The sequence below is a fragment of the Clostridium rhizosphaerae genome (assembly GCF_016765585.1).
Lineage (GTDB): Bacteria > Bacillota > Clostridia > Clostridiales > Clostridiaceae > Clostridium_AT > Clostridium_AT rhizosphaerae.
Genome location: NZ_JAESWC010000018.1, coordinates 57,672 through 115,342 on the forward strand (window position 1 = coordinate 57,672; position 57,671 = coordinate 115,342).

The window sequence follows — 57,671 nt, forward strand, 5'->3', positions numbered from 1 at the left end:
CTAGATAAAATACTCATTTATACATCACCTGTTTAAACTTTCCTTTTTATTGTATTAATATGATTTAATTATTATTACTTTCATTAAACCTTCCAAAGCTAATTAATTTTTAGGTATTAAAATTGAAAACAAATATAACTTAGGGTTCCATAAGCATAACTTCTATTAAGGAGCTTAGGTAAATTTCCTTGCCCGCTGCCCATAGCTATAAATAAAGGAACAATATGCTCTTCACGTGGTATTGCCAGCTTTGAATAAGGTGCCAAGCTTCCATATGAAAACAATGCTTCTTTATCATTATTTTCTACTTTTTCAACAAGCCAATTATCAAATTCCACTGCCCACTGTTTCGGTTCGCTTACATTCCAATCAACAGTAGCAAGATTGTGGACAGTTGATCCACTTCCAATTACCAGTATATCTTCCTGACCCAATTCTCTAATTGCCTCTCCAAGCTTATACTGCTTATCCATTGGCAGCTCAGGATTAACAGAAACCTGCACAACAGGGATATCAGCTTTCGGATACATCAAATAAAGTATATCCCATGCCCCATGATCCAGTCCTCTTTTAGTATCCAATCGGCTTTCTATTTCATGAGTTTTTAACATGGTCTGAAGCTTTAAAGCTACTTCTGTTGAGCCCTTTGCACCATACTTTATGGAGTAAAGCTCTTTTGGGAAACCATAAAAATCATAAATCATTTCATAACCCTCATCAATTGATGATATTGTTGTAATTTCGCTTTCCCAATGTGCTGTAAATATCACTATAGCTTTAGGTTTTATCTTCTTTCCAAGTTCCTTAAGAAAATCAGTATATTCATTTTTTTCAACTACAAGTGTAGGACCACCATGACATATAAATAAAGAATTAATCATTTTTCTCTCTCCTTTTACATTAACTTACTATCATCTATATAATTATTATTTATTACTAAGTTACTTTATATAACTATAATATAATAACTTACTTACTTTTGTCAAGTGGTTATGAAAAAATAATTCCCGCAAACTAAATCAGTCTGCGGGAACATAAATTACACTTTATTATTATATTTCTTTAGTCTTTATGTGGTCTCCATCTATTCCAACCACTCAAACTTACCAACATCTAATCTAGCTGCTTAACTATTCAAATACTATAGTTTACTGATACGTTTCATCTAAGCATAAAAATAAGGATTTATAAGTCAGGAACATACTGCGACAAACTGTTAGCAATACTTCTAATCTCAGAATCCTTAGTTCTCTCTTGTATCTTTAGCAATGATTGTAGAACACTTCATTACTACCTAAAATTGATATTTATTATTAGCCATTTATTTTACAGTTACAATTTCTTCTTGATATATACCCTTATATAGCCTACCCAAGCAAGAAAAAATACTGCAGCTTTGAGTGCATACCTGATTCTGCAATGGATAAGCCATACTCATATGAGTATTTTAATTTTATGGACAGTATAAGAGATATCGAATCTAGTATTGAAAATATTGCAACCCTTGAAGATAGATTAGATTTGGAAAATGATGTTGGTATATTCAATTACAGTTTTCGGATTTGAAGTTCAGCAGCCTCCATACATTTACATACATCATTCTCAAATGTACGGAGGCTGTCTGTTAGATTCTAGAATATTAAGATATAAATTTAGTCCTTATCCTCAATGACAGCAATTCCGTCTATTTCAAGCAAGCAACCTGGATGCCCAACTCCTGAAACAAATAAAACGGTGACTAATGGTGGATTGTCTAATAAACCAGCCACTTCTTGAAATGCTTTTAAGCCAACTCGCGGGTCGCATCCATTGAGTAAATAGATATTGAGTTTAACCAGATTAACAAAGCTTGCATTTTCAGAAGCTAAAATAGTTGCGATATTATTAAGCACTTGCTTTGTCTGTAACTCCAAATCACCGGCTCCAATCAGCTCACCTTTTGAATTTGTAGCATTTTGTCCGCCTATATAAATTGTTTTTGCCTTTCCACTTACGGTAATCGCTTGACTAAATGCTTTTGATACGAATAATCCCTCGGGATTCTTATGCTCCATTTTAAATCCACTCATAATTTTTGCTCCTTTCAATCATACCTATTCTTTTTGTTTTTCTGTGCTTGTAAAGCTATCGGCCCATTCTCTTACTCTACGGGCGCTCTCTTCTTCCGATAAGTCCTCAATTCTAGTCATAATGGTCCACCTTACGCCAAAAGGGTCTAAAATGCTTCCGAATCGGTCACCTGAAACAAAATTGGCTATCGGCTCCCTGATCTTTGCTCCTCTTGCCACTGCATTTTCAAATACCTGATCAACATCAGCAACGTAAATTGCTAAAGAATAGCATGCATTATCCTCATCAGGCGGCAAGACCAATTTATATGCCGGATTCGCTGCTCCCAACTGTAAAAAGCCATTCCCAAAATCCAATTCCGCATGAACAACTATTTTATTACCATTTCCATCAGAAAATTCAGTAATATCCTTAATCCTTGCATTGAAAACAGTTTTATAAAACTCTATTGCTTCAGAAGGATTCTTTATTACTATAAATGGAGTAATAGATGTAAAACCGTCAGGTGTTCCATTCTTTGTATAATTACCTGACACTCCTATATATTTTTTACTATCAGTCATTTTTATTCCTCCTTAATTGGAAATAACAGATCCACGCTTATACCCTCATTATTGGATTGAATTCATCAACTCATAAAAACATTCGGATTCATGAGTCCTATAAAGATTATACCAGGCATCTAATGTCTTTGTAGAAAACACATCCAAAGCTTTCAAGACATGTACGGAAAATTCCAACGGAGCTATTCCGGAAGCAGTTATCAGTTTTCCGTCAGTTACCGCAGACTCCTGCTTATAGTGATTTTCTCCTGCATAGTTAGGACACATCATTTTAAGATATCCCAAATCATTGCTTGTATGACTTCTTGAATCTAGAAGTCCATTTTGAGCAAGTGGCATTGTCGCACCGCATATCGCCGCTACAATTATATTCTTATCGATACATTGTTTAGCTAAACTTAATATTGGTTGATGAATTGTTTCCATCCACGTTTCACCACCAGGTAAAATCAAAGCGTCAGTTTCTTTTATGTTGCATTCTTCCAGATCAATATCAGGTAGTATTCTCAACCCGCCCATTGTAGTAATATAATTCTTTTCAAGTCCTAAAGTTACTACTTTAACTGGTGATGCATCCTTCCTAAAATACCTTCCTGAGTTTAACTCTGCAGTCAAAAATCCAACTTCCCAATCAGCCATTGTATCAAATACATATAGATACACAGCATTATTATTCATATGCATAACCTCCTATCTCAAGCCTTGATCAACCATCCATGATCAAGAGCAATGTTTATATTCATAATAAAACAGCTTCACTGACAACTACTGTCAGTGAAGCTAATCATAATTGATAATATTCCATTAATTCCCCTGCAACAGAAACAAGCTTTTTCTTTAAACTCTGAGGTTCAATCACTTGAATAGCCTTTCCGTAAGATAAGAGAAAATGGGGTACATATGCATGAAGTGCTATTTCGTCTAATAAAAAAACTGCTTGATTTGACGTCCTCTCTTTCAGATGATGACCTAAAAACCAATGAATGCACAAATCATCCAAAGCTTCTGACCTGCCACTAATAATCAATGAAACCAGCTTATCTTTATTTTCTGGATTAGGTAAAAGATTCTGTAAAAAATATTTTCTGGCAGAAAAGGCTTCAGGCCGTTTAAACATCATTTGCGTCTGCTTTATTTGTAAAATCCGTTCAGCCCGAAAGCTTCTGATTTCGTTTCGAAGATGGCAAAATCCAACTGTATACCATTTATTGTTCCAATAGAGCATTCCATAAGGGTCAATCACTCTTGGCCGGGGTTGTTCTTCATGGCTTGTACGGTATTCAATTTCTATAGAATATTCGTTTGCTACAGCCCGTTCCAGTTCTTCCAATGTCAGCTTAACAGACGGGTCAATATCACGGTTTATCACTTCGAAACCGGCTAAGTGGCGATTGAGGATACTTTCCTGTTCCCGGTTTGAATACATTTTTAATTTTTGTGTTGCATTGTTTAATGACTCACTGAAAGGGTATCCCGCTTCGTTGGCAAATACGGCAGCATGAAGCAACGCTTTTTGTTCTTCAATATCGAAAAACAAAGGTGCATGGATAAAATTGTTCAGTAAACTATATCCACCGTTCTGTCCTGCATCTGATACAATCGGTACTCCGCTTGCGCAGAGCGAATCAATATAACGATAAACGGTTCGTATATTTATCTCTAATTTTTCCGCTATTTGCTTCGCAGTTATTTTTGATCCAGAATTAAGCATCCATAAAATCGCCAGCATATTATCGTTTTTTGCCATTTGATATCCTCCTCTCCTAACTTTATTCCATCCTCCCCAATACCTCGTGTCATCTATGAAAACGACCAAAAAAACGGGTCAAAATTTGCACTTTTTTGCCTCGATTTTTACTCATTTTTTGGTTCAAAACCACTATATATGGTGGTTGACCTGCCTCATTTGCTCTTAGACCACTATTCGTCATCATTAGTTAAGTTGTTTTTTAGATAATAATTCGCAATATATAAACTTACTTCAGCTTCATTCATTTTTTCTTTAGTCATAAATTACTCCTTAACATATAATTTTATATACTTATTGTAACATACTCCCATTTTTCTAACATCATAATATTATTGCCAAACAATGCACGACCTAAATAAAAAATGCACACCCTCTCAATCAACATCGCTATAGGTGTGCATGTCCAATATAATTTTCTTAATATAATCATTCTAATAAATAAATCTTAAATAAGATTATCCCTTTTCTAAATAAAACTAAAACTCTCCGTCACCATCGTAGTCTTCTCCCTATAATCCTTCACTACCTCATCAACCCTTCCACACAAATACTTTAGATTACATCCATCACACCCTTCTACTATCTGTGCTTCTAAAATACTGCAGCTTGCACCTTTGAAACTAACATCAAGCAAAGTTGCTGCAATAGCGAACTTGTCATAGACCTCCCCTCCTTCAATTTTTTTAACTACTGCATTATCAACAAACATTTTTGTTTCCTCCTTTTTAATCTTTGACTCAGCCATTTATAAGATCACAGATAATATTTTCTGCAGAGCCTACATTATAATAAATATCCACCAAAAGCTGTGTATTTATATATTAGAGAAAAAAATTTTTATTAGGAGATGACAAATTACATGAAAAAGAAAAACTATGCTGATGTTGAAAGCTTAGATGCTGAGGATTTTGATGATGACGGCTTCAGTGAAGGAGAAATTAACTTAGGCAAAGCAATTGCATCTTTTAGCTTTGCAGCTTTAAAGGAAGAGCAAAGCACTAATGCTCCTGCAGCTCCTTCCATAGATATTAATAAACCTGCTGCTTCACGGATGCCAATAGCTCTACGCTTTATAACCTCGCAAAGAGGAGCAACCCCGGCAGTAGACGGAGAGCTTTATACAATGAAACGCTGCTATCAATTCAGGCCTTCAACCATAAGAAAGCTTAACGAATTAAAGGCCAACCACTCTGACGTAAATGCTTATCTTAATACAATTATTGATGAGGCAATTTCTCATTACTACTATTATGTTTTTAGTAATAAGTCCAACTAGATAACAAGTTATCAATATTTCTAGTTAAATAGTTGTTGCTATAAATCGAGTAAGGTAAAAACACAGAACATTTTATAATAAATTACGAATAGCTTGGGAGCGCAAATAGTTTTGATTTACACAAAACTATTTGCGCTCCCCTGTAATCATTAAGGCTTACAAACTAGGAAAATCACTTGTTTAGATTTTTATATTTTTTATTTTATACCCATTGTTTATTCCACCTTTAACCTAGCTTTTTACAGAATTCTACCTGAAGCATAAACCGCTGCTCCTATCATACCTGCACTGTCACCAAGTTTTGCTTGTACCAGGGAGCATGCATTGCTTGACACCTTTAAAGCATGCTTTTTCATTATATGTCGTGCGGGCTCTAAAAGTTTATCCCCAGCAAGAGATACTCCTCCTCCTAAAATTATCATTTCTGGATTAAAAATATTAACTACATTAGCAAGTCCAAAGCCAAGTATTTCTGCTGTTTCATTTATAACTTCATAAGCTAAACTGTCTCCTAAATCATAAGCATCTGAAACCATCTTTGGACTGAGGCCATTCAAATCATTACCAACCCATTGTTCAATGATACTATTTTTTCCTTGATGCAGTTTTTCTTTAAAGGTATTTATAATTCCTACAGCTGAAACATACCTGCTGTAGCAGCCGGAACTTCCGCATTTACACGGACGTCCCTCCCTATACATGTTCATGTGGCCTATTTCTCCTGCGCTTGCTGTAGCCCCATATAATACTCTTCCATCCATTACAATACCTGAACCTACCCCCGTACCAAGTGTAATAAGGACAAGATTATTAACTCCTACGCCTGCTCCAAATTTCCATTCACCATATAAATTTACTCTCACATCATTATCAATAAATATAGGAAAACTAAACCTTTTACTCATTTCCTTCACTACTTCAATGTTATTCCAACCTGGAAAGTTGGGTGAAAAGTATGACTTACCTTCTTTTGGGTCTAAAAGTCCCGGAATGCCCATCCCCATACAGTATACAGAGTCTTCTTTAATATTTAAGTTCTCCAGCATATAATTAACCATATCACCTATTTTTGTTAAAACATAGCCCGGTCCCCTACTGGCTTCCGTTGCCTTTCTTAATTCCATTAACTTATTGTAATTAACATCAAATACTGAAATCTTGATGTTTGTTCCGCCTAAATCTACACCTACAATAAACTTGCCCATTTCTCTTCTCCTTAATATTTCTTTTAAACGCTAAAGCTTTCTCATAACTACTTCATCATTACTACTAATTCCTAATTTTGTTTTATCATAGTTAATGTATTTAACACTGTTAAATTAAATTTTACTTTTGTTCAAATTTAGTGTCAATATTTGTTTAATACCTAGCAGCTTAACCATCATTAATATTTAATAATGATAAAATTTCGAAAGCCTCCTATCTTCTGCATATTTATTATTATGAGGTTAAAGCCCTAAATGGGCTTTAACGGGTAGTCTGCGAGGCTAAAGTCCTGAATGGACTTTAGCGGGTAACTTGTGAGCGGAAGCGAACATCTTAAGTTACCCGGTGTCCAAAGGAGAACGAGCTGGTTAGGCTGCCCAGTGTTTCGAGTGAAAGGAGGTGATATCATGGATGACTTATTAAAAGCTATAGCCAATATTGGATTTCCAATCGCAGTGGCTGCGTACCTATTAATAAGAATTGAAAGTAAGCTGGATAGCTTGTCAGCTTCTATAAACCAGCTGTCAACTATACTTTCAGTAAAGCTTAGCGGCAATGATGGAAGCAAATCCGCATAAAAAACTCACCTGTAACAAGTAAAATTGTTATATATAATGCAATAAAGTTCTTACATTAACAATGTCACAAAATATCCAATCTTTAAGGATTTTTGGGACATTGTTAATGTATTAGAACTTTTGCATTGTATACAGGTGAGTTTTTTCTATGCAAAATTCCCTTCGCAGCTGTAAGGCTTGGCAGGATTCTGTGCTGGTCATAACCCCTTAAAGCTCCTTATCTTATTGAATAAATGGATTCTCTTTTATCTATATATAATGCAACAAAGTTCTTACATTAATGATGTCATAAAATATCCAATCTTCAAGGATTTTTAGGACATCATTAATGTATTAGAACTTTTGCATTATATAAATTTAAAAAATATATTAACATATAAATACAGATACAAAATTTCTCAAATTTTTGATAAATAAACAAAAACAGTCTTATGAAATGTATATATATATAATAGTTTTTTTAGGAGGAGAGATGCTATATGAATCACTATGAAATTGAAAGCTGCGTTATGAAGGCTAAAAACGGAAACCAGGAGGATTTACTAAAAATCCTGCAGCAATATAAACCATTTATATTTAAAACCGCAAGGAATTTCAATATTAGAAACTATGATATCAATGATCTTGAGCAGATAGGCTACATGGCTATAATCAATGCTCTTTCAAAATACAGGGCAGGCTCCTGCACCTTCTCAAGCTATGTTTATGAATCCATTAAAAATGCTTTTAGGTATACTGCCAGGCAGAACTCAAAGCATGAAAATTCATTGAGTTTAAATTCAGTTCAAGACCCTTATGGAAGAGCTGAAGAATATATAAACTGCATAGATTCTCAGGTGAGTATAGAGGAAACCGTTCTTTCCTGCGAGGAGTCAAAAGCTATGAAAAAAGCAGTGGCAAAACTTCCTCCCCAGGATATGGAGTTTGTTTCCATGGTATATTATGAAGGTTTGTCTCTTAAGAATTATGCTAAAAAGAAAGGATTAACTTATTATGAGGCTCGTAAGAAAAAGAACTTTGTCTTAGGAAAACTAGAAAATCATTTTAAACAGTAAAATTTTTTTAAAACAGCTCTTTAAACTGCATATATATGTTTGTAATCAAAATTCAAAGAAGGAGGTAATATAAATGGCAGTAGTAAGCACACCTTTAAGCTCAGCTTTAGGCATTAAATTTAAGTCTGGAGTTGACTCAGCCGGGAAAGACATTATAAAGACTAAGAAATTCTCAAACGTAAAGGTAACTGCAGCTCCTGACAAGCTTCTTGAAATAGGAACAGCTTTAGGCTCCCTGTTAAAGAATGAGTTTGTCAGCGTTTCAAGAAGCGACGACAGCATCTTAGTTAACGAGTAGTTTACGAGCGGAAGCGAGTGGGTTAAACTACTCAGTGTCCGAAGGAAAGCGATCTAAACTACCCAGTGATTCCGAGTGAAAGGAGGAATTTTTAAATGGCTGATAAAAGCTTGGTAATGATCTTTATAAATCAAGAAGGTACTAGAGCAAATATTACCCTTCCTGGTGTCAAAGATAATATAACTCAGCAGGAAGTATCCGTTGTTATGGACACCATAATAGCCGGAAACGTATTTGCTTCATCAGGCGGAGACTTAATGTCCAAGCATTCGGCTCAGGTAACTGAGAGAAATGTTACGGAGCTTAATGTAAGATAGCTTTAAGGAGGTATTGATGAGATACCTCCTTTTAATTATTTGCACCTCTATTTTAACATAGTAATCTAACAGCAGATCTATCTCAAAACCCTCTTCATTTCGTCCCTAAGTGCCGGTCTTCTTTTATTGCTGATAGTGGAAATTTGCCCACAAAGTATTCATCAGAAGTTCCATACTTCCATTTATTTATCTTGCATTCAACGCAAATATGAATACTATGTAGCAGGCAAAATCACCAATTCTCTTTCTATCTTCTCCTATTCTTGCGCGCCAGCTTACGTCTTTTCCTATTTTCTCAAGATAACGGCTTAACACGTTAAATGAGCTTATTAGTGAATTATGTATTGAAGTTCTTACTGGATCTTTCTCCATGCGCTCTTCCCTTGCAAAAGTTAACCATTTACTCCTTATTGAAGCATATTCTATTACATTTTTTATAAAGTCATCCCAAAGTTCTTTTACATCACTGTCATTAAAATCAATCTCTGCTAACATCTTTTCATATATTTCTTCTGCTTCCTCTACTGATATAGAATTAATTTTTTTAATATACGATTTGTAAGTGTACATTACATCTCCTCATTTCTTCACTTTGATTTTATTATTTTTTCACAACATATTAATTCCTTAATTTGACTTGTTAAGCCCTTTTAGTTGTCAAAGAACAACTTTTATACTCATATTATAATATTGACTATGCCGAAAACTTTCCGCATCTTTGAATTTTGCTTTCAACATCTTAAATAATATATGCTCCCATATTAGTATATTGATCTTCCATAAACATCCTTATTTATGTATATAAGCTTCCAATGATTTTATCATTGCATCCTCAATTTCCCTTTTCACATAATCAGGTCCAATAACTTTAACCTTATTGATATACTGCATTACCCAGATTTTCATTGCATCAACCGTACATCTAACTGACACTATAACTTTATTCTTATCCTCACTTATAACATTCCAGTTCGTTCCAAAGGCATCAAATAGGAATGTCATACCGGCATCACCTTTATATTTTTGAATTTCCAGCTCAATTAGCTTTGAATCACCATAAAACATATATAGATGCTCACTCATATACTCTGAAACGGTTTTTGCCGATAAATTATTGATTAACCCTTCCTTTTTTTCATTTCTCTCCAGCCTACAAAATTCCTGTTCCTTTAAATTCGTCATAAGATCAATCCTATAGTGGGACAGATTATCTTTGCCTTCACTATAGCATATTAGGTAATACCTATGATTTGCTTCACAAACTCTAAGGGGAAGAACTATATAAGCCTCTTTTCGGGTCTTATGAAGTTTTTTATCTGCTCTATACCCATTAAAGTTAAATATAATCCGTTTTTCTTTATCATATCTGCGATTTCTATTTTCATAAATAACTTGATGTATTAACGCAATGTTATCTAATGTAAGCTTGTTCAGAGTATATTGCTTGTCCGGAATCATATGCAAATAATTTAACTTCTTTTGAAAGTCCTCTGATGCGTATCCTTTCAACTTTTTTGTTAATTCTTCTACCTTTTCTTTAGTCATCATTTTTGAAAACATAACATTGTCGATAAGTATTTGTAAGTCCTCATCTGAAATACTGCGGTTATAGTAATACCGATAAGTGTATGTATTTGTATTTTTATAGTCTTGTGTACTTCTCTCAGTTGTTTCGCATCTAATGATATCTTCTCCATAAAACTGCTGAATTTTAGAAAGTGTATCTTTTACTGTATCCCGATTTGCAGTTATTCCATATTTTGCCGAGCTCATTATTTCCAATATTTTTGTAATGCTAAGTGGATGTTTCATCGGAGTATTTCTTAAGAATATCAAGAACTGCCAGTACTGCTGTTTTTGAATCAACCCGAATACTACTTGCCATATTTATCACTTCCTGTTAATGATAAAAGCTTTTCATTTCTATGTTTTATTAATTTCTCAACATTCTCTAAAAATTCGTTAATCTCATCCTCATTCATATTTGAATAACAAACATATGGATTATTTAAATTAAATGGGATTATTTTATCTTTTTCAATTACTCCTTTTTCAAATACTGAATCCAATTCCTGCTCTTTTACCCATTTCTTAAGCTTTTCATTATCATCTCCAAAATACTTTGACAAAACTCCTCCATTAAAGCATTCTAATAATGACTTATCAATCCTATCTTCTGAACATTTATAACGATTGTTATTCATTCTGCCATCTGGACAGGGAGGAGGAAGTAAAATGAAGTTTCCGGGCGTGTGATATATTTCAGCGAATTTCGAAAATCTATCATTTACTTCTTTATAGCCAGGCTCATTTCTTTTTGCAATCAGATCATCAAATGGGTTGCTAGATTTGATATAGTTCTCTCCTGTAGCCATTTTCAATGCTTGTTTATATATCGTCCAAAATGAAATCATGGTATCTCCTCTAAGAGCAACCTTCGAGTCATTATAAAGTTTATAAAAATAGCATGCATCACCATCACACATTATTCTGCTTAGGCTTCCTCCTTCAACCTCATGCATCTTGAAATATGTCAGAATATTAATAATTGGCTCATTGTCTATATATTCAGGAGTAAACTTTCGCTTATCGTATTTTTTATAGTTTTCAAACACCACTTTAAGAGTTGTGTTTCCATTCTCTGCTTTTTTGGACATAACAATACCTCCTATTTATAAGTTTTATCTTAAACTCATCTAATTCATCTGTATACTTGTATTTCAAACCTTACACCAAAAATAACATTAACTATATTAATTATACATAAAAATAAAACATCCTACATTGCTTTTTAAAAAATCATTGCAATACCATTATATAAAATTCACATATTCTCACTAAAACAAAAATAGCCAGTAAAAGCAATTTACTTCGCTTTTACTGGCTAGGTTATCTCTTCATTTTTCCACACTCTTTTGTTTCTCATCATTTAACCATTTAATAATATCATTCTTATTTTTTAATAAAACCTCATGCCCAGCTGGATATAATCTAAAGCTTACATTTTTGCTTCTCTCTTTAAAAAACTTATAATTTTCCTCACCAATATGAAGTGGAAATATTGGATCAAATTCTCCGTGTGAAATAAATATGGCTACGTCTTCAACAGGCTTTATCTTATATTCCTCTTTTACAAACCTTGGTATATATCCGCTTAAAGCTGCAATACCCCTTATATTATTGCCCAAAACAAGAGCTAAGGACATTGAAAGAATAGCACCTTGACTAAACCCTAAAAGATACTGCTTATTTACATCAATTGGGTAAGTTTCAGCTGCCTTATAAATAAACTCTTCTAAATTTTTTATTGCATTATCAAAGGACTCCCTGTCCGGATTTCCATAACCTTTTATTGAAAAATATGCATAACCACTTCCTTGAATTATAGAACCTCTTATTCCTATCAGTATAAAATCATTTTTAAGTTCCTCTACTAAACTGAGTATATCTGCTTCATTACTTCCCATTCCATGCATTACATAAATTGCAGGATACTTTTCTCCATCTTTTATGTTAGCCGGAAGAGAAATTTTATATGAAAATAAATTCTCCATATATGCTCCTCCGTCATTTCAATTTATTTATCTCTGACTGTAAATCTCTCTTGATGATGCTTTGGATTTTCAATTTCATCTAAAACTGCCAATGCCATTGTACCAGTGGTTGTATGAGATGATCCGTCTGGTGCAATAAGTAATTCATCTTGTCCAAGAACAACATCCTTCTTCTCCCCAGGCTCAAATATTGCAGAAGGAGATATCCCAACCCAATTTACATTGTCTACTTCTTTTAAGAAAAGTAATTCTTTTAATTGATTTTCTGGAATTGAAACCCACGCCTCACTGCCAGGCATTACTTTAATATCTTCTACAAACAAGTGCTTATCTTCACCTGTTTTTAAGCTGCCTGCACCAAGAATAAAGATAATACGAGGTGATTTTGCTTCCCTAAATAATGCAACTAACTTTGCTGCTAAATCCACATGTCTATAAGCCTTTGATGGTTCTGTAGCAAAGGCATTTACAATTACATCAAAGCTATTCAAGTCTTCACGTGTTAAGTCAAAGGCATCTTTTTCAAGAACTGTAACTTTGTCACCTAAAAGGCTTTTTGCTTTTATCTCTTCTCTAACTATAGCTGTTACCTCATGTCCACGGGTAATTGCTTCCTTATAAATATCACTTCCAGCCTTTCCTGTTGCTCCTATAATTCCAATTTTCATATATAAATTACCTCCAATTTTATTTAATTCTACTTATATATAAAGCATTAAATTCTTACATTATGCTAAGCAAATATCCAATCTCCAAGGATTTTTGCTTTATATATAGAAACTTAAGTAACTTTTTAACCATTAATTACTTTATGTAACCTAATTATAATACCTTACTTTACTGGTTGTCAAGAATAATTATTATTTAAATTTTATTCTTTTATGATTTACACCTGTTAATCATATAAAAAAAATTATTCCATGCATAAATAATATAATACATAGAATAATTTTAATAAAATTTAGTGAAGATTTAAATTAAAGATTTTTGTGTGATCCATCACAATATGGTGGGTTTTTAGTCTGCTTGCAGGCACATAGATAAGCTGTTTCATCCTTTTCAGCAGTAAATGCCATAGGTTTAAAGGTTGTCCCTTCGTGTGCTCCATTACAAAATGGCTGATTAGAACTTCTTCCACATGTACAGTAGTAGTAAGTTTCTCCTTTTTTCAGTTCAACGGCTATAGGCGCTTTTTGAGCTACTATAGCTTTCTTATGTGAGCCATCGCAGTATGGTGGATTTTTAGTTTGTTTGCATGCACATAAATATGCTGCTTCATCTTTTTCAGCCGTGAAAGCCATAGGTTTAAATTGAGTGCCTTCATGTGAACCATCGCAGAAAGGCTGCTTAGAACTTTTTCCACAAGTACAGTAGTAATAAGTTTCTCCCTTTTTAAGATTAACTTGGATAGGAGAATATTGTTTTACAATAGGTCTTTTTATTTCAGCAGGTTTTTCGGTTGGTTTATCACCTTTTTTATCGCCCTTAAAAAAAGAAAGTAATGATTTGAACATTTGAATTATCCTCCTGTAGTTTTTATTTTTTCTAAGTTTTCTAATTGTGATGTCTATTATTAATGTTTCTTATTTAAAACCAATGTATGCATCAGCTTTAATTAAATAAAGAAAACACCATTAAGTTTATAGTTACAACCCTCTATTACATAAATTAATGCAATAAGCAAAAACTAATTCAGTGCATTAATGAAAGAATTTTTTGTGCCTCAAATAATAGATTTCATCTGCTCAACTTAGCAATAGGAGGAATTAATTTATGTCAACTTATAAGTGCAAAGTATGCGGTTATATTCACAAAGGAGATGCACCACCTGAAAAATGTCCAGTGTGTAAACAACCTGCCAGTGCTTTTGAAAAAATACAAGACATTAAAGAAATAGACAAAGTTAAAGAAATTAATAAAAAAGAAAATGATTTGTCCTATCCAAAGGAATATGCAAGAGATGATAGAAGCGAGCGATATATGGATGAAATACATAAAATGGCGGTTACAGGAAAGCAAATTATTGGTTCAATGGGTACCAGAATGTATATTCCAAACTGGGATGATATTCTTATATTGGGAAATCAGCTAAATCCACCTCCCTTAGATGAATTTGCTGAGGTTAACCCCACAACAATAATAGGCAAATATGCCAAAAACCCAATGGTACTTGAAAACCCTGTTTATATTTCACATATGTCCTTTGGAGCTTTATCTAAAGAAGCAAAAATTGCTTTAGCAAAAGGAAGTGCGTTGGCTAAAACTGCAATGTGCAGCGGTGAAGGTGGAATTCTTCCAGAAGAAATGAATGCTTCTTATAAATACATATTTGAATATGTGCCAAATCTTTATAGCGTTACTAGAGAAAATCTTCAAAATTCAGATGCTATTGAAATTAAAATAGGACAGGGAAGCAAACCTGGAATGGGTGGACTTCTTCCTGGATGCAAAGTAACTGAGGAAATAGCCAAAATAAGAAATAAAGAAGTGGGACAGGATGTTATCAGTCCATCTAAATTTGAAAATATTAATTCAAAAGAAGATCTGAGAGAGTTAGTAAGTAAACTAAGAGCGGAATCAGGGGGAAGACCAATCGGTATTAAAATTGCTGCCTGCAGGATTGAGAGTGATTTAGAATATTGCGTGTTTGCAGAACCTGACTTCATTACAATTGATGGAAGAGGCGGAGCAACTGCGGCAAGTCCTGAGATTATAAGAGATGCCACAAGCGTTCCAACCATTTATGCATTATATAGAGCACGAAAATATTTAGATTCAGTTGAGTCAAAAATACAGCTTGTTATTACCGGGGGACTTCGGGTATCTTCTGATTTTGCAAAGGCTCTGGCTATGGGTGCAGATGCAGTTGCAATTGGTTCCGCGGCACTCATAGCAGCAGCCTGTCAGCAGTATCGAATATGTGGAACTGGATTGTGCCCAGCGGGTGTTGCAACACATAACCCTGAACTTAGAAAACGGCTAAATGTAGAAGCTTCCTCTAAGAGAGTAGCAAATTTTTTAAATCTTTCATTGGAAGAGCTAAAAACCTTTGGAAGAATTACCGGACATTCAAATATCCATGACATTTGCGTTGAAGATTTATGTACCATTAATAAGGAAATATCTGAATTTACAAATATCAGGCATGCATAGAACCTTTTTTGCTAAAAGGATCCTTGATAATGAAAACTGGCCAAGGTGACTATATCCCCCTTAGCCGGTTTATCTTTTATTCTAATATTTCTATTTATTAAAACCTATACTGTTTTCTACATAAGCTTTAAAATCCATTAAAGCCGGAGAAACATATCCATCTTTTCGGCAGACCATCTGAATTTTTAATAGACAACGCGGATTCCGAACATGAATAAGTGAAATTTTCTCCATATCAAGCCCTGGTATGAAGGGAATTAGTGCGACGCCTAATTTTGCTCCCACAAGTCCGGCAACGGTTCTTTCTTCAAAAGCTTCAAAAGATATTTTAGGATGAAATCCAGCCTCATGGCAAAGCTCTTCAACAAAATCATGCAGTGAAGTTTCAGACTTATAAAGAATAAACGGATCATTTGCTACCTCACACAAATCAACTTCCTTCCTATACGAAAGCCAGTGGCTTTTATGAACTATCAAAAATAATTCTTTATTCATAATTGGAATGATATATTCGATAAAAATGCCGCACCTTTTGCGCTTGCTACCTTTATTTTAGCTTGTGCTTACTCAGGCGTTTCAGCCTTTTTATCCCTATATGCAAAAAATATAGGCATGGTAGAAACTGCAAGTACTTTCTTTATTATTTATGCTGTATTTGTTTTAATCTCTCGTCCATTTACAGGACGTTGGTCTGATAAATTCGGTTCAAAAGCAATTATTTATCCTTGCTTAATTATTTTTGCGGTAGGAATGCTTTTGTTAAGCCAAACTAGATTTAGCGGCATGATGCTCCTTGCCGGTGCTTTTATTGGTATAGGCTATGGCTCAGTAACCCCTGTATTTCAAACACAAACTATCAGTTCTGTGGAATCACATAGAGTTGGAATCGCTAACTCTTTATTCTTTAACTCCATGGATGCAGGAATGGCTATTGGCGCATTTATCTTAGGAATTGCAGCAAATACTCTTGGCTATCGCAGCGTTTATGTATTTGGAGTAGTTTTAATTGCGGTTACTGCTCTTTTATATTTTGTACTGACAGGAAAGAAAGAGAAACCTCAGTACGATGTTTCTTCTGAAAATGATGCTGAGGAAATTGCAAGTTAGAGTTCTTTTCCAACAGGTTATAAAAAGAAAGCAGCTCTATAATAAACAAGCCAGTCAAAGTGAAAACAATTCACCTTAACTGGCTTGTTTAATTTCCTTCATTTTATTAAGCACTTTATTTCTGTACCATCTAATAAAGTAACAATAATCTTCTTACCTTATCAATTATCCCATTCCTTTAAGACTTGAGGTTCTGCTCGTAAACCCCAAGTACCGCCTCAGCCTTTTGAATGAGCTTTTCACATTTTCATGTCCAATGTCAATATCACCCAAATAACTTAAAAGCTGACCTTTAAGCGTATCGTCAAATCTGATTTTCACTATAACTTGCGGTATATCGTAATCAAGTTCTTTGCTTAATGTAGATAAATCAACATCCGTATGAAAATAACCCTCACACATGCTGTCCTTTTGCCACGGGATAAGGTCAATGTCGATTCGGCTTGTGAGTTCGTCGATTTCATTCTGTTTTTCTTTGGGGATAAGCGCTTTTAGCTTACTCATAGCCTGCTTTGTTTCTTCGCTTGAAAGTGCGGAATGCACACCTACTTAAACATTACAGGAAATGATGTCATGTTCTCCGATTGCTTGCCTGGGATGCCTGTTACTCAAGGCGGTAATTTCAACCTGGCTTATATCTCAAAGGATAAGGATGAAATCACTGGCATTTTTAACCGCCTAAAGAACGATGGTGGTCAAGTAATCATGGAGCTTCAAGAGACAATTTGGATCGGCTTGTACGGCTTTTTAACCGATAAGTTCGGTATCAACTGGCAATTTGCCCACGACAGCGGGAATGCTTTTTAAAAAGAAAAATAGTAATAGCCGCTTAAAAGAGCGGTTATTACTATTTCATAAAGAAGTAACTATCCTTGAACAATATTGTGACGACGAGGGGCTTTATTGAGCTGTGCAAAATTTAGACCCTAAGCGAGCCCCGGAACGCTCTAACACCATAATAAGATTCTGCACCATTATGATACACAAAAACAGTGTCGTACCGACGATCACAAAAGATTGCCCCGCCGAGTTTTCTGATATTGTCAGGTGTTTTCACCCAGCTGGATGTTTTCATATCGAAATTTCCAAGTGTCTGCAGCTCTCGGTATTGTTCCTCAGTTAAAAGCTCGATACCCATGCCAGCAGCCATATCCATAGCGCAATTTTGGGGTTTAGGTTCTTTTCTTGACTCCAGTGCCTCCCTATCGTAACAAATACTTCTACGACCTTTAGGACTTTCTGCAGAACAATCATAAAAAATGTATTCACCCGTCTCATTATCATGACCAATAACATCTGGTTCGCCGCCGGTTTTCTCCATCTCACTGAGTGACCATAGTTTTTCAGCATTAGCTTCAAGCTTTGCCTGCACTTTAGCCCATTCAATATTATTATGTCGGTTCATATTTTTCTCAAAACGTTCTTTCAAAATATTGAGTACTTCTTCACGTTGCTCTGATAGTAACTCCTTTTTTTCATTTTCCATAATTAAAACTCCTTTTTAAAATATGATTTATTATGTATACCATTTTACAGATTTAAAGATGCCTCAATTATATTTTTAATCTTTATGATTTCATCAAATGAGGTTGCAAATATATAATCACTTACATTGATATTGCAAGAATAACTTCCATTTTTAAGCCTGACTAATATAGAAAATCTAACTTTGTCCCCAATTGCGTCATCATCAACTATGCTGCTGTAAAAAATCCAGTGAGTTTCGGTGGGCTTCTCTTCAAAAGTATTCTGCAAATCATCAGCTATCAACCTTTTTATGCTGTCAGCCAGTATTGAATAATCGCCTGAACTAATAATTCTTCCTCCATATTCGTTTGGCTGGCTAAAAATATAGTGCATAGAATTATCATCTTCTTCAAATAGATACCAAACCGTTCTGTTATATTCATAGGTCTCATCAAACAGCTTTTTCAAAATAATCTCCCCTTTATAACTTGATTCTATCACATATTGATAAAATTATACCATAGGTTGTAAAAACAGCAATTGTGCCTATAAATAAATTATCTATTTTATAAGAAAGCTTAATGAATTAAAGGTCAACCATTCTGACTTAAATACTTATCTTAATACAATTATTGACGAGTCCATTTATTATTACTACGATTATGTTTTTAGTAATAAGTCCAACAACATAGTTTCAATTAGTAAATCGCTATTTGAGTGAGCAAAAATCATGTATGTTAGAAACCTATATTAAAAATGCTCTCCGATTTTACCTCAGAGAGCATTTTTAACTTACGTTATTATCAGAAAAAGATTTCAGTATTGATAGACTTCATAATTGCCAATCCACCTTGTTCACTTGGGTGCAGCCCATCTCCACTATCAAATTCCTTCATCATACCTGGTTCACCATTTTTTTTATGAACAACTTTATCGAAATCCAAAACACTATAAAATTCACCACTACTTACTATCCAATGATTAATGGCTCTCCTTAGTTTCTCTTTTTCTATCGTCCAATAATCATCATATAATCTAGGCAATATTGTAGTTCCTATCAATTTTATGTTATGGATTTTTATTTGCTTTATCACAATTTTCACTGCATCAACAAATTCTTCTAAAGTTGGGAGTTCTTCAATACTGCACCATACTTCTCCAGGATGACCCAAATCATTTGTTCCAAGAGCAAAAATCACATGGGTTACACCTGGTATATCCAGAACATCATGCTTTAACCGTTTAACTGCGGCATCCCCAAAGGCATCAAACCATAATGGTGCACAGTCTCTCATTAATCTATTCCCACTAATTCCTTTGTTAGAGAATGTTACTTTTCCTCTGTGCTCAGCATACAATTTGTTAGCCAGCGGCCTTGTCCATGTATCTAACCTCGTAATTGAATCTCCAAAAGCAACTATAACTTTAGGCGTCTCTTCTGTATATATATCCACTTCCTCTAGGCAAGGAATAGTTATATTATCAACCTCACAACCAGATTCTGGTTTTTTTCTTTCTTCAAAAACCATTGTAATATATAATTCATCTCCCGCCTCAAGTAAAAAATCAATATCATCACTAATCAATGTCATTTTTTCAAGTAAAGTAAAAGATGTTTTTCCATCTACTGATACATAAAGCTTTTTCTCTTTATCATTGTTTATGCAAATAATAACAGACTTAATTTTAGTTGACTTCTTACCATAATTATTTGAAAATTTTAATCTAATCTTTTCACCTGCAATATTGTTCTTTATAGTAATGGAGCTTTCCTTTTGTTCATCATTCCATGGCATATATACTGTATTTGAATGTGCTAAGCTCCAAGTACAAATCCACTTTTTCATAATATTATTTATGCCTTTCTTACAAATTTAATTTACTTCATATTTATATCATTTTAAATCTGAATAAACCAATCAGTTTACTCTCCATTTTTCACACTAGTTCTGTATTTACTTGGACTCAAGCCTATATGGGCCTTAAATGTTTTTTCAAAATACGGCAAATTATTATAGCCAGTGCTAGCGCATATTTCCATAATAGAAATATCAGTATTTTTAAGTAATTGTTTTGCTTCTGTTATGCGCTTGTTATTAACATATTCTGAAAAATTAACTCCAGTATATTTACGAAAGCTTCTAGAAAGTGCGGAAGGGTTAATAAAAAACAAGTCAGATAGAGTATTCAAATCAAGTTTTTCTTGGTAATTAACATTTATAAATTCTATGATACGCTCCATATAATTTACACTTGCTTTTTTAGTCTTATTTACATCTTTGATATATTCTTTTTTTCTTACTAGAATAAGTAACAAACTAAGTAGATTTAACCTAATTGCAATTGAATAACCTGGAAGAGCACATGTTAACTCTTTTTGAATATTTACAAAAATACGCTCAACCTCTTGCCTTTGGGAAAGAGGCAGCGTAAATACCTTTTCATTGGGATAAAAAATCGAAATTAAATCTAATTCCTTCATATCATGAAGAAGATTATTTATATATTGTTTATGAAAATTAACAACTATTCTACTATGCGGTTCGGTACCATAGGACTTCGTTGCATGCTTTTTATTTGAAGGTATCAGAATAATATCTCCTGCGTTTATAATGTAATTATTACCATCAACCCACATATACCTTTTGCCTTTTGTTAAGTAGTAAATCTCAAATACCTCATGCTCATGCAAGATAAGAGAAGTTGTGTGAGTTTGATTAGTTTCATATGAAATACTTATTGATTCTTGTTCTATATAAGAAATATCTTGGACCATAAACTACTCCTAATTGACACTAGACTTAGCTGTTTCGCTCCTCTATCCAATTTCTTGTTCCATCTACTGGCTCTGTTTCTAGTATATGAAAATTAAAAATTGAACCATGTTTATTCTCAAGCTCTTTAGTTAATAGATCTATATAGCGAGCAGAATCTGCTTTTGAATGGATAGAACCAGACAATATTATATTAACGTTACCTTCGAATCGAAGATTTTCAAGCATTGCTGATATATATACGGCACCTTTTGATGCCATTTTATGTGCAATCTTATTGCATTCAGCATCTCCTTCATTTAGGGCAATAAAGAAAATTTCCACTAATTTTTTACGAAAATCAGGAATATATGATTCTGAAAAAAAACGGGCTGATTCAAGGAATTCTTCTCTATTGGTTATTTTAAATTCATCAAAATAGTATTTTGTTAATATTGTTTTTGCCTTTTTTAGAAACAACTCCCTATAAATCAGCATATACACACTTTGAGTAATAGTCAATCCCCCGCCAAAATCACCAGACAGCTCTCCAATTCCTCCTAGCTGCAGCATATTTCCACTGTCGTCGATACCTGCGCAGCAAGTTGCCGTACCACTATTGTAATTTATTCCGCTCTGCTTTCCTGATAGTCCCATAGCTTTTACCCCTAAAAAGCCGTCATTGCATAATAAAAATTTTGATAACCCAATTTTAACAATGCTCTTTGATATAACATCATGTTGAAAGCAAAAATCTATGCCTGCTAAACCAAAAACCGCATCTTTAACATCACCTATCTGAAGATTATTTCGACTTAACAGCTTATGAATGTGTTCATACAACTCATAGTACGTTCCATCATATCCATTTTGTAAAGCTTCATGATTTGTGGTACCTCCTTGAAGACGATCAATAACTAAAAATTTTTCATTAATAAGAATGTAGTCTGTTTTTGTGCCTCCTCCATCGACTCCTAAATAGTATTTCATTTTGTTATACCACCATGCCCAAAAATTAGCTTCACATTTTTTTTCTTGAGCTTAATTTTATAGAATAGAAAACTCATTATTAGACATTCCTTTACAAAGTATTTTTTCAATCTTATTTATTCTAAACCTTGAATTTAGGTAGATATTCTATGTTTACTTGTAGCATTTCCTCAACAGCTGGTTTGATTTTTTCAAAATCACCTATAAGTGGATGTGCCATTAGTGCTTCATATACAGTGTCTTTATCACCAGTAACTGCTGCTTGTACCGTTAACCTCTCATACAATTTTACTGATTGCATAAGACTTTTTGATGCTGGCGAAATGTTCTTTGTAAGAGGTACTGATTCCGCTCCATCACGGCTTATAAAGCAAGAAACTTCTACAACATCGTCATCTAAGAGAAATGGAATAACTCCTCTATTGCATACATTCACTACATGTGGTTTATGATTATTTGTATGAAGAGATTCAATAAGTGAAACAGCAGCTTCTGAATAAAGATGTCCTCCACGTTCATTTAACATTTCCGGAACTTCTATGTTTTCTTCATTAGAATAATACTCCATAAGTTTTTCTTCAATTAATTTGCATTCCTCGCCTCTAGTAAGCTTCTCATTTTTTAACTCTTCAAGCTTTTTTGAACGATAGTTGTAATATCCTAAATAAGATGAAGGTATAGCTGATATCAAACGCAACAAATCAGTGTCTATTTCTATCCTCTTCATATTAGCCATTGTCGGTCCTTGATTACCTGACTTTAATACCTGCTCTAATACATCCTTCCCATCTAAATATGCGGCTGTAATGTAACTTAAGTGATTTAAGCCTATGGATTCAAGCTGTAAATCGTGATAATCACATCCTACTATATCACCTATAGTTTCTGCAATTGTAATTGGCACGTTGCAAAGACCTATTGCCTTTACTTTCGTATGCTTTAAAAAGTATTCTGTTACAATTCCCGATGGATTTGCAAAATTAATCAGCCAGGCATTTGGTGAAAACTGTTCAATAGTCTCAGCAATTTTTTCCATAGCCTCTATTGTTCTAAGTGCACAAAAAAATCCGCCTATTCCAGTTGTTTCTTGTCCAATCAAATTATATTTTAATGGGATTTTTTCGTCATTTATTCTGGCATCCATCTTGCCAACGCGGATTTGAGTTATGATAAAATCAGCATTTTTAACAGCTTCTTGTAAATCTGACGTTATTGTTATTTTAGTATTTAAGCCGTGATTTTTCATAATTCTTTGAAAAAAATTCCCCACGATTTGAAGTTTATACTCATCTATATCCATAAGCGCGATTTCATCCACTTGCATTATTTCTTTTCGTTGAATAAGTCCCATTGCAATTTCTGGACAATAGGAACTTCCTGCACCAATAACTGTAATTTTCATATTAACCTCTTTTCTAGGAATACTCAAACATCATTTTAAATATCCATTAGGAAATTTTTCATGTGTTTTGATTTTCACTACATAATTATTTTTTAATGTTCTTCTCATAATACTTTAAAATAAATTGACTGCTAATTATTACTTTCGCATCCTTCAATTGATTGTACTCATTCTCTTTGAATGTACCATCATTTATATGAGTCCATATTAGCATCTCTGCCTTTATCTGTTCAAACCAAGGCATTAATATACTTAAAAGCTTCTTGTTAGACATACCTTGTAGTTTCTCTGACAGATTTACTAATTTTTCAATTTCCTTCGTTATTACATCTTTCTTGCCGGATTCAATTGCATCAGCAATATGTAATGGCACTGTGTAATAAACTGCAGTGTTTTGATGATGTTCACAAAAGGACATCAATTCCTCATACATGCACGGTTCAATGCTTTTCAAACTCTTTTTAAAAGACACAATAGGATTATAGCTGCTGCTATTCCACATATAATTTGCCATGGTGGAAAGAGTAATTTTTGAAGCTTCCCACTCTAGCATAGCATTAGAAAATATGCCTATATGATTAAATTTATCTAATTCCTTTGTTCGATTTAGATAAGGCGTTAAACTTAACATTCTTTTATCTAGATAATCATTACAGGGAACATTATCCCAAATAAGCAATTCTCTATTATATTGTTTTGCTGAAAATTGTACATCTTTTTTATGAATGCTCCAAGGAATTATACTTGGTCCTGTCCACATAATAGCTATTTTAGGATTAAGATTTTCATTTAAGTCTTTTTTGTACTGAGTCTCAAATGTCTGCATATATTCAGTTGGACAAAGCATAAGTTCAAATACAGATAAGCTTTCCTTAAGCAAATCATAAATTTGGTTTGCTAAATATGCATGAGCAATTCCACTTGATCCAAATTTTATCTTAGTATCTCCTTTTAAATCATAATCAATATCATCTAAAAGTAAGACAAATTTATTCACACCTACTTCAATCACCTGATTGAATTTATTCATTATTTTTTTCAATTCATTTATATTAGTATAGTTAATATCATTTCCGGGACTAATCGCATAGTAAAAATCAATGTATTGCTCTTGGCATTTCCTTATAATTTCTCTCAACTGTATTAGTTCTTTTTCTGGATATTCCACCGCCCATTTTTCACGATGATAAGGGTCATTTTTAGGAGCATACATAAAAGAATTCATTTTATTAACACTCATAAAGTCTACTTCATCTAAGCGTTCCTCTTGAGTCCATGGGGTGCCATAAAAGCCTTCTAAAACTCCACGAACACGCAATGTAGGAGTATGTGTTACCTCGATAATTGGTAAATATATTTTATTTTCATGCTCAGTTATTAAAGAGTTTATGTACCTAATAGCATATAAGTATCCTCTATCATTGCTAGATTTAATAACTATATGATTTTTTGTAATTTTAAATCTAAATCCATCATTTTTTAATCCGCTTTCATATTCGAATCGACAGTGAAATTCTTCTATATCTTTAAGTGTGTATTCAAACTTTATATCTTTCTTAAATTTAATTTTACTTTGTTCATTAAAATAGCCTGTAAAATAAGTAGATGGATCACAATAAAGCCGGCTATACACATAGGCTGGTATTTCTAAACAAGGAATGTTTACATATTCTCCCTTAAAATAATAGTCTTGACAATCAGCAACTACCTCTAAAACATTTTCATCAAATTTATTCATTATATTGCTCCTTATAATTTCATTATAGCGCTGTTTCAGCGCAATCTGATTTGCTCTTTTGATACAAGTTTTCTATACTTTTATTGTTAAATCTTGCAAATAAATATACATTAATGCTCACTGCAAACATAATAAATAACAGTATTGACTGTGCCAATACAATATAAGTTATCACGAAAAATAATAATAACTGTAAAATTATAACAAGATAGTTTTGTAAAAGAAGATAAAAGCCAGATTGAAAATATTTAACTAAAGTCATTTCATATTTTGAAAATAAAAACAAAATAATTAGACTATATCCAAATAAAATGCCTGATAAACAAGCCCAAATAATTATTGTAAGTATATTGCTACTCATATAAAAGTAGAGAAAATAACCTGTGCTTAAGGTGCTATACATAAATATTGTAAGTGGAATAGACTTCAGAAAATTGGCTTTGAAGAATTTTATAAAACTTCTTATTGGTTTATTAGGATCATTCAAAACATACATCATACCTGATATTGTTACACCTGCTGTAATAATTAGAGGACTTAGGAGTAAAAATATTAGGTTCGTTACCACAAGTCTACTTAGCAAAACAGAAATTTTATAAATTCCATTTTTATTTTCAAAATCCATTTTTTACTCCTTTCAAATTATGTCGATTTTGATCTCTCAAAATCGACATAGTTATTTAAATACATTTATTTCCCTAATTTTTTAAGATTACTAGCAATTTTCTCATTTGCTATTTTAACAATATTATCCCATCCATTTGCTTCTCTGAATTTCAAATGTGCTTGCCATACTGAATTATATTCGTTATCATCTTTTGCACGCACCATGCTCAGAAGGGTAGTTGCGAAATTTTGATATATATTAGTGCTATTTCTGGCATCAATTGATCCTGGATCTGGGTTAATGTTTTCCATTTCAAAGCGCGGCACTAATTTATCCTTTGTCCAATCAAACATTTGAGTAACTGCCGGTGTTTCATTAACAACACCATGTTCCGCTCTAAAGGTATCCACCATGAACATCCAAACATCATCAAATCGATACTCAGCAAAGAATTTATCTGGATTTTCATCACGAAGCTTTATTATTTCAGGTCGTATCACTGCTTTACCATCACTATTCAAATCATAATGTTTACCTTCTATACCAAAGCTTGTAACCATTCTTCCATATGGAGACATCATATAAGTAAACAGTTCAATTGCTTTTTGCGGATCTTTACATTTTTTAGAAATATAAGTTACCGACCAACCGCCTAAACCACCTTGCGAAAGTAATGGTTTGCTTTTTTTAGAATCTTTTGGTCCATCCACTGCAATATATTGTTTACCTGGATTTGCTGCATACCACTTTTGAAGCGGAACCTGTGCTTGTGGAATTCCTGCTTGAACAAACATGAAATAATTACCCTTAGAAAGCTTTTCAGCAACTATCTGTTCATCATCGGAGAATGTATCGTCAGGTATACCTCCTAATTTATATATTTCATTAAAGGCTTTTACCCACTTTAAATATTCAGGATCAGCATTTCTGTCATAAAACTTCCCATCTACTTGTACGGGTGTACCTAATAAATCTTGCAGTGTCTCACCCCATGATCCAGTTCCGGTACCAAATGCTCCACTTCCTAAAGACGCAACTTTAGGATATAATTGCTTTGCTTTTTTCGCAGCTTCAATAACGTTTTCAGGAGTGCTTAAATCCGGACTTCCTATTGCTTCGTATATATCTTTTCTTACAACAAAAGCCTCTGTTCCAAACAATACTTTTTTGTCATAATCCTTTTGTGTGTTATAAAAGCTTGGATAACCGTATGTCTTACCATCAATTGCATACCAATTCATTACCTCTTTATCAGCTACTTGGTAGAAATATGGGTCATATTTATCAGCTAAGTCATTTAAAGGTAACGCCCAGCTAGACGCTTTATCAATTACACTACTTCCATTAAATACAGTAACTATATCAGGTATTTCTCCGGAAGCAAACTTTGTATTCAGCACTTCTTCATTTCCGGCTTGAAACTCGACATCAAGTTTCAAATCTTCTTTCATCTTGGATGTTACAGCGTCTTCCCCATACTTTGTATTCCACCAATCTGCATTCACAAACCAAGACAACTTTGCATCCTTAGTATCTGTTTTCCAGCTAGGTTGTTTGTCATCTACCTTTATTCTGCTTTCAGGAACATCTAGTGCGGATACTTTATTAGCGGTACTCTTAGTACCACATCCTGACATAATAATCATAGTACCAATCAAAAGCAGGCTAATTGTTTTTTTCATAATTTTTCTCCCCTTATCCTATACTTTCAGTAAGATATAATTTTATTTAGTTATTTAAATGTATTATTGTCGCGCGGCATAATCGATTAGATAAATTTGTATAATTCTCTTCCTGTCACTATTAGGGATATTACTCCTTAACAGCTCCTACCAGCATACCCGAAATAAAGTACCTCTGTAAAAGCGGATAAATTAATACAATTGGAAGAGTAGTAATAACCATAGTTGCTAGTTGAACCCCTCGGGTAGATGTCTGTATTACAACTGAAGTCATGTTATTTACCATACGTGCAGTCTGGGATTTTATTATTATTTGATACAATAACATCTGCAAAGGCCATAGTTTTGTATTAGGAACAAATAATCTTGCAGGCATGTACTCATTCCATTGTGCAACCCCAATAAATAGTGCTATGGTCGCGAGTACAGGTACTGAAAGTGGTAAATAAATTCTTGTGAAAATATAAAAATGTCCTGCGCCCTCCACCTGCGCACTTTCTGATAATGCCGGAGGTAAATCCTTAAAAAAGTTCATTATTATAATCATGTTATAAAAGCTAAATAGCGCTGGCCAAATATATACCCAGAATGAGTTATATAGTCCCAAAGCTTTTATAAGTAAAAAGTATGGTACCATACCTCCACCAAAAAACATTGCAAATATACCCATTTTCATATAAATATTTCTAAATTTTAGTTCTTTATGGCTCATACCATAGGCTACCATTGCAGTGAATAACACATGAGTAACTACACCAACAACTGTCTTTTCAACAGAAATTATAAATGCTCTATATATATCAGAATTTTGTAATACCGCTCTATAATTTGCAAAGGAAAAGACCCTAGGCCAAAGATAAATACCTCCACTCATTGCATCTGATGCATCATTAAATGAAAGTGCAACTACGTTAATGATAGGAAATAATATCGTTATAGTTACAATTGATACTATGACAATATTAAATGCATTGAATATCTTACCATCTTTGTTCATTTGCTAACTCCTCTTTTCATGGTTATTAATATAAACTAGAATACATCTATGTCTTTAAATTTTTTTGTTGCTAAATTTGAAGCCACAAGTAAAATAAGTGATGCGACTGAAAGTAGCAATCCTACTGCTGTTGCATAAGAGAAGTTACCTTGTGTAATACCCGTTCTAAAAACGTATGTATCTAAAACTTCACTCCTGCCAATGTTAAGTGCATTTTGCAAAACCATTGACTGATCAAAATTAGAGCTAAATAAGCTACTGAGGCTCATCATGAATTGCAGAGCTATAATACTTTGAATACCAGGTATTGTAATATATCTAATTCTTTTTAATCTGCTTGCGCCGTCAATTACAGCTGCCTCATAAACTGTTGTATCAATGCTTGCCATTCCGGCTAAATATAAAATTGTTCCCCAGCCAGCTTCCTTCCATATATCAGATAGTGCTGCAATCCAATAATAATATTTAGGTTCTATAAGAAATGAAATCGGTTTCTTTAAAATCCCTAACGCAATCAAAATATTATTTAGCAATCCATTAGTTCCAAGCCAAGAAACAAGCATACCTCCAAATATAATCCATGAGATAAAATGTGGAAGATATGAAACTGTTTGAGTTACTTTTTTGAACCTTCCATCTCTCAATTCAAATATTAATATCGCCAATATAATAGGTACTGGAAAACCTATAAAAATCTTAATAAGACTTATACAAGCTGTATTGATTGTGGCTTGCCAAAAATGCATATCACTTAAAATCAATTTAAAATTCATAAGTCCTACAAACTTTCCTGAAGTTGTAGCGTCAAGCACTGACGTATTTTTAAATGCAATTATGATTCCATACATGGGTATATAGCTAAAAATAATTAAGAATATTATACCTGGCAATGTCATAATTTGAAGTGGAAGTTGTTTTATAAATCCCTTCATTATATTTTTTGATTTACTCATCAGTAACCCCCTCTTTTATTGTTTCTTCTTATTTGTGTTTTACTAAGTATTTCATGCCTTAACTTGTCTTAATTTTATCAAAATTATTATCTTGTGAATATAACTATATTGACATATATTCTGAAAACTATATTTATTTTGACACCTTATGCATTCCTCTTCACAATATTCTAAAAATTCCATTAAGCTAATAGTTTTATGGAACATAAAAAATACAAAGAAAAAAGGCTAGATTTCTCTAGCCCTTTGATACCATCCTATTTCCGCTCTATCATAACAACACACTTCACAGACAATTTTTCATCACTCACCAGAATAAGTTAAACGTCAAGATTAAAAAATTCTTTTCACTCCTGTATTTCAGCAGTTATGGTTTTTAATAATTTAAAAATGAATTAAAGGCCAACCATTCTGATTTGAGTGAGCTCAAATGGCAGATTTACTTTGAAATCTATATAGTTAACTAGATTTATAGTTATCTATATTTCAAGTTAACTATAAATCTAGTTGTTGCTTGGATCTAATGATATTTGTGAAAGTTTTAAAGATATACCCCATAAAGCAAGGGGCTCTATATCAAATAGAACGACTTATAGCCGTTAATATAACTGCACCGATAACCATAATAGCTCCAACCCAAGGCGTGCTGCCAAGGCCAAGAGAATCAACCACTATTCCGCCTACAAAGGCACCTATTGCTATACCTAGGTTAAAGGCTGCTATATTTATAGCAGAAGCAACATTTACAGCAGAAGGGACGAATTTTTCAGCCAATTGGACTACATACACTTGAAGTCCAGGTACATTCATAAAAGCAAATAATCCCATCATGATAATTGTAATTGTCCCTAATACTTTTGTCTGAGCAGTAAAGGTTAAAATAAATAATACTACCGCTTGTACTATAAACATCCAGAACAATGCTTTTAAAGGGTTTTTATCAGCTGCCTTGCCGCCGATAGTATTTCCCACAGCTATAGCAATACCATAAATTAATAGAATTATACTTACTCCATTTGGAGTATAGCCTGTCAGTTTTTCTAATATTGGACTTAGGAATGTAAAGGTTACAAAGGTTCCACCATACCCAAGTGCTGTGATTGAAAACGCAAGAATGAGTCTTTTGTTAGTTATAAGTTTTATTTGTTCTTTTATTGAGACTGGCGCTGCTTCTTTTAATTTGTTTGGTACTAATAATAGAGTAGATATTAATGCTATAACACCAAGTAGAGCAACCCCTATAAACGTGGCTCTCCAGCGAAATAACTGACCAACATACGTTCCTAGTGGTACTCCTGTAATTGTGGCGACAGTTAAACCTGTAAACATAATAGCAATAGCGCTGGCTCTCTTATCTTCTGGTACTAAATCTGCTGCGATTGTAGATCCTATAGAAAAGAAAACTCCGTGTGAGAAAGCCGTAATAATACGTGCAGTTAACAGTAGTCCAAAGTTTGGTGATACTGATGCTGCACTATTTCCAACTATAAATACAATCATTAATGACACAAGCAGAGTTTTTCTTGACATTCTGCTGGTTGCCGCAGTTATAATTGGTGCACCAAAAGCTACGCCTAGAGCATAACCAGATACAAGAAGCCCTGCTAAAGTAATTGTTATCTTTAAATCCTGTGCTACAGTAGATAAAAGTCCTACTATAACAAATTCTGTAGTACCTATTCCAAAAGCACTTATAGCTAAGGCTAATAGTGCAAGTGTTCCATTGCTAAGTCTTTCTTTCTTATTTAAATTCTGGTTTAGTAATATTTTTCCTTCCAAAGTTTCTCCTCCTATATAATAAAACATTTAATATACTTTTAAGTTCTTTCTTTAAAAGGGCCCTTTTCAAAGAAAGTCATTTAACTTCTACAGGAGTTATTATCATACAAAATCAGATAATAAAAAAGTACGCACTTTAAAGTAATGTACTTACCTAAAAGTTGTAATTGTGAAGTTTCAAAGATTTCTTTTAAAAAATTAAAGAAATGACTTTCATCATTCCTTTTCATATTCTCTATAATATTTTATTGACCAATCCTCAATCATTTTCAAGGCAGGATATAACTCTTTTCCTTTTTCCGTAAGGTAATATTCAACCCTTGGAGGAACCTCTGGATAAATTTCTTTATGGATTATTCCCTCTTCCTCAAGTTCTCTAAGCTGTTCATTTAACACCTTTTGACTTACCCCACAGATTATTCTTTGCAATTCTAGAAATCTCTTTGGTCCATCACCGAGATGGCATAATATTACAGCCTTCCACTTCCCCTTGATTATTTCAAAGCCTAAATCTAATAGGCATACGTACTGTTTCTCCTGGTAATCAATCATAAACTCTCACCTCTATAAGTATTATTAACCAACTAAGTACCTTTTATTTACATACTTATCTTATAAAGTTAGTGAATATCTTATCCTCTATTTTGTTTTCTTATATTGTATGGCTCAATCATTTTATTAACAAGTACGTACTTTTTAGTTAGATAACTTACTTTTAAGTAAGATTTACCGTAATATCTATATGTTACGGTAAAAATATTTTTATTCTGGTAACACAATTCTATTTTTTGTCAGCAGTGTGTAATAAAGCAGAAAAGATTTTTAGAACTTCAATAAATACCTAAAGAAATAAGAAGGTACGACCCGCTAAAACAAAATTCCCTCAAACTCTTTAGTCTGAAGGAACATAAACCACACTTCAATATTCACTTAAAAACCTTCAAAGCCTTTAAATTAGTCTATTTTCTCTCTATCATCGCCATTCACTCCAACTGTGTTTTGATAGAAAACTGTTTTACCTAAAGTTTTATCTATTTCAGTCTTAAACATCTGTACTTACTCCCTTTTGAAAATATATTTACTTGAACATATTCTATACACTTTATAAAATCCTTTTTTAAACTTCTACATTACGTTATTATATTTTTTTATAGCTCCTCATTGCAAAGATATAAGCAACAACTGTTATTGCTATACACCAAGCAAGAGCAACCCAAATATTATTTCCTATCGGCTTATTGGCTAACAAATTACGAATAGCTTCTACGATAGGAGTTACTGGTTGATTTTCTGCAAAGGCACGTACTGCTTTTGGCATTGTATTTGTTGGTACAAAAGCAGAACTTATAAAGGGTAAAAAGATAATTGGATAAGAGAATGCCCCTGCACCATCCGGTGTTTTAGCAGCAAGTCCCGCAATTACAGCAATCCAAGTTAAAGCAAGTGTAAAGATCCCAAGAATTCCAAATACCGCGAGCCATTCTAATATTCCTGCTGAAGAACGGAAGCCCATTAATAATGCAACAAGTATAATCACTACTACAGAAATTCCATTTGAAATTAATGAGGTTAATACATGTCCCCATAATACTGTAGAACGAGCGATGGGCATTGAGTGAAAACGCTCAAATATACCACGTGATTTATCTATAAACAAACGATAAGCTACATATGCAATCCCGCTGCCAATAGCCATTAACATTATACCTGGCAATAGGTAATTAACATAATTTCCCGTACCTGTTTCAATTGCACCGCCAAATACATAAACGAATAATAACATCATGGCAATTGGTGTGATACAAACTGTAATAATTGTATCCATACTTCTAGAAATATGACGCATAGAACGTCCAAACATAACACCCATATCTTTGAAAAAATATTTATTTGTAGATTCCATCTAATTATCCCCCTTCTTCCCAATGATTGTTAGGAATATCTCTTCTAATGTAGGTTGTTTTTCAACATATTCAACTTTTGCAGGTGGAAATAATTTTTTCAAGCCTTCAAGTGTATCTATAGCAATGATTTTTCCACCATGAAGAATAGCAATTTTATCTGCAAGTTGTTCTGCTTCATCTAAATATTGTGTAGTTAAGAATACTGTAGTTCCTGAAGTCGATAACTCTTTTACTATTTTCCAAACTTCTAAGCGTGCTTCCGGATCAAGACCTGTTGTTGGCTCATCCAGGAAGATAATCTTTGGCTTTCCTACAAGGCTCATTGCTATATCAATTCTTCTTTTCATGCCTCCAGAGTAAGTACCTACTCTGCGGTCTGCAGCCTCTGACATTCCAAAACGATTAATTAACTCATCAGCCACTTGATTTGGATTTTTAAGATGTCTAAGTTTTGCAATCATTTGAAGATTTTCACGTCCAGTCAAAATTTCATCAATAGCAGCAAACTGACCAGTAAGACTAATAGAGCCTCTAATGTCCCTTGGATTTTTATTAATATCAAAGCCATTGATTTGAACACTTCCAGCATCTGCTTTAAGTAAAGTGGCCATGATTCTAATCATCGTTGTTTTTCCTGCCCCATTGGAACCTAGTAATGCGAAGATACCTCCCTGCTCTACTTCAAAATCAACTCCTTTGAGCACTTCTACATCTCTGTAGGCTTTCTTTACCCCTTTAACTTGTATGATATTTCTTTTCATTTTCTTTTCCTCCTTTTAGTCGGAACCCGGGGTAAATTTCCCCACTCGCTCCGCTCATAATTTACCCGTTAAAGTCCATTTAGGACTTTAACCCCCTTTTAGTCGGAAACACTGAGCAATTAAAGACTCTCGCTTCCGCTCGAAAATTGCTCGTCAAAGGTCATTTAGACCTTTGACCTCCTTTATAATTAAGTTTCATAAAAAAAGAGCCGACAACTGTGATTTCATTCACGGTTATCGGCTCTGCGTCATAGCGTCTGGCTCTTTGATAACTGATATATTCATTTGTTTTGCATTGATTATAGTTTCCTGTTTACACCTGGGACAAAATAGCGGGAAGTTTTCAAGTACCGTATCACCACCTATCTTGACCTTTGTTTTGCCTCTGCAGACCGGACATAATATCCATTCGTAGTTACACACTCTGCCACCCCCTTACTTCATGTTTTTGTTGACCACTATCCTTTTTACTTTGTTTTATCCGTAGCCTTTTTCATAGCCTTGTTAACTTCTTGGTTAACGGATTCTTGATAAATGTCAGCGTAAGTTTTTGAATCTTTGATTAGATCGTCGCAGAAAGCTGCTACGTCAGTGCCTGTCACTTCTAGTACTCCTTTTTCTAAGGCCGCGCCCTCTTCAAAAAGATCTATAATCCCCGAGAGTAGGTCTATACCATCTGTTAGTTCAACAGGGCCTACTTTATAGAGATATTTTTGAATCTCTTTATAAACAATCTGATAATCTTTCGGAAGCCCTTTGACACGGGCCATGTGCGCTCGCCACTCTTTTTTGCCTTCTATTATATCTTGTATTCTCATATTATCCTCCTTGCAATCCTCATGTTCCTATTTACCTAATTTCTTAGCGATACTATTGTTTAGCTGTTTGCGCCACTTATCTCGATAAGAATTTGCGCCTTCCTCGCCAAGCAGTGCTGAACAGAAGCCTTTGATATCATCACCTAGGACCTCTTGGATATCCTGACCGTCAGCCGCCGTTTCTTCAAGTAAGCCAAGCACACCGTCAAGAATTGGCATTAGGTTGCGGCCGGTTAAATCTGAGTGTGGCCAAAGATTTTCTTTAATTTTTTCCCATGCCTCTTGATAATCAACCGGCAGCTTTTTGGCGCGAGATTGAAAGGTTTTATATTCTTTAGTCATGTCGCTTCCAGTGATTTTTTCCCAAAAATTCATTATTTCTTCTCCTTTAACTCATTAATTTTTGATGATACGAATTCCCATCTTTCCCAGAACCTCCTGAGCTCCTCACGTCCCGCGTCATTGAGCGTAAAAAACTTTCGCGGCGGTCCCATATCGGATGGCTTTTTCATAGTTTCCACCAGCTTGTTTTTCTCAAGTCTCACCAAAATGGTATAAACTGTGCCATCTACAACATCCGAAAATCCTAGGGCATTCAACCGCCTTGTGATCTCGTAACCGTAGATTTCCTCGTGGCTGATGATTTCAAGGACACAACCTTCCAGTACACCCTTTAACATTTCTGTTATGTTTTCCAATTTAATTACCTCTCTGCTATATAGTATTACTGATATTCTGTATTACTTACTACTACTATATAGTATCACTCAGTAGCAGTACTGTCAATATACATTATTAATTTTTTCACTTATTTTTACCCCGAGATTTAAAATAATACTAAATAGATAACAAGTCCCTTATAATAGTGCCAGCAGAAGCTTAGATATGAGTTCCTTAACTCAAATATTCTTAGTCTTGCTTAAAAGTCAGATACCCTAAATAAAAGTTCCTATAGGGTGAACCTTTGATACTGTCTACTCTATAGGGTACATTTTAAAGCAGGAAGTATCCGTTGTTATGGAAACCATAATAGCAGGAAACATATTTGCTTCATCTGGCAGAGACTTACTGTCCAAGCATTCAGCTCAGGTAACCGAGAGAAATGTTACTGAGCTTAACGTAAGATAGTTTTAAGGAGGTATCGATGTGATACCTCCTTAAAACTATGTTTGGTTATGAAACATATATTTATATTAGCTTAACTCTGCAAATTGGAACTTATTTAATCTCTTATAAGAATTCCAATCTATTTTTTTATCTTATGAGCGGTAATAATGGTATAACTATATACATTGACTGTTATTTCACAATTATCTATGTCTATATACCAGTTTTTACCCTTTCTAAATATTAATGCATTAGAATTTAATATTTTGTCGCTGCACCATTTTACTACATCGTCCACATCTAAAAAAAGATTCTTTTTAATTCGACCAACTCCCAGCTCGGTTGTGTGCAACTTATCTAAGTTTTGTATCAATTCACATTTATTATCATTCATTTTTCACCGTGTATTTTCCTTTCCAATAAGTTATGGTTTTCTTGCAAGTTGTAAATCTATTGTATCGTATATAGTAATAATACCGCCGTTATCATTAATTGCTTTCCTTATTTCTTCAAAGAATTTCTTTCTTGTTGTTTCCTCCATAGCAATGTGGTCTGAATAGGTACCTAATAATAATGTATATTCATCAGCTGTAAAGGTTCTTGTTCTACGATAGAGTCTATAACTTACATCTATAAATCCATATTTGTAAGCTATGTTCGCTCTATCTTTGGCATCTTCCTCGCTATATTCATTTCCACCTAATGAACCAGGCATATACTTTCCATATATCTTTTCAAATGCAGTATGTATGTTATTACGTTTCTTGTCTTTAAATGGGTGATTGGCAAATCGTGCAAAAACGCCACCACTTTTTAGTATATCAAATACTTTGGTATATCCTATTTCTTCAGGAATCCAGTGAAAGGCTGATGCTGAAAAGATAAGGTCAAATGAATTAGGAGTACACTCAAAATCTTGAAACGCCATATTTTTAGCATCAAATTTCTCATAGTTTTTAAATTTACACTTTGAAAATTCCGCTAACTGATCACCTAATTCAATTGCAGTTAAACTACAACCTGTTTCAAGTATTGGCAATGTCGCTTGTCCAGTTCCTATTCCAACTTCGAGCACATTGCTTGACGGATTTATTTCTTTGACATCAAAAATATCATCATATAGCTCTTTAACATAAGCAGGACGCCACCTGTCGTATTCAGTGTAAACAGAGTTAAATGTGGTTTCTAAACCTTTAATTATTGACATTTTTTGCACCTCCAATTATATTAATAATCTCCTCGGCAAATTACTATTTATCAGGTATTAAACAAGCAGCCTTTGTGTCTTAATTATCTAGACTGCGACCTATTTTCAGACTAGGAAAAGATAACAGATTAAATATATCTATAGTATCTTGGGGGACCGTCGTTTGTTTAAACTTTCTAATAATACACCTTTTTTTAAAGGAGATGATGACTACTCCTTATCTTTTTCTTTAATAAATATATCAACTTCAGCTTTAAAAAACAGTGAGAGCGTTATCACCAAGCTGTATAAACTTGATTTAGTCCATTCGAAACTTTTGTATTTGATTAAATAGAAAACTGCTATAAGAATAAATGCTACAGTAAAAATCATAAGAAACCTGATAAATAATTTCTTAAATCCGTCACGTCTAATTGCATCTATGACAAAGCTAGTTAATATGATAATAAGAACGGGTGCAAGTACTCCTGCAATTATAAGAAATATTGAAAAACAAAGTCCAGCCAAAGATGTCATAAAAGAAAGCTTGCCAAACTTTCCAATAACACTAAAAACAAGACAAATCAATACTGCGGCAATAGATGTTATTATCAGCATGCCTAAGATTGTTCCAATGATGTTTTGAGTTCGTTGACTTAATTTTTTAATAAATTTGTATAACATTAAACTTCCCCTTCATTTTATAATAAGGTTATAAATTAGTATTATTTTACATCTTCTGCTACAAGTTACGATGCTATACATCACTTCACCCAGCCTGTCCAAGTCCACTTAAAACTATTTCGCTTATAAGATATTCAGTATTAGTCATTACATTTTAAATCACTAACACTCGTATATATTCTTTTTTGTCAGCACCCACGGCAGATATGCTGCAATTTCCATCTGAATACACGGAAGTGGAGAGTTTTCATTTAATAGCGCACAACCTTCTTGAAATGCAATCCGAAAACTTTTTTCAAGCCAAATCATTCTATTCTCGTTTAAGTGACTTACTGCGGAATTCTTTGTTTCTGAAATAATTTCCCATGGCGATTCACGCTTAATGATTGTTCCACATAAATGATAAAATCCACCATAGCATAAAATGTTGTTTTGAGAATAATTCACGTATACTTCTGCTGGCTTTTTTATATCTATACTAAACCGTTTGAACATTTCTCTAATTTCATAAGATACTTGTTCAACAGCCAGTTCATAATTTCTGCAACCATCACACTCACAGCCTTCTGAGACGTATCGTTCATTTTTATAATATTTTTCATTTTCATCGGTACTAATATCAAATATGTATTCCCCTAAAGTAATTCTCATTTTTATCACCCTTAATGTTAATAAACCTCCTCTTCATAAATAATTTTTCCATCCTTATTTAGGCCTTTTAAATATTTTACTTTATGTTTTTCACTATCCTCTTCCCAATAAAAAATAAACATTTTACTTTCATCCAAATCATATCGTGATGTGTTTGCTTCGTTTTCCTCTACTAATAATATTGTATTTATTTCAGGGTTGTTTACGCATCCATAAACTTTCATTATCATTTTATTTTGTTTATTGCTTGAACCACTCAAGGTAAATGATACTTGCTTAGAGTAATCAATAGGAGTTCCATCTACGTTATCACCTGGATACCACTTAACAATTCCCTTTTTAACAGTATCAGCTGAAAACCAATCCTTATATTTGCATAAATATATTTTCTGTTTATCTAAATCTATGGTTTTAATTATCTTAGAAGGTCCATAATGAAAAGTTCTCTCCGACTGCTCATGAGCCCTTACAGGCGAAAAACTTCCATAGGATAAAATAGAAAACTTGCATGTTACTACTATAAGAACCACTGCCACAACCCACTCTATAATTGCTCTATGTCTCTCATTTATTTTCATTAATTTCACCCTCTTTTCCAAGTGAAATTGTTATTTCATTTTTCCTATCATACCAATCAAGTTTAAGTGTTATATATCTTGAATCTTTATTTATTCTATCAAGTTCAAGCAATCCATCCTGTCCCCATAACTTACCCGACCAGCCTCCACCCATAACATGATACTCCTTACCTTTATCATCAAACACCTTCAATGCTCCTTCAGAAAAAGACCATCCTTGTTCAAACCTTATAAAGGCATATCTTATATATGTCTTATCTTTGGTATTAATAATTCTTCTAATATAAATATTATCCCTATCTATCTTCATCCCTTTTCCCACTTCAATCACTTGTGTTTCTTTAGATTTAACTAATGACTTAAGGTTTTTATTATAATATTTACTCTCTGGCAAGCTAGTAAAGCCACTAACTACTATTATAAGCATGCAAATTACAATTATTACTCTTCTTAACCCCTTAATTTGGACTCCCCCCTTAAACTTCTATTGAAAAGATTTCAGATAACGTTCCACACTCAACACATTCCTGAACCTAATAAGGATACTATTCATTAACCTTTTGTACTATCTTCTAAGTTTCCATTGGTCCACTTTCCATTCGCAGTCATATCTTTAAGAGATATGACTGCTTCAAGCCAATATTTTTTAGTCCAACAACAAAACATTGACTTGGGACTAAACAACATCTTTGTTATCCTAGAGTTAGGAACCGGTGTCCAGCCTTCACCGGGAATAAGTTTTAATTTATAAGAAAGCGTATTTTCATCCCAATTTATTTGATAATCACCTTTTATATAGCCCATACATTCTGCAGGAGCAATACTAAATTTCCCCTCTAGATCCATGTCTTTATTAAGTGTTAATTCAGGCTCAAATTTAATAATAATTGGATTATTTCCTGTTTCAATATTAACTGTTTCCAATCCACCATTACTATTAAAGCAGTATTTAACGCCATTCTCTGTAAAACTCAATTTATCATCCATTTCAACTTCTATTAACTTTTTATAGTCAGTATTAATAAAATCTATAAGCTGACAGTTAACACTGTATCTGCTGTAATATCTAAACTGCATATTCATTGGCATTGGGAACTTGTCTATAGCAATGTTTTTTCCATCTATTTCAACATTTACAGCTGTTTTTGACCTTCTCACAAAATCAAAATCGTATAGAAAGAACACCGGCATAAAATCAGGCTTCATTGCTCCAACTCCAACAGGAGCTAACAAATTCATTGGTATGCTTCTTTTCTTGGAATGCTCAATTATTGAAACGCTTATTTCTCTATTTAGTAAATCTGAAAATTTAAAAGTGATCTCTACATTTCCGTTTGTTCTTTCAAAGCTAACATTATCTAAATGAGTTTGAACATGCTTATTCAATCCATTTTGAACCACATTGAATTTTTCATTTTCTATATACGTTAATGAATAATCGTCGTACACATCAACATAATCATCATTTCTATATGCAATTATACGATAACCTTTGCCATATGACTTTCCATCTATATATTGCAGTTCCAATCCTTTGTAAAGCTTATCCGGCTTCTTTTCAAAGTTTATCAAAGCCAGTTTCTTAATTGGGCTGTAGTTTATTTTAAGTGGTAATATTACTTTCATAATCCAATCCCCTTCTTGTATTAAATAATTTTTCCCAAAATTGGTTTCACAATATAAGAAGAAAGCAGCTCAAGCTTATATTGTGCTCACTTTCTGCACTTTCCGTTTATAAAATGAAAATCACATTTGGTTTGTCCTCTACCAATAGTTTCATAGTGTATTTCCTCATTAATATATTTTATCCATGTGCCATTTTATAGCTTTACTATTTTTATAGTCATCTTCATTTATCATTTTAGCCAGTTCATTTTTAGCAGCTTCATATCCTATCTCACATCATTTAAATCTCCCATGGCTCACAATATCTTACAATTTAAAATGTGTCTTGTCGTCAAATGTATCTAACCTTTATATTGATTATAACCCATAAATTTACATAGTGCTATAAAAGAAAAGTCCACCTGCTAAGGCGGACAGCAATTACTTAGAAACTTTTCACTATCTATTCAGACCAATTCATTTGATAATCTGGTATACCTTGATTCCTGCATTTTTCAATAACATTATTTTTTTCATCGATATTACCTACTGTGTATTTTAGAATTAATCCTCGAAATATTATATATTTCACATTATTCTTTTTAAAATCAACAAACCAGTTAACGCCTTTGCTCTCATCACTAATGATTACTTTTGAAAACCTTTCTGGTAAATCTACTACATTTGATGAAAAAGTAATTGCAGTCCAGTAGCGTGGATTGTTTTTAGTTTTCCACAATTCAACTTTATTCACACTGATATAGTCCAAAATATCTTCATTATCAATACTTTCTTTTATTAGTACCCCTTCATAGATACCTTCATTCTCAGTTGACAGTGATGTACTGCATGACTTATTATCTTTTACCCCATCAACTGCTAACTCATCTTTCAAAAGAACATCAATTGTGACACCAAATATATAGCTTAATTTTAATAATTTCTCTGTATCAGGCAGTGAAATGTCCATTTCCCATTTAGAGATAGATTGTCTACTAACTGAGCATTTTTCAGCCAGCATTTCTTGCGACATTCCATCCTTGTTCCTTAAGTATTGAATTTTTTCAGATAATTTCATTTTTATTTCCCCTTTCCTATTTGCATAAAAATAGGATATCAATAATCTTTTTAAACACCTACCAACTCTAAAGTTCCCTTTAGCAACCACAACGTGCTTTTCAAATTCCTGTTTATCTGCTTACCACTTAAATTCCTTACTTCACGATATAAGATTTATCCTTCATAACTACCATTTCCTTTTATTTTATTAATGAACAATATCTTACTATTGTGTCTTAATAAAAAAAGCTAAAACCTTTTAAGCTATCACTCGGTTAATCTAAAATTACATCTAACGTTTCTAATTTCTGACGCCAATAAGCTTAGAAAGCTCTTTTCTTAGCTTCGCAGGTGTAGCTTGACTGTCTTCTCAAGCCAAGCTGGACGGAAATTTTTTGTTATATGTAGTTTTGCCGCTGCACTTTAATTAAAGCCTTTATAACTTTTAAAATTAGTTCCACAGTTAAAGAAAATTATGTAACAATATTTCAATTTAATTTTTATTTTAAGTGGCACTTTATTATAAGAACACAATCAATAGAATGTTAAATATTGTTACTCATTCTTTCTAATGCAGCTAAATTTTTTAGATTCCACTTTTCCAATATATTAATGCACTATTAATAAATAGGTTTACTTCTTCTTCTGATTTAAATGATTTTTTAGGAATTATATGTGCTCTAAATTCTTCTATATAAATGTAGATATAGGAATTATCTTGTTTTATTTTAGTAATCCCACTCCATAAATGTAGACTATTATTCACTTTGGTTATCTCTCTTACTCCTTCTTCACTGATTTCTATTGTATGTTCTCCAATGATTCCTTCATTTCTCTTTGCATGACTTTTACTTTGCCACTTAATTAGAAATAACATCAAATAATACGAAATAGGTATTGACAAGATTATTTGTAGTATCAATTGCAATAATGATTCGTAATCAAGGTATGACATAAATGCAACCAAGAATATTACTGCAATAACATTAATATAAAATTTAAATTTAGATTTTGAATCATGCCTAATACTATATTTAGTAAAATTCCAACAATCATCTAAGGTTATATTTACCATTACTTTCAATTTATTTTCCCACCTTTAAAACATTAATATATCTTCATAAATTAATTCGTCATAAGTTACGGATACGTTGCAATATAAAATAAATATCCATTATATGGTTTAACCATGTTCTACAAGATGCTTCAATAACAATTCCTACTTTTCCCAAATTAGAACTGCCTTTGAGGAATTCTTTATCAAATCTTCCTTCGATAATTTTGGGATATCTGAGTAATCCAAATAGTACACTGCTGATATTTCTCTTTTCACTTCTATATCATCTTTACTACTGCCATCATTAAACCAGTAATTATTGTTAATTGAATACTTATACTCTCTATCTTTTTTCGGCTTAGAAAAATATTTTGTCCATATAGAATCTGTGTAATAAATATATGCAACATTTTGCTTTATACCATCTTTTTCAATTGTTGTAGTCCATTCATATGAACAGTAGTAATCATTCCCTTTAAAGTATACATCAAGCATTCCGTTATCTCCCATTTTCACACTCACAAGTCCCTTTTCATAGGAGATAGGTAACTGGTAATGAAAAACAAATAATAATCCTCCAAATAATACTGCAAATGCACATATAACTGAAATAGCTGATATCATAACATTTTTTCTAAAGAGTTTCTTTTTTATTCCTTTTAATACATTAGATTTTGACTGCTCTGCTAATTTTACTGTGTTAACTTGGATAAAGTCGCTATCTATACTATCAAGATATTTTTTACAGTCATCACACTCCTGTAAGTGCTCTTCTACAGCTATACGGCTTTGGTTGCTACAAACCTCATCATGATAAAGCGGTATTAAGTCTTTAGTTATTTCACAGGAAATTTTCAATCTAATCCCTCCTTGATTTTAATTTTTGCACGGTGAAATGTGACTCTTGCCCAACTTTCTGTTTTCCCAAACAGCTCAGCAATTTGGAGAAAGGGTAATTCACCAAACACACGTAAAGTGAAAACCTCTTTATATGGCTCATCTAAAAAATGAAGTTTCTTATGTATTTCCCATACTGTTTCTTTATTTATTAACTTTTGCTCAATACATTCAATCTTATCTTCTTGAGATTTATCTCTAGTATCTTTATTTTTTTGACATATTGAAAAATAAATATTCTTTGCTATTTGGCACAGCCAAACACGCATCTTGCATTGCCCTTTGAAATTATCTATACCTTTTAAAGCTTTAAAAAAGGTTTCTTGAGTTATTTCCTCTGCTAGGGTTTCATTATGGCATAGCGACAGGGCATATTTATAAACGTCAGAAAAGTAATCCGAGTATATAACTTCAAAGTCAGTCACGATTTCACCTCACTTTCATATATAAGACTCTTGAAACTAAATTTCGTTACAATATTTATTAAAAAATTTAAGCGTGCTGTTGGACACGCTTGCTTAATTATATAAATTGTAAAGATAGAATTCCCTAGTCTTGAATAAGGATTGATTGCTTTATTTCCTATTCTATATACAACATTTCATTTATTTTAACTTACATACTGATTCGCAATTAATTACTAATGCGTCTTAATAAAAAAAGCTAAAACCTTTTAAGCTATCACTCGGTTAATCTAAAATTACATATAACGTTGCGCATTGCAGATGTTTCAGCCACTTAGCGAGACTTCGCTTAGTGGGTGGAGTGTGTGCGTCTTTGCTCCAGAGACTTTCTCTACCGCACGAACTGCAGTGCATTGTTATACGCAGTTTTTTACTAAGATACTTTTCTTTATATCCTTAAACATAAGTCATTTTTGTTTCGAAAAACCAACTTGTCCTATATTCTCGCTAACTTTATAATAGTTTCCTGGAGCATAAATTAGAGGATCGATGTCGCTCATATTAATTTTACCATAAGCTGTATCCTTTATTTTCTCATCTACCTGAATATTCTTTACTTCACCTATATAAATAGCTCCGTTTCCCTGAGGCACTATATCTATTAACTGACATTCATAAACCCATGGAGAAGGATTTAGTATTGGAACCGGCAGAATCTCTCCAATTGAACATTCAACCCCTATATCAGATACTTTATTACTAGAGTAACCTGAATTCATTCCAAAGTAATCAGCTAAAAACATCATTTCTGTTGTAACAAGATTTGCAGAAAACATTTTATTTTTTTCTACAAGCTCTCGTGTTATCTTTTTCCCAGCTGAAGCAAACATAAACATTGGTGGATTCGCCGAACAAAAAGTAACCCATGTAATTAACGCAAAATTAGGCACTCCATTATCTTTGTAAGTACCAATTAAATATGATGGCTGTGGAAAAAATCCTCTTTGAGGAGCTAAAGAATATTTACCCATTATAATTCCTCCCTTAAACTGTATATTACTCTTTTTACTGTGTTGAATTGCGTATAACGTTTTGCACTCAAGACGTCTATGAACCTAGCCAGACCTGGCTTGGTAAATAGATGTGCTTTGACTTCTTCAGATGCTTGACCCTATTTAAGACAAAGCGAACTTGAATGTATTGTTATATGTAGTTTTAGCTACTACACTTTAAGCTAATTCAACTCCTGATCTTTTTAAATTTATCTATCTTTATGTTCATAATCCAACCTTAAACTCATCTGTAACTTCAAATGAAAAAGGATCCTTTTTAAATGCATAACAAAATATATTATGATTCTTGGAAAGCATATTCGTAATTCTTGTTTCATATAAAGGATTTCCCATCATCTTAATAACTTCATCCATATGGAACCAATCAACTTCTAAACTTTCTTCGCTAGTTGCGGGAATACCAGACTTATATTTGCAACAAAAATCTATATTTACGATATCACTTTTTATATTTTTATAAACGCCTATAAATCCAGTTATTGTCACATAAATACCGCTTTCCTCAAATATTTCTCGAATAAGTGCTTCCTGTAAACTTTCTCCTGGTTCTACCATACCACCTGGAAACTCCCATCCCCTTCTAGGGCTTTTCACCAACAAAACTTCATCCTTTTCATTTGTAACCAACCCTGCTACTGATACAAAATGATTCTTATACATTATACTTATTCCTCCTGTCAATATTAAACATTCTATAGTTCGTCATTTTTACGATTATGAATCAATATATCCTAATATTAAACTTTAAGCTATTACTCTGTTAATCTAAAATTACATATAACGTCTCAGGTGTAGCTTGCCTATCTTTTTAAGCCAAGCTGGACGGAAATTTTTTGTTATTTGATGTTTCAGGTCGTTTACTCTATATGCGCGTAAGGTTAACCCGTATACTTTCCGTCCATATAGCTTAAAATAGAAGTAGTTTTTAACTAAAGGTTATGCTCGTTTTATGTATACTAAATTAAAATATGCTGGTCCTTTAATAAAACCAAGCTTTTGATATAATAACTCTGCCGGATTTCCTACCAAAACACCTAAGCCAATAACAGAAGAAGTCCCATGTGCAGTATTTATCGAGTTTATTATCATTGCTTGCGCCAAGCCTTGTTTTCTATATGCTGGCAATACAGAAACCTGGTGAATTGTCGAAAAATTATTTTTAGAATCCGGATAAATTCCAGCTATGCAAACAGCAGTAATTTTGTTTGTGTCTTTGTTTTTTACTATTGTTCCAAAATGTAATGTGTTTGTCTGAGAAAAGGATATAAAACGCCTACTGATTGCTTCGTCTATATCAAACATATTAGGTTTTCCATACACTGTGGAGGTGTATCCGTTCAGATGAGCTTCATACACAACACTTATTATTTCATTCTTATCAATTTCTGTGGGAACTGTAAAATAAAAATCATCATTTGGTTTTATATTATATTCTGCTGTTGGTCTATACATTTGTCGCTGAGCCCATCTTTTCTCTGCTCCTAGTGATGTTATTATATCAGTATGACTTTCTGGAATATTATCAAAATATAAAGTACCATTTTTACTATCTTTTTTTGAATAATTTATCACTTCCTGCCAAAATACTTTAACATCACAAAATGGAGGAATCAAAAACGGTGAAGATAGATGATTATTGTTAATGGTTATGCCACCAACTGGTGATCCATCTTTAATTATTAATGTTCCATTACCATTAGGTGAAAATTTATTTAATAGCTCATTCCAATCATAAGTCATATAAATATTAGTGCCATATAATGCATAATGAATGGAGAAATAATCATCCTTTACATGTTGAAACAAGTATTTACTCATAACTTACCTCCCAGAAAAATCTTTAGTACACTATATTTTAAAAATTTAAACTACCTCTCAGTCATAGATATCTTTAAATGCGTAAACGCTCATTTACATAGACCTGTAATTTCAAATAACGTTTCTCATTCAAGACGTTCCTGAATCGGACCCCAGTGGAATACCCCTTGGCTTCGCTTGCACCGGTGAAGGAATGTGCTTTGGCTGTCTTTTCAAGCCAAAGCGGACTTGAGTGTTTTGTTAGATGCAGTTTTTGCCACTACACTTTAAGTTAAATCTATTCTCCTACTTTTTAACTTTAAATTCACTTCGCTTTTATAAGAAAATTGAGCGGTAAAGATTATACCAGAAATCACAGTAACAAGCTGAAACTTGAAGCTCTTGTTCATACCCTTCCTAATAGTAGTGCAATTCCTCCTATAATTAGAAATTGCAGTGGATAAATAATATAGAAAGCCCATTTAGAATATTTGGAACCACCCTTTGTACCATTATATAAGTATAATAATAGAACAACTAACAAAGGACTCAATATCCTAGGAATAATTAGATAAATATTTAAGCCTTCGCCTGAAAATAATACATCCACTAATTTAAGCAAACTTAAAATTGCAAAGGAACCAATCTGTTTTTTTGTATTACCATAAAAAGCACCAAAGGCCAAGACAAACAATACTCCAAATATTGGCCAATCAGCCCAATAAGTAACCACGATTAAAAGTAAAATTAAAACAACATTAAGCGGCTTATTCTCAATCTTCTCAAATACTATCAACGCTAAAAGCCCACACATTAATGTAAAAATGACACTGGTAGGAAGTAGAGTAATTCTTCCTTCATTTACAAAAATATTAAAGGGTACATGGGATATTAAAGCGAAGATAAATAATCTTTCTACGTACTTCCTTCTATCCTTGGAATAATGATTGCCTTCCGCTATAAAATAACACATGAGAGGTCCTGTAATTTTACCGATAGTGTGCATTACTGCTCCACCGACAGTATTAGAACTAACAAAGGCCCACCCCAAATGGTCTATTATCATGGCTATAATTGCAATTATTTTAATCGTATTTCCTGAAAGAGATTTGTTTTTAAATTCCTCAATTATTGTTTTCATATAAAAAGTTCCCCCATTGACTAATTCACCATATTTCACCATACTGACCTAATAAAGAATTAAAAACTTTTAAGCTATCACTCTGTTAATCTAAAATTGCATCTAACTTGCGGCATTTGCGAACCTGTTTCGCTAATGCTTAACTATAACTGATAATTCCCTAGTGAGTAATACTTTAAGATTATGACTTAATTAAAAATCATAAAACTATTAAAAAGTCACTCTATTTATTCTAAATTATATCTAACGTCTCTAATTTCTGACACAAAAAAACTGTTAATCATTTTAGCACGCCTCTTTTTGCCAATGCCCTGCAATAAAAGAAAAATCCAATTGTCATTAGCAATAATGCTATGTCAAAAAGTGATACCCAAGGACCAAGAACATTCCACCGATTCCTAAAGGCAAATGTCAGAACTTCTAGGCACAGCATTGAAATGGCTGAGACAAATGATACCAATACCGTCCATCTAGTGCGAAACAAGAGTAGAATTGGAGCGATCAAACCGCAGAAAACATTTGTCGTATAAAAAATTAAAAATACCATAGGATAATTGGTAAAATATTTGACTACGTCTTCTCCATAATGTTTGGAGTTGTAATAATTAACATTATGGAGAAGCATCATAAAATAATCGTATATCCCATTAGTATAAATAAAAATAAAGAATAATCCCATTAACCAAAGGTGCCATGGTGCCTTAATTCGATTTTTAGTTAAAGTTTTAATCCCCATATTTTTCTCTTTCATACAACTCTCCCTTCAAAAATCCAAATTACATACTGCTCTATAAATTCTGCTCCTATATATGAAGAATATATTTATCAATTTTTAGTAATCTAAGGTTCTAGCAGATTACACTGTTCCAGCTATTAAATTGGCTGCTAATCTTGAAAAATCATAACTAAATTTCTCAGCACCCTTTAGATCTATATTAGATGGGTTGCCACAATACCCTAAAGGTGTTACTTCTCTTGCCTCACTGCCGCCCTTCACCCAGCTCCTAAAGAGTTCAGTAGTTGTTTTTGAAGACTCAAGTTTCTTGCTAGCTCCTCATTAACTAGCTCTTCATACTCTAATAACATTAAACTTGTCTCAAAACTACCTGCATGTACATCCAAGTAAGTTTCTACCACCTGTTCTTGTCCACTATCATCTTTTTGATTTTTTTTATTATCAGCTAGAACATATGGTTCGCTTCCACATATACCAAGCATCTCCATGAAATATTGAGTTATGCATTTCTCTCCCCCAAAATTTTTTGGTTTCCATCGTAAAAATATATTGTTTCCTTTAATTCTCTATAAATTTTTATAACGAACAGCACCATTTTTAAAATTATCATACCATTGTTCGATTTCCTCATCACTATCTACTTTTACTGTCTTGAATATGTTATAAGCAAATTCTACAGCGGCAGTTTCATTTGCTGTGATAAAACCCCCATCAGCAACTACTTGAGCTGGGACATAAAATGATTGTCCACTGTAATTCTTTTGATTTAAAAACAGTTCTAAAGAATCTCCTGTATGCTTTACCTGGTTAAGAAAGCCATGCTTGCATAAAAAAAGAGTTGCTCCACATATTGCAGCAATAGGTATATCTAACTTTACAGCACTTTTGATAAATACTGCAATTTCAGCATAATCGTTTTCTTCCCACGAAAGGCCGCCAGGAAGAATTATCATAGCAAGGTTGTCGAAGTTTTGATAATTATCTATACGATAATCAACTTCTGCTTTTATACCCCCCATTGATACTTTTCGAATAGTATCAGTTGAAATTGTTTTTACAATATAGTCTGAAAAAGAATTTATTACTGCAATGGCATAGCTTGCCTCCCAATCACACCAACGATCTGTTAATAAAACTAATATCTCATTTTTGTTATTTGCCATAATTATCTTCCTCCTAAATTAACTGCACCGTTCTAAATATTTAACCTATATATTGATTATAAACCATAAATTTACAGAGTACCACATAAAAAAGGTCTACCAGCTAAGGTAGACAGCAAAATGTTAATAAATTCTTATGGAAATCTTATCATTCTCCTATGCTGTTGTATACAGTTAATGCATCTGTAATATTATACTGCTTAGAATAGTGATCCCCTTTCGCACCAGCTGAAATCAGAATATATTCTTGTTTACCCACTTTGGCAAGACTCGCGAGACATAGACCGGCTTCATCGGTATACCCAGTTTTCCCTCCTAAAATTTCACCACCAATAATGCTTTGATTGTTGAGTTCTTCAAACATGGTACTGTAAAAGGTTATCCCGCCAGGATGCTTATTAGTAGGTGGTGTGAAATGACGGGATGAAGTAAAAATCTGCCGGAACGTATCATTTTTCAAAGCATAGCTTAGAAGAATGGCCAGATCTTTTACTGTTGTGTAGTGATTTTCATTCTGAAGCCCGGTGGCATTTTCAAAATGAGTGTTTTTCATACCAAGTTCAGCCGCCATTTGATTCATCATTTTTACAAAATTCTGCTCTGACCCCGCAATCTGATCAGCAAGCCCAATACAACACTCTGCACCGCTCGGCAACAGTGCCCCGTATAACATGTCGATTGCCTTGACCTGCTCGCCAGGCTTTAAACCTGCCATTGATGCATCTGCTTCGTAAAGCCCCTGAAACGTAGAATTGGTAAGTTTGATTTTTTCCTTCAGATCAGGTAAATTTTCTATCGCAACAATGGCCGTCATCATTTTAGTCAAAGAAGCAGGATAGATTTTTTCTTCGCTATTTTTCTGCATTAAGGCAGTTTGATCTTTTAAACGGACCAGAATTACATTAGGACTCCTCAACTTATCGAAAGATATGGAAGCAGAAATATCGGGTTCTATCTTTAAAGAAGAATTTAACGAGGTTTTATCGTCATATTCTTTCTCAAATATTTGGTGGTTTCCTGGAGTAATGATGGATTCGTAAGCAAAAGCAGCAATGATAGCCATCAACAGAAGTGCTGCAAATATGCGTATTCCTGACTTTTTCTTGTTTACTTTTTGTACCATAATAAAACAACTCCTTATTCTGTTCTGATATTATTTAAACACAGAATAAGGCGCTATGTTGGAATTCCATCTTATGAACTTCTTAAGATTTACTTATGACTGTCTCAGCTATATGACGGGAAAATCAAAATAAGTGTTTAGATAAGGTTCGTGTTTCAGCGTGTAATGCCATCACTCACAATCGTATGAAACAAAGCCGCAGGTCTCCACTTAAGAATAAAACTTATTAATGAGAAATTCACCATATCTTAAGGTTTTATTAAGACATTCCTTTTTTAAATATGCTATAGTAAACAAGAACGGAGGTTTACTTTATGCCAGCAGCAGCCACTGTTTTAGTAGATATTAATATTCTGTCAAACAACGAAAAAGAACAATCATTCAATTTATTTATAAACTGAACGTCAGAGAATATGGAGGGATGAAATGGAAAATAGAGTTAGAATGAATAAACGAGAGAGAATTAAAACAGTCTTCTTATATGGTGTTTTCATATGTTACATACTCTTGTTAATTAAAATATTATTCTTATCAAGAGTTTCACTTTTGGAGAATAGGTCAATCAATCTCATTCCTTTTTATAGTATAAAGGAATATATATTTAGCAACTCTGCCACCATAAAAAAATTCGCTTTTGGTAATGTGGTTGGCAATATAGTTATTTTTATTCCACTTGGTACATATTTGTCATTATTCAAAAATGATAAAAGAGTATTAACCAATTTGCTACTTATCTTTATAGTGAGTTTGTTTGTTGAAATCATTCAGGGAATTTTAGGCATTGGAGCATCAGATATTGATGATATAATTCTAAATTGTTTGGGTGGATTGATTGGTATTATAGGGTATAAGTTTTTATTGTTTATATTACGAGATGAGAAAAAAGTACACACAGCAATCACAATACTATCTGCTATCGGATTACCTTGTATATTATATTATTTATTCATGGTGAGAATGAGATTCTGAACATCCTTATTGCATATTCAAGAAAATACCCTACACAAAATGAACATGTAAATTGAGCATAATGCGAAGCGTAAGTTGGTTCATTATCTTCTAAAAAAGTTTACAAAGGACAAGTTATCTTACTTAAACAGATAACTTGCCCTTTTCTTGCTTTTGTGGAAGTATGACAGTAAAGACTGTCTTTTCTGTATTACTTTGCACAGAAATATTGCCTCCATGCGCGTTTACGATTTCTTTGACAATAGCCAGTCCAAGCCCAGCACCGCCTGTGTTGGTAGAACGGGATGTGTCCAGCCGAAAAAATTTCTCAAATATTATTTCCAATTTTTCTTGTGGGATAGGATTACCTTGATTCGTAAAAGTTATTATAATATTTTTATCTTGCTGCTGAGCGGAAATATCAATGACGCTGTTTTCATAGCTATAGGCTATGGCGTTTTTCAGGATGTTATTGAATACACGGGCAAGTTTGTCTGCGTCTCCCCATAGTGTAAGGTTATCGGGTACATTGACTGACACCTGCTTTTCCTGTGGAGCCAGCATTGGATAGAATTCATCGGCCATCTGCTGGAGCATAAACAGTAAATTGATTTTTTCTTTATTCAAAATAATAGTTTGAAGATTAAATCTTGTGATCTCAAAAAACTCATTTATAAGCTGCTCTAATCGATAAGCTTTTTCCAAGGTAATGCCCACATATTTTGCCTTCTGCTTAAGGGGCATATCAGGGGCTTCATCCAGAAGACTTAAGTATCCTATAACAGAGGTCAGAGGTGTCTTAATATCATGAGCCAAGTAAACTACTAAATCATTTTTGCGCTGCTCGGCCTCAAGTGCAGCTTTCTTTTGTTTTTCCAAGTTGTTTTTTATCTGATTAAATTTATTTTCCATAAAATCCAACTCCGGTGACAATGTAATTTCATCATTGGATTCCTCAGCAAGTTTATCCATTCCAGCACTTATTTCATCAAAATATTTAGTGAACCAAGAAATTGTATATTTAAGTAATATAACTAAGAATATTAAAATCACAAAAAATGTAATAATGCTCATATTATTAAGTAATGTATACCGATATATAATTACAGCATCGCTTTCACGCAAATAAAACTCATTCATTAAAAAACGGACAATGCTATCACTAACACTAAAGTTCTTTTGAATTACAAAACGCAGGAGTATGACAGTTGCAGCTGTGGCAAAAACAATAAGAAGCATTTGAAAAAATACTTTCCTTTTTAATTTAGAATAATCACTTTTTTTCTTACTTTTCAATTTTATAGCCAACCCCCCATACCGTTTTGATATATTTGGGATGTTCTGAGCTGTCGTGCATTTTTTCTCTTATATGGCGGATATGCACCATTACCGTATTATTGCTATTGGTGAAATACTTATCTCCCCATACCTCATTGAATAATTCTTCCGAACTGACCACCCGTCCTCGATTGGAACAAAGGACCCAAAGAATGGAAAACTCTGTAGGAGTGAGAGACAGCTTTTTCTCATTCAGCGTACATTCATGGGTATCCATGTTAAGTACCAAGCCTGAAAAGGCAATCAAGCGTTCTTCCTGGTTTGGATCTGAAGAATTATATTTAGTAAATCTCCTAAGCTGCGCCTTGATACGTGCAACAAGCTCCAAAGGCCGAAATGGTTTTGTTATGTAATCATCTGCGCCTAGTGTCAAGCCGGTAATTTTATCAATTTCTTCATCTTTCGCAGTCAGCATGATAACAGGAAAATTATAATTTTCCCTAATTTTCTGGCAGAGAGTAAAACCATCAATATCCGGCAGCATGACATCAAGTATGGCAAGCTCTAACTGCTTTGACTCAACACACCTAAGCGCATCTTGGCCGTTATAAAATTTGTATATTGTAAAGCCTTCATTTTTTAAATAAACTTCGATTAGGTCCGCTATTGACTGCTCATCGTCTACAACTAAAATATTGATACCCATAAGCTCTATTCCTTCTTCCTGATTAAACATTCATTATTATTTTACCGCAAAACAAAAATTCATATCATAATAATTTTCTTATGAAAACCTTAAGGTTTTATTAATATAGATTTTTACTTTCTATCTATTTTCCATACTAACATAAAGGACTGCTATATGAAATGCAATACTTTCATAGGCAGTCCATATCCCCGTTTTATCTTGTCTTACAAGCTTTTTTAAATATACTCTTTTAATATTAGTCCTATTTGAACTAACCTCTACTATCGTTTCATTACCAGTACCTTTTAAGAGCTTAAGCTCATTTTCCTTAACAGGATAATCACCTTGAATTACTTGCGGTTCTCCTAAAGCTTCCTTATTTACTGATGAAGGCTGTGATGTTTGAATCTTATCGGCCAGCACAACCGTATTGATTTTCGCTGTGGCGCTATCATCTGCTTTTACTGTGGTGGTTTATGTAACAGCCACTTCTGTAGCTGCGTTCACACTGCTGGCTTTACCTATAGTACCTGTTACATTTAGTGCAATAACCTATGCAATAACTGCCGCTGAGACCATACCAAAATACATTTTTCTTTATATATGAAATAGCCTTAATGTAGGTTTCCTGAGTTATATCTCCCGCTTTCTCTCTATTTTGAACCTTAAAGTATACAAAATGATAAAGAGTCTCCCAAGTACTTGAACTTAATGTTTCCATATCTTTTTCATTTTCCAGTTTTATATTAGTCTTTTCTTCAGCCTCCATCATAAGTTGAGCTCCTTTGTCTGCCTAGGTATCTACATTAATATAGACGATAAAATAACCCCTTATTAGGATAGGTTTATTTAAAATCCATCCAAATAAGAGGTATGGTGAATATAGAAGCCAGAATAGTCACCTAAAGTTTAATAGTAACACACAACAGGCGTACCAGCATTAATGTTTTCATATATTGTCTGAGCTAAGGGGTATGGTGAATTTACACACCCATGGGATCCGCTTGTCTTATATATTTCCCCTCCAAACACGCTTCGCCAGGTTGCATCATGAATTCCGATATTACCGTTAAATGGCATCCAGTAGCTGACTGGAGTGCTGTAATCCTCACCCTTTAATGTGGCGTTTTTCTCTTTATACTTTAATCTGTAAATACCTCCTGGTGTTGTGTTATTAAGGCTTGTATTGCCTGTAACAACGTCTCCCTCCACTACCAGTGAGCCATTTTTATAAAACCATAAATGCTGTTTTGTCATGTCTATTTCCACGTAAGTATTTCCAATATCACTGCTTCCATGTGAAGAAGCCTTTTGAACATATTCGGGTTCTTTTGTTATGGTTTGTCCACTTTTTATAGCTGCTATTAGATTATTAGTCTCTTTGTTAATATCAATCTTCCAGCCATAATCACCACCGCCAATATTTATAGTGTTTCCTGATGATGTATTAAAACTTCTTTTTTTACCGACAGTATTATAAGTATTAGCAATAGATTCAACATAAGCTTTTACTTTTTTCTCATCAATATTGACATTAAAATTATCATCAGCGGACAGCCACTTATTTATTGTTGACCCATCCAAAATCTCTTTATGCTCACCAAAAGCATAGGTGATTTTGGTCGATATATATTTATTGAGCATATCCCTGGCATCTGTAACCTTTTGAGATTTTGAAGTATACTGTGGATTTATATAGCAACCAGATGACTCCAAATCTATTGTGGTTTCCTGCTTTAATATAGCCTCTTCTATACGTTTAAGCAAAATGTCTTTATTTATCTTATTACCTTTAATTTCGTCTACAAGCATATAGGTATTATCTGTATATTTTAAGATCGAATTTTTAGGTTCTATGATATTACTGTTATCAAAAGCAGATAGTTTGTCCACCTGTTCTTTTAACGCTTCCTTGTTGTATTCAATCCCTGATGTTATTTCATAACTCTTCTTATTAAATAATGATGCAGCCCACTTTAAAGGATGCTGCTCATCTTTAAAATTCTGTATTTCCTCATCGGAGTTATACTTCAAACCAATAGCCTCCGCCTTGATTTGTTCACTTTTACCTCCCCTCTCCTTTAGATTCAAAGTATATCCCTTAAGCTCTGATAACAATTGTACTTTTACTGCTGTCACTGTTTTTCCTGATACATTAATTCCGTTAATCTGAGAGCCCAAATATAAATGCTTTGTAAAAAATATTGAGATTCCCAAATATACAGCAAATATTAAGCTGAGAAAAACTGCTATCCTCCTGCCAGTCTTATTACGTCTTATTCTTTTCTTTCTCACAGTATTCCCTCCTTGCACGTAAGTTCTTTATAATTTATTTTCTTAATACTATTCTAACAAGTATTCTTTATTAATAAAAGTCCTCCTTTATATTAAGACGAAAGAAGATATAATTTCGTTACCGGGTAAAAAAAAATTTTATGGTATGTTTGTCAAATAATTATTTTACATAACACAAAAGCCCTGGATGAACCAAAGCTTTGTGTCACAAATAAAACAAAGTCTTTTCCGCATCTTAATTTAGACTGCTTAACCGAATTTTATCAACATAAATAGATTTGATATTAGTATTTTTTAAATAGTTAAGAATTTGCTCTTTAGATCCTGAAACACAATAATTTTTCGTAGTAAGCACAGAAATTTTCTCTGCATCCTTCAAACAGTTTTGAAGAACCTCTTTAGAATTATTAAATATCTTGTTTCCACTAATCAGCCCTAAATCTTTCCATATATACTCATTATATAATAATTCTTCAAGATTTGAAATATATAATTTTTTCAGCTCTCCTTCTGTCATACCTCTTCGGTCATCAGTATCCTTAAATCTACAACTTAGATTCATACTGATGCCACCTTGAAATTCTGAATTAGGCTGATTTACTTGCAGCCATTCCAGTGTAATTTTTTCCTTACGAATTTCCTCTACAGGTCTTGGATTAATTTCTCCAACGGAAAGATAAATCACAGCTGATTCCGGCAACTTTTCCAGTTCCTTCATTATCCTAGATGAGTCTTGTATTTCAAATCGCCCCATTAACTTCGTAGTCATATCATTTATATCTTCTTTTACCTTAAGATTTCCTTTGAACATCTCAATTTTTACATTTGGCCTGCCAATCTTCACAGGACCTGTATGATCTATTATTTGCATATTCAGCATATACCTCGAAAATCCTTCCTTTTCTATATCAAGACTAGCCACCTCGTTATATGGATACATAACCTCAAAATATGCCCTGAGACTAGAATACACCTTTTGGCCCGGTTCTTTATTAAGCTTTTCGGGATTTGTATAAGCCATATTCATTAATGGGCTGATCATCAGAAAAACTGCTGCAAGTACACCAAGAATAGCAAGTGTTGTACGAAAAACTATTTTTCTTATCTTGTTATTGATAATTTTTTCAATATCAGACGCTAAATCTATATTTCCCGGCATCTCATCAATCAAATCATGCAGCTCTTTATCCAACTCTTCTTCGGTCATATTGTCATTATCTTTCATCATTCTTCCTCCTTTAGTCGGAAGCACTGAGCAATTAAAAGCTCTCGCTCCCGCTCGAAAATTGCTCGTTAAAGGTCATTTAGACCTTTAACCTCCTTTAAAATTTCAATTAGTTTCTTTTTTGCCCTTGATCGAAGCTTCCTAACATAAGCCTGAGTGATTCCATGTGTAGATGCAATTTCCGCATCTGTAAGCTCA

71 protein-coding genes and 1 pseudogene (1 of these 72 only partly in view) are annotated in these 57,671 nt (G+C 33.3%); 10 read left to right on the forward strand and 62 right to left on the reverse strand.

Going from position 1 to position 57,671, the window contains the following annotated elements:
- Positions 1-116: 116 nt before the first annotated feature.
- The 6 genes from JK636_RS18950 to JK636_RS18975 form a co-directional block, all read right to left on the reverse strand.
- Positions 117-881, reverse strand: a complete 765-nt coding sequence (locus JK636_RS18950) for a DODA-type extradiol aromatic ring-opening family dioxygenase (protein WP_202750551.1) — start codon at positions 879-881, stop codon at positions 117-119.
- A gap of 771 nt (positions 882-1,652) precedes the next feature.
- A complete protein-coding gene (locus JK636_RS18955; protein WP_202750552.1) occupies positions 1,653-2,069 on the reverse strand; it encodes a RidA family protein in 417 nt (138 codons plus the stop codon).
- Positions 2,070-2,093: 24 nt separating this feature from the next.
- Positions 2,094-2,633 (reverse strand): VOC family protein, encoded by a 540-nt coding sequence (locus JK636_RS18960; RefSeq protein ID WP_202750553.1) that lies wholly within the window; start codon positions 2,631-2,633, stop codon positions 2,094-2,096.
- Positions 2,634-2,681: 48 nt separating this feature from the next.
- Complete coding sequence (locus JK636_RS18965) at positions 2,682-3,311, reverse strand: type 1 glutamine amidotransferase family protein (protein WP_202750554.1); 630 nt, start codon at positions 3,309-3,311, stop codon at positions 2,682-2,684.
- A 106-nt stretch (positions 3,312-3,417) separates the two neighbouring features.
- On the reverse strand, positions 3,418-4,380 hold the full coding sequence (locus JK636_RS18970; protein WP_202750555.1) for a helix-turn-helix transcriptional regulator: 963 nt from the start codon (positions 4,378-4,380) through the stop codon (positions 3,418-3,420).
- Between the two features lie 469 nt (positions 4,381-4,849).
- Complete coding sequence (locus JK636_RS18975; protein WP_202750556.1) at positions 4,850-5,092, reverse strand: hypothetical protein; 243 nt, start codon at positions 5,090-5,092, stop codon at positions 4,850-4,852.
- 150 nt (positions 5,093-5,242) lie between these two features.
- Here JK636_RS18975 and JK636_RS18980 point away from each other — a divergent pair, with 150 nt between their 5' ends.
- Positions 5,243-5,659 carry a hypothetical protein gene (locus JK636_RS18980; RefSeq protein WP_202750557.1) on the forward strand — a complete coding sequence of 139 codons (417 nt, stop codon included), beginning with the start codon at positions 5,243-5,245 and terminating at the stop codon, positions 5,657-5,659.
- A 239-nt stretch (positions 5,660-5,898) separates the two neighbouring features.
- Here JK636_RS18980 and JK636_RS18985 read toward each other — a convergent pair whose 3' ends face one another.
- Positions 5,899-6,864 carry an ROK family protein gene (locus JK636_RS18985; RefSeq protein ID WP_202750558.1) on the reverse strand — a complete coding sequence of 322 codons (966 nt, stop codon included), beginning with the start codon at positions 6,862-6,864 and terminating at the stop codon, positions 5,899-5,901.
- A gap of 408 nt (positions 6,865-7,272) precedes the next feature.
- On the opposite strand from JK636_RS18985, the gene JK636_RS18990 reads away from it, so the two are divergent.
- The 4 genes from JK636_RS18990 (at position 7,273) to JK636_RS19005 (ending at position 9,113) form a co-directional block, all read left to right on the forward strand.
- On the forward strand, positions 7,273-7,443 hold the full coding sequence (locus JK636_RS18990; protein ID WP_202750559.1) for a YvrJ family protein: 171 nt from the start codon (positions 7,273-7,275) through the stop codon (positions 7,441-7,443).
- A 479-nt stretch (positions 7,444-7,922) separates the two neighbouring features.
- Entirely contained in the window at positions 7,923-8,498 is a 576-nt protein-coding gene (locus JK636_RS18995; RefSeq protein WP_202750560.1) for a sigma-70 family RNA polymerase sigma factor, read from the forward strand.
- 73 nt (positions 8,499-8,571) lie between these two features.
- Positions 8,572-8,796 carry a DUF1659 domain-containing protein gene (locus tag JK636_RS19000; RefSeq protein WP_021656459.1) on the forward strand — a complete coding sequence of 75 codons (225 nt, stop codon included), beginning with the start codon at positions 8,572-8,574 and terminating at the stop codon, positions 8,794-8,796.
- A gap of 95 nt (positions 8,797-8,891) precedes the next feature.
- Positions 8,892-9,113 carry a DUF2922 domain-containing protein gene (locus tag JK636_RS19005; protein ID WP_202750561.1) on the forward strand — a complete coding sequence of 74 codons (222 nt, stop codon included), beginning with the start codon at positions 8,892-8,894 and terminating at the stop codon, positions 9,111-9,113.
- A 186-nt stretch (positions 9,114-9,299) separates the two neighbouring features.
- Here the strand turns inward: JK636_RS19005 and JK636_RS19010 are convergent, their stop codons facing one another.
- From JK636_RS19010 to JK636_RS23710, 6 genes are all read right to left on the reverse strand, one after another.
- Positions 9,300-9,683 (reverse strand): DUF3232 domain-containing protein, encoded by a 384-nt coding sequence (locus JK636_RS19010; protein WP_202750562.1) that lies wholly within the window; start codon positions 9,681-9,683, stop codon positions 9,300-9,302.
- A gap of 219 nt (positions 9,684-9,902) precedes the next feature.
- Entirely contained in the window at positions 9,903-10,925 is a 1,023-nt protein-coding gene (locus JK636_RS19015; protein ID WP_202750563.1) for a helix-turn-helix transcriptional regulator, read from the reverse strand.
- 62 nt (positions 10,926-10,987) lie between these two features.
- Complete coding sequence (locus tag JK636_RS19020) at positions 10,988-11,770, reverse strand: hypothetical protein (protein ID WP_202750564.1); 783 nt, start codon at positions 11,768-11,770, stop codon at positions 10,988-10,990.
- Between the two features lie 240 nt (positions 11,771-12,010).
- On the reverse strand, positions 12,011-12,667 hold the full coding sequence (locus tag JK636_RS19025) for an alpha/beta hydrolase (RefSeq protein ID WP_202750565.1): 657 nt from the start codon (positions 12,665-12,667) through the stop codon (positions 12,011-12,013).
- Positions 12,668-12,690: 23 nt separating this feature from the next.
- Entirely contained in the window at positions 12,691-13,335 is a 645-nt protein-coding gene (locus JK636_RS19030) for an NAD(P)H-binding protein (protein WP_202750566.1), read from the reverse strand.
- 309 nt (positions 13,336-13,644) lie between these two features.
- A complete protein-coding gene (locus JK636_RS23710; RefSeq protein WP_243428274.1) occupies positions 13,645-14,181 on the reverse strand; it encodes a CDGSH iron-sulfur domain-containing protein in 537 nt (178 codons plus the stop codon).
- A gap of 259 nt (positions 14,182-14,440) precedes the next feature.
- Here JK636_RS23710 and JK636_RS19040 point away from each other — a divergent pair, with 259 nt between their 5' ends.
- Positions 14,441-15,820, forward strand: coding sequence for a glutamate synthase-related protein (locus tag JK636_RS19040; RefSeq protein ID WP_202750567.1), 1,380 nt, complete (start codon positions 14,441-14,443; stop codon positions 15,818-15,820).
- 90 nt (positions 15,821-15,910) lie between these two features.
- Here JK636_RS19040 and JK636_RS19045 read toward each other — a convergent pair whose 3' ends face one another.
- Positions 15,911-16,315 carry a LysR substrate-binding domain-containing protein gene (locus tag JK636_RS19045; protein ID WP_202750568.1) on the reverse strand — a complete coding sequence of 135 codons (405 nt, stop codon included), beginning with the start codon at positions 16,313-16,315 and terminating at the stop codon, positions 15,911-15,913.
- A 12-nt stretch (positions 16,316-16,327) separates the two neighbouring features.
- Here JK636_RS19045 and JK636_RS19050 point away from each other — a divergent pair, with 12 nt between their 5' ends.
- A complete protein-coding gene (locus JK636_RS19050) occupies positions 16,328-16,927 on the forward strand; it encodes an MFS transporter (RefSeq protein ID WP_338025806.1) in 600 nt (199 codons plus the stop codon).
- Between the two features lie 165 nt (positions 16,928-17,092).
- Here JK636_RS19050 and JK636_RS19055 read toward each other — a convergent pair whose 3' ends face one another.
- Complete coding sequence (locus tag JK636_RS19055) at positions 17,093-17,431, reverse strand: hypothetical protein (RefSeq protein ID WP_202750569.1); 339 nt, start codon at positions 17,429-17,431, stop codon at positions 17,093-17,095.
- 33 nt (positions 17,432-17,464) lie between these two features.
- Here JK636_RS19055 and JK636_RS19060 point away from each other — a divergent pair, with 33 nt between their 5' ends.
- The gene (locus JK636_RS19060) at positions 17,465-17,734 is read left to right on the forward strand and encodes a VOC family protein (protein WP_274601628.1); all 270 of its coding nucleotides are present in this window, start codon (positions 17,465-17,467) and stop codon (positions 17,732-17,734) included.
- Positions 17,735-17,846: 112 nt separating this feature from the next.
- Here the strand turns inward: JK636_RS19060 and JK636_RS19065 are convergent, their stop codons facing one another.
- The 19 genes from JK636_RS19065 to JK636_RS19155 form a co-directional block, all read right to left on the reverse strand.
- Positions 17,847-18,413 carry a DUF4256 domain-containing protein gene (locus tag JK636_RS19065; RefSeq protein ID WP_202750571.1) on the reverse strand — a complete coding sequence of 189 codons (567 nt, stop codon included), beginning with the start codon at positions 18,411-18,413 and terminating at the stop codon, positions 17,847-17,849.
- 44 nt (positions 18,414-18,457) lie between these two features.
- Positions 18,458-18,862 (reverse strand): hypothetical protein, encoded by a 405-nt coding sequence (locus JK636_RS19070; protein ID WP_202750572.1) that lies wholly within the window; start codon positions 18,860-18,862, stop codon positions 18,458-18,460.
- Between the two features lie 335 nt (positions 18,863-19,197).
- A complete protein-coding gene (locus JK636_RS19075) occupies positions 19,198-20,241 on the reverse strand; it encodes an SGNH/GDSL hydrolase family protein (protein ID WP_202750573.1) in 1,044 nt (347 codons plus the stop codon).
- Positions 20,242-20,318: 77 nt separating this feature from the next.
- Positions 20,319-21,170 carry an AraC family transcriptional regulator gene (locus tag JK636_RS19080; protein ID WP_202750574.1) on the reverse strand — a complete coding sequence of 284 codons (852 nt, stop codon included), beginning with the start codon at positions 21,168-21,170 and terminating at the stop codon, positions 20,319-20,321.
- Between the two features lie 25 nt (positions 21,171-21,195).
- Positions 21,196-22,137 carry a BadF/BadG/BcrA/BcrD ATPase family protein gene (locus JK636_RS19085; protein ID WP_202750575.1) on the reverse strand — a complete coding sequence of 314 codons (942 nt, stop codon included), beginning with the start codon at positions 22,135-22,137 and terminating at the stop codon, positions 21,196-21,198.
- A gap of 121 nt (positions 22,138-22,258) precedes the next feature.
- On the reverse strand, positions 22,259-23,539 hold the full coding sequence (locus JK636_RS19090) for a 6-phospho-beta-glucosidase (protein WP_202750576.1): 1,281 nt from the start codon (positions 23,537-23,539) through the stop codon (positions 22,259-22,261).
- A gap of 85 nt (positions 23,540-23,624) precedes the next feature.
- Entirely contained in the window at positions 23,625-25,277 is a 1,653-nt protein-coding gene (locus tag JK636_RS19095) for a protein O-GlcNAcase (RefSeq protein ID WP_202750577.1), read from the reverse strand.
- Positions 25,278-25,299: 22 nt separating this feature from the next.
- Entirely contained in the window at positions 25,300-25,902 is a 603-nt protein-coding gene (locus JK636_RS19100) for a hypothetical protein (RefSeq protein ID WP_202750578.1), read from the reverse strand.
- A 65-nt stretch (positions 25,903-25,967) separates the two neighbouring features.
- Positions 25,968-27,566: a type 2 periplasmic-binding domain-containing protein gene (locus tag JK636_RS19105; protein WP_202750579.1), complete on the reverse strand. Its 1,599-nt coding sequence runs from the start codon at positions 27,564-27,566 to the stop codon at positions 25,968-25,970.
- A gap of 130 nt (positions 27,567-27,696) precedes the next feature.
- Positions 27,697-28,563, reverse strand: coding sequence for a carbohydrate ABC transporter permease (locus tag JK636_RS19110; protein WP_202750580.1), 867 nt, complete (start codon positions 28,561-28,563; stop codon positions 27,697-27,699).
- A gap of 35 nt (positions 28,564-28,598) precedes the next feature.
- Positions 28,599-29,516 (reverse strand): ABC transporter permease, encoded by a 918-nt coding sequence (locus JK636_RS19115; RefSeq protein WP_202750581.1) that lies wholly within the window; start codon positions 29,514-29,516, stop codon positions 28,599-28,601.
- A gap of 576 nt (positions 29,517-30,092) precedes the next feature.
- Positions 30,093-31,295, reverse strand: a complete 1,203-nt coding sequence (locus tag JK636_RS19120; protein WP_243428275.1) for an MFS transporter — start codon at positions 31,293-31,295, stop codon at positions 30,093-30,095.
- Between the two features lie 216 nt (positions 31,296-31,511).
- Positions 31,512-31,847, reverse strand: coding sequence for a winged helix-turn-helix transcriptional regulator (locus tag JK636_RS19125; protein ID WP_202750583.1), 336 nt, complete (start codon positions 31,845-31,847; stop codon positions 31,512-31,514).
- A gap of 586 nt (positions 31,848-32,433) precedes the next feature.
- Positions 32,434-33,198 carry an ABC transporter permease gene (locus tag JK636_RS19130; RefSeq protein ID WP_202750584.1) on the reverse strand — a complete coding sequence of 255 codons (765 nt, stop codon included), beginning with the start codon at positions 33,196-33,198 and terminating at the stop codon, positions 32,434-32,436.
- Positions 33,199-33,960, reverse strand: coding sequence for an ABC transporter ATP-binding protein (locus JK636_RS19135; RefSeq protein ID WP_202750585.1), 762 nt, complete (start codon positions 33,958-33,960; stop codon positions 33,199-33,201). It abuts the gene before it with no gap.
- A gap of 234 nt (positions 33,961-34,194) precedes the next feature.
- Positions 34,195-34,383 carry a cysteine-rich KTR domain-containing protein gene (locus tag JK636_RS19140; RefSeq protein WP_202750586.1) on the reverse strand — a complete coding sequence of 63 codons (189 nt, stop codon included), beginning with the start codon at positions 34,381-34,383 and terminating at the stop codon, positions 34,195-34,197.
- A 44-nt stretch (positions 34,384-34,427) separates the two neighbouring features.
- Entirely contained in the window at positions 34,428-34,778 is a 351-nt protein-coding gene (locus JK636_RS19145) for a DUF1048 domain-containing protein (RefSeq protein WP_202750587.1), read from the reverse strand.
- A 27-nt stretch (positions 34,779-34,805) separates the two neighbouring features.
- Positions 34,806-35,153 carry a DUF1048 domain-containing protein gene (locus JK636_RS19150; protein WP_202750588.1) on the reverse strand — a complete coding sequence of 116 codons (348 nt, stop codon included), beginning with the start codon at positions 35,151-35,153 and terminating at the stop codon, positions 34,806-34,808.
- Entirely contained in the window at positions 35,153-35,476 is a 324-nt protein-coding gene (locus JK636_RS19155) for a PadR family transcriptional regulator (RefSeq protein ID WP_202750589.1), read from the reverse strand. Before JK636_RS19155 ends, JK636_RS19150 begins: the two co-directional genes overlap by 1 nt.
- 292 nt (positions 35,477-35,768) lie before the next feature.
- Between JK636_RS19155 and JK636_RS19160 the strand changes: the two genes are divergently transcribed.
- Positions 35,769-35,906, forward strand: coding sequence for a DUF2922 domain-containing protein (locus tag JK636_RS19160; RefSeq protein ID WP_338025808.1), 138 nt, complete (start codon positions 35,769-35,771; stop codon positions 35,904-35,906).
- Between the two features lie 118 nt (positions 35,907-36,024).
- Here JK636_RS19160 and JK636_RS19165 read toward each other — a convergent pair whose 3' ends face one another.
- From JK636_RS19165 to JK636_RS24185, 21 genes and pseudogenes are all read right to left on the reverse strand, one after another.
- Complete coding sequence (locus tag JK636_RS19165) at positions 36,025-36,279, reverse strand: DUF3781 domain-containing protein (RefSeq protein WP_202750591.1); 255 nt, start codon at positions 36,277-36,279, stop codon at positions 36,025-36,027.
- 30 nt (positions 36,280-36,309) lie between these two features.
- Positions 36,310-37,101, reverse strand: coding sequence for a class I SAM-dependent methyltransferase (locus JK636_RS19170; protein ID WP_338025809.1), 792 nt, complete (start codon positions 37,099-37,101; stop codon positions 36,310-36,312).
- A gap of 201 nt (positions 37,102-37,302) precedes the next feature.
- Positions 37,303-37,755, reverse strand: a complete 453-nt coding sequence (locus JK636_RS19175) for a hypothetical protein (protein WP_202750592.1) — start codon at positions 37,753-37,755, stop codon at positions 37,303-37,305.
- A 162-nt stretch (positions 37,756-37,917) separates the two neighbouring features.
- Positions 37,918-38,406: a hypothetical protein gene (locus JK636_RS19180; protein WP_202750593.1), complete on the reverse strand. Its 489-nt coding sequence runs from the start codon at positions 38,404-38,406 to the stop codon at positions 37,918-37,920.
- A gap of 17 nt (positions 38,407-38,423) precedes the next feature.
- Positions 38,424-38,984, reverse strand: a complete 561-nt coding sequence (locus JK636_RS19185) for a hypothetical protein (protein ID WP_202750594.1) — start codon at positions 38,982-38,984, stop codon at positions 38,424-38,426.
- Complete coding sequence (locus tag JK636_RS19190; protein WP_202750595.1) at positions 38,971-39,294, reverse strand: hypothetical protein; 324 nt, start codon at positions 39,292-39,294, stop codon at positions 38,971-38,973. The genes JK636_RS19185 and JK636_RS19190 overlap by 14 nt, the downstream gene beginning before the upstream one ends.
- Before the next feature lie 242 nt (positions 39,295-39,536).
- Entirely contained in the window at positions 39,537-40,610 is a 1,074-nt protein-coding gene (locus JK636_RS19195; protein ID WP_202750596.1) for a hypothetical protein, read from the reverse strand.
- Positions 40,611-41,052: 442 nt separating this feature from the next.
- Positions 41,053-41,667: a helix-turn-helix transcriptional regulator gene (locus JK636_RS19200; protein ID WP_202750597.1), complete on the reverse strand. Its 615-nt coding sequence runs from the start codon at positions 41,665-41,667 to the stop codon at positions 41,053-41,055.
- Positions 41,668-42,234: 567 nt separating this feature from the next.
- Positions 42,235-42,723 carry a YcxB family protein gene (locus tag JK636_RS19205; protein WP_243428283.1) on the reverse strand — a complete coding sequence of 163 codons (489 nt, stop codon included), beginning with the start codon at positions 42,721-42,723 and terminating at the stop codon, positions 42,235-42,237.
- Between the two features lie 144 nt (positions 42,724-42,867).
- The gene (locus JK636_RS19210) at positions 42,868-43,563 is read right to left on the reverse strand and encodes a zf-HC2 domain-containing protein (RefSeq protein ID WP_202750599.1); all 696 of its coding nucleotides are present in this window, start codon (positions 43,561-43,563) and stop codon (positions 42,868-42,870) included.
- Positions 43,560-44,027: a sigma-70 family RNA polymerase sigma factor gene (locus JK636_RS19215; protein WP_202750600.1), complete on the reverse strand. Its 468-nt coding sequence runs from the start codon at positions 44,025-44,027 to the stop codon at positions 43,560-43,562. The genes JK636_RS19210 and JK636_RS19215 overlap by 4 nt, the downstream gene beginning before the upstream one ends.
- Before the next feature lie 446 nt (positions 44,028-44,473).
- A complete protein-coding gene (locus JK636_RS19220; RefSeq protein ID WP_202750601.1) occupies positions 44,474-45,037 on the reverse strand; it encodes a flavin reductase family protein in 564 nt (187 codons plus the stop codon).
- 246 nt (positions 45,038-45,283) lie between these two features.
- On the reverse strand, positions 45,284-45,739 hold the full coding sequence (locus JK636_RS19225; RefSeq protein WP_202750602.1) for an NUDIX hydrolase: 456 nt from the start codon (positions 45,737-45,739) through the stop codon (positions 45,284-45,286).
- Positions 45,740-46,015: 276 nt separating this feature from the next.
- A complete protein-coding gene (locus JK636_RS19230; RefSeq protein WP_202750603.1) occupies positions 46,016-46,897 on the reverse strand; it encodes a GNAT family N-acetyltransferase in 882 nt (293 codons plus the stop codon).
- Positions 46,898-47,282: 385 nt separating this feature from the next.
- Positions 47,283-48,017 (reverse strand): TraX family protein, encoded by a 735-nt coding sequence (locus JK636_RS19235; RefSeq protein WP_202750604.1) that lies wholly within the window; start codon positions 48,015-48,017, stop codon positions 47,283-47,285.
- Positions 48,018-48,297: 280 nt separating this feature from the next.
- Positions 48,298-48,768, reverse strand: coding sequence for a hypothetical protein (locus JK636_RS19240; protein ID WP_202750605.1), 471 nt, complete (start codon positions 48,766-48,768; stop codon positions 48,298-48,300).
- 105 nt (positions 48,769-48,873) lie between these two features.
- On the reverse strand, positions 48,874-49,014 hold the full coding sequence (locus JK636_RS19245) for a hypothetical protein (protein WP_202750606.1): 141 nt from the start codon (positions 49,012-49,014) through the stop codon (positions 48,874-48,876).
- Complete coding sequence (locus JK636_RS19250) at positions 49,011-49,235, reverse strand: hypothetical protein (RefSeq protein ID WP_202750607.1); 225 nt, start codon at positions 49,233-49,235, stop codon at positions 49,011-49,013. The genes JK636_RS19245 and JK636_RS19250 overlap by 4 nt, the downstream gene beginning before the upstream one ends.
- 84 nt (positions 49,236-49,319) lie before the next feature.
- Complete coding sequence (locus JK636_RS19255; protein ID WP_202750608.1) at positions 49,320-49,916, reverse strand: type 1 glutamine amidotransferase family protein; 597 nt, start codon at positions 49,914-49,916, stop codon at positions 49,320-49,322.
- Positions 49,917-50,064: 148 nt separating this feature from the next.
- Positions 50,065-51,039: a D-alanyl-D-alanine carboxypeptidase family protein gene (locus JK636_RS19260; protein ID WP_202750609.1), complete on the reverse strand. Its 975-nt coding sequence runs from the start codon at positions 51,037-51,039 to the stop codon at positions 50,065-50,067.
- A gap of 108 nt (positions 51,040-51,147) precedes the next feature.
- Positions 51,148-51,249 (reverse strand): annotated as a pseudogene (locus JK636_RS24185) (D-Ala-D-Ala dipeptidase VanX); the annotation flags it as partial.
- Between the two features lie 234 nt (positions 51,250-51,483).
- On the opposite strand from JK636_RS24185, the gene JK636_RS19265 reads away from it, so the two are divergent.
- On the forward strand, positions 51,484-52,008 hold the full coding sequence (locus JK636_RS19265; RefSeq protein WP_202751115.1) for a VanZ family protein: 525 nt from the start codon (positions 51,484-51,486) through the stop codon (positions 52,006-52,008).
- A 123-nt stretch (positions 52,009-52,131) separates the two neighbouring features.
- Here JK636_RS19265 and vanS read toward each other — a convergent pair whose 3' ends face one another.
- The 7 genes from vanS to JK636_RS19300 all read right to left on the reverse strand — a co-directional run.
- Positions 52,132-53,295 (reverse strand): vancomycin resistance histidine kinase VanS, encoded by a 1,164-nt coding sequence (gene vanS, locus JK636_RS19270; RefSeq protein WP_243428276.1) that lies wholly within the window; start codon positions 53,293-53,295, stop codon positions 52,132-52,134.
- The gene (vanR, locus tag JK636_RS19275) at positions 53,273-53,971 is read right to left on the reverse strand and encodes a VanR-ABDEGLN family response regulator transcription factor (RefSeq protein ID WP_202750611.1); all 699 of its coding nucleotides are present in this window, start codon (positions 53,969-53,971) and stop codon (positions 53,273-53,275) included. Before vanR ends, vanS begins: the two co-directional genes overlap by 23 nt.
- Before the next feature lie 120 nt (positions 53,972-54,091).
- Positions 54,092-54,376: a hypothetical protein gene (locus JK636_RS19280; RefSeq protein ID WP_202750612.1), complete on the reverse strand. Its 285-nt coding sequence runs from the start codon at positions 54,374-54,376 to the stop codon at positions 54,092-54,094.
- Positions 54,377-54,470: 94 nt separating this feature from the next.
- Positions 54,471-54,725 carry an RNA polymerase sigma factor gene (locus tag JK636_RS19285; RefSeq protein ID WP_202750613.1) on the reverse strand — a complete coding sequence of 85 codons (255 nt, stop codon included), beginning with the start codon at positions 54,723-54,725 and terminating at the stop codon, positions 54,471-54,473.
- Between the two features lie 137 nt (positions 54,726-54,862).
- On the reverse strand, positions 54,863-56,248 hold the full coding sequence (locus JK636_RS19290; protein ID WP_420839276.1) for a L,D-transpeptidase family protein: 1,386 nt from the start codon (positions 56,246-56,248) through the stop codon (positions 54,863-54,865).
- Between the two features lie 235 nt (positions 56,249-56,483).
- Positions 56,484-57,473: a sigma factor regulator N-terminal domain-containing protein gene (locus JK636_RS19295; protein WP_202750614.1), complete on the reverse strand. Its 990-nt coding sequence runs from the start codon at positions 57,471-57,473 to the stop codon at positions 56,484-56,486.
- 68 nt (positions 57,474-57,541) lie between these two features.
- Positions 57,542-57,671, reverse strand: partial view of an RNA polymerase sigma factor gene (locus JK636_RS19300; protein ID WP_202750615.1) — the 3' end only. It continues 383 nt past the right edge of the window; 130 of the gene's 513 nt are visible here — the last part of the coding sequence; its start codon lies beyond the right edge, outside the window — the gene reads right to left on this strand; the stop codon is at positions 57,542-57,544.

Bases quoted from the DNA above. Each gene is read 5' to 3' on its own strand.
- JK636_RS18950 (WP_202750551.1), bottom strand. From the start codon at position 881: ATGATTAATTCTTTATTTATATGTCATGGTGGTCCTACACTTGTAGTT.
- JK636_RS18955 (WP_202750552.1), bottom strand. From the start codon at position 2,069: ATGAGTGGATTTAAAATGGAGCATAAGAATCCCGAGGGATTATTCGTA.
- JK636_RS18960 (WP_202750553.1), bottom strand. From the start codon at position 2,633: ATGACTGATAGTAAAAAATATATAGGAGTGTCAGGTAATTATACAAAG.
- JK636_RS18965 (WP_202750554.1), bottom strand. From the start codon at position 3,311: ATGAATAATAATGCTGTGTATCTATATGTATTTGATACAATGGCTGAT.
- JK636_RS18970 (WP_202750555.1), bottom strand. From the start codon at position 4,380: ATGGCAAAAAACGATAATATGCTGGCGATTTTATGGATGCTTAATTCT.
- JK636_RS18975 (WP_202750556.1), bottom strand. From the start codon at position 5,092: ATGTTTGTTGATAATGCAGTAGTTAAAAAAATTGAAGGAGGGGAGGTC.
- JK636_RS18980 (WP_202750557.1), top strand. From the start codon at position 5,243: ATGAAAAAGAAAAACTATGCTGATGTTGAAAGCTTAGATGCTGAGGAT.
- JK636_RS18985 (WP_202750558.1), bottom strand. From the start codon at position 6,864: ATGGGCAAGTTTATTGTAGGTGTAGATTTAGGCGGAACAAACATCAAG.
- JK636_RS18990 (WP_202750559.1), top strand. From the start codon at position 7,273: ATGGATGACTTATTAAAAGCTATAGCCAATATTGGATTTCCAATCGCA.
- JK636_RS18995 (WP_202750560.1), top strand. From the start codon at position 7,923: ATGAATCACTATGAAATTGAAAGCTGCGTTATGAAGGCTAAAAACGGA.
- JK636_RS19000 (WP_021656459.1), top strand. From the start codon at position 8,572: ATGGCAGTAGTAAGCACACCTTTAAGCTCAGCTTTAGGCATTAAATTT.
- JK636_RS19005 (WP_202750561.1), top strand. From the start codon at position 8,892: ATGGCTGATAAAAGCTTGGTAATGATCTTTATAAATCAAGAAGGTACT.
- JK636_RS19010 (WP_202750562.1), bottom strand. From the start codon at position 9,683: ATGTACACTTACAAATCGTATATTAAAAAAATTAATTCTATATCAGTA.
- JK636_RS19015 (WP_202750563.1), bottom strand. From the start codon at position 10,925: ATGAAACATCCACTTAGCATTACAAAAATATTGGAAATAATGAGCTCG.
- JK636_RS19020 (WP_202750564.1), bottom strand. From the start codon at position 11,770: ATGTCCAAAAAAGCAGAGAATGGAAACACAACTCTTAAAGTGGTGTTT.
- JK636_RS19025 (WP_202750565.1), bottom strand. From the start codon at position 12,667: ATGGAGAATTTATTTTCATATAAAATTTCTCTTCCGGCTAACATAAAA.
- JK636_RS19030 (WP_202750566.1), bottom strand. From the start codon at position 13,335: ATGAAAATTGGAATTATAGGAGCAACAGGAAAGGCTGGAAGTGATATT.
- JK636_RS23710 (WP_243428274.1), bottom strand. From the start codon at position 14,181: ATGTTCAAATCATTACTTTCTTTTTTTAAGGGCGATAAAAAAGGTGAT.
- JK636_RS19040 (WP_202750567.1), top strand. From the start codon at position 14,441: ATGTCAACTTATAAGTGCAAAGTATGCGGTTATATTCACAAAGGAGAT.
- JK636_RS19045 (WP_202750568.1), bottom strand. From the start codon at position 16,315: ATGAATAAAGAATTATTTTTGATAGTTCATAAAAGCCACTGGCTTTCG.
- JK636_RS19055 (WP_202750569.1), bottom strand. From the start codon at position 17,431: ATGAGTAAGCTAAAAGCGCTTATCCCCAAAGAAAAACAGAATGAAATC.
- JK636_RS19060 (WP_274601628.1), top strand. From the start codon at position 17,465: ATGCACACCTACTTAAACATTACAGGAAATGATGTCATGTTCTCCGAT.
- JK636_RS19065 (WP_202750571.1), bottom strand. From the start codon at position 18,413: ATGGAAAATGAAAAAAAGGAGTTACTATCAGAGCAACGTGAAGAAGTA.
- JK636_RS19075 (WP_202750573.1), bottom strand. From the start codon at position 20,241: ATGAAAAAGTGGATTTGTACTTGGAGCTTAGCACATTCAAATACAGTA.
- JK636_RS19080 (WP_202750574.1), bottom strand. From the start codon at position 21,170: ATGGTCCAAGATATTTCTTATATAGAACAAGAATCAATAAGTATTTCA.
- JK636_RS19085 (WP_202750575.1), bottom strand. From the start codon at position 22,137: ATGAAATACTATTTAGGAGTCGATGGAGGAGGCACAAAAACAGACTAC.
- JK636_RS19090 (WP_202750576.1), bottom strand. From the start codon at position 23,539: ATGAAAATTACAGTTATTGGTGCAGGAAGTTCCTATTGTCCAGAAATT.
- JK636_RS19095 (WP_202750577.1), bottom strand. From the start codon at position 25,277: ATGAATAAATTTGATGAAAATGTTTTAGAGGTAGTTGCTGATTGTCAA.
- JK636_RS19100 (WP_202750578.1), bottom strand. From the start codon at position 25,902: ATGGATTTTGAAAATAAAAATGGAATTTATAAAATTTCTGTTTTGCTA.
- JK636_RS19105 (WP_202750579.1), bottom strand. From the start codon at position 27,566: ATGAAAAAAACAATTAGCCTGCTTTTGATTGGTACTATGATTATTATG.
- JK636_RS19110 (WP_202750580.1), bottom strand. From the start codon at position 28,563: ATGAACAAAGATGGTAAGATATTCAATGCATTTAATATTGTCATAGTA.
- JK636_RS19115 (WP_202750581.1), bottom strand. From the start codon at position 29,516: ATGAGTAAATCAAAAAATATAATGAAGGGATTTATAAAACAACTTCCA.
- JK636_RS19125 (WP_202750583.1), bottom strand. From the start codon at position 31,847: ATGATTGATTACCAGGAGAAACAGTACGTATGCCTATTAGATTTAGGC.
- JK636_RS19130 (WP_202750584.1), bottom strand. From the start codon at position 33,198: ATGGAATCTACAAATAAATATTTTTTCAAAGATATGGGTGTTATGTTT.
- JK636_RS19135 (WP_202750585.1), bottom strand. From the start codon at position 33,960: ATGAAAAGAAATATCATACAAGTTAAAGGGGTAAAGAAAGCCTACAGA.
- JK636_RS19145 (WP_202750587.1), bottom strand. From the start codon at position 34,778: ATGAGAATACAAGATATAATAGAAGGCAAAAAAGAGTGGCGAGCGCAC.
- JK636_RS19150 (WP_202750588.1), bottom strand. From the start codon at position 35,153: ATGAATTTTTGGGAAAAAATCACTGGAAGCGACATGACTAAAGAATAT.
- JK636_RS19165 (WP_202750591.1), bottom strand. From the start codon at position 36,279: ATGAATGATAATAAATGTGAATTGATACAAAACTTAGATAAGTTGCAC.
- JK636_RS19175 (WP_202750592.1), bottom strand. From the start codon at position 37,755: ATGTTATACAAATTTATTAAAAAATTAAGTCAACGAACTCAAAACATC.
- JK636_RS19180 (WP_202750593.1), bottom strand. From the start codon at position 38,406: ATGAGAATTACTTTAGGGGAATACATATTTGATATTAGTACCGATGAA.
- JK636_RS19185 (WP_202750594.1), bottom strand. From the start codon at position 38,984: ATGAAAATAAATGAGAGACATAGAGCAATTATAGAGTGGGTTGTGGCA.
- JK636_RS19190 (WP_202750595.1), bottom strand. From the start codon at position 39,294: ATGAAGATAGATAGGGATAATATTTATATTAGAAGAATTATTAATACC.
- JK636_RS19195 (WP_202750596.1), bottom strand. From the start codon at position 40,610: ATGAAAGTAATATTACCACTTAAAATAAACTACAGCCCAATTAAGAAA.
- JK636_RS19200 (WP_202750597.1), bottom strand. From the start codon at position 41,667: ATGAAATTATCTGAAAAAATTCAATACTTAAGGAACAAGGATGGAATG.
- JK636_RS19205 (WP_243428283.1), bottom strand. From the start codon at position 42,723: ATGGTAAATATAACCTTAGATGATTGTTGGAATTTTACTAAATATAGT.
- JK636_RS19220 (WP_202750601.1), bottom strand. From the start codon at position 45,037: ATGGGTAAATATTCTTTAGCTCCTCAAAGAGGATTTTTTCCACAGCCA.
- JK636_RS19225 (WP_202750602.1), bottom strand. From the start codon at position 45,739: ATGTATAAGAATCATTTTGTATCAGTAGCAGGGTTGGTTACAAATGAA.
- JK636_RS19230 (WP_202750603.1), bottom strand. From the start codon at position 46,897: ATGAGTAAATACTTGTTTCAACATGTAAAGGATGATTATTTCTCCATT.
- JK636_RS19235 (WP_202750604.1), bottom strand. From the start codon at position 48,017: ATGAAAACAATAATTGAGGAATTTAAAAACAAATCTCTTTCAGGAAAT.
- JK636_RS19240 (WP_202750605.1), bottom strand. From the start codon at position 48,768: ATGAAAGAGAAAAATATGGGGATTAAAACTTTAACTAAAAATCGAATT.
- JK636_RS19250 (WP_202750607.1), bottom strand. From the start codon at position 49,235: ATGCTTGGTATATGTGGAAGCGAACCATATGTTCTAGCTGATAATAAA.
- JK636_RS19255 (WP_202750608.1), bottom strand. From the start codon at position 49,916: ATGGCAAATAACAAAAATGAGATATTAGTTTTATTAACAGATCGTTGG.
- JK636_RS19260 (WP_202750609.1), bottom strand. From the start codon at position 51,039: ATGGTACAAAAAGTAAACAAGAAAAAGTCAGGAATACGCATATTTGCA.
- JK636_RS19265 (WP_202751115.1), top strand. From the start codon at position 51,484: ATGAATAAACGAGAGAGAATTAAAACAGTCTTCTTATATGGTGTTTTC.
- vanR (WP_202750611.1), bottom strand. From the start codon at position 53,971: ATGGGTATCAATATTTTAGTTGTAGACGATGAGCAGTCAATAGCGGAC.
- JK636_RS19285 (WP_202750613.1), bottom strand. From the start codon at position 54,725: ATGATGGAGGCTGAAGAAAAGACTAATATAAAACTGGAAAATGAAAAA.
- JK636_RS19295 (WP_202750614.1), bottom strand. From the start codon at position 57,473: ATGAAAGATAATGACAATATGACCGAAGAAGAGTTGGATAAAGAGCTG.